This window comes from Bradyrhizobium sp. Ken64 (assembly GCF_055807555.1).
This window is the reverse complement of sequence record NZ_JBVVPA010000001.1, coordinates 334,459-390,720: the sequence shown is the minus strand read 5'-3', so window position 1 is coordinate 390,720 and position 56,262 is coordinate 334,459. Positions and strand designations below refer to the sequence as shown.

51 protein-coding genes and 1 tRNA gene (2 of these 52 cut by a window edge) are annotated in these 56,262 nt (G+C 64.1%); 27 read left to right on the top strand and 25 right to left on the bottom strand.

The window, feature by feature from the left end; genetic code table 11:
• Positions 1–243, top strand: the 3' end of a protein-coding gene (locus AC0L2F_RS01895) for a nickel/cobalt transporter (protein ID WP_473247301.1). The gene continues 852 nt to the left of window position 1, outside the view; the window shows 243 of its 1,095 coding nt (coding positions 853–1,095); its start codon lies off the left edge, out of view; the stop codon is at positions 241–243.
• Positions 244–348: 105 nt separating this feature from the next.
• Here the strand turns inward: AC0L2F_RS01895 and AC0L2F_RS01890 are convergent, their stop codons facing one another.
• Positions 349–747 (bottom strand): MAPEG family protein, encoded by a 399-nt coding sequence (locus tag AC0L2F_RS01890; protein WP_007615161.1) that lies wholly within the window; start codon positions 745–747, stop codon positions 349–351.
• A gap of 80 nt (positions 748–827) precedes the next feature.
• Between AC0L2F_RS01890 and hemH the strand changes: the two genes are divergently transcribed.
• The 4 genes from hemH (at position 828) to AC0L2F_RS01870 (ending at position 4,656) form a co-directional block, all read left to right on the top strand.
• A complete protein-coding gene (gene hemH / locus AC0L2F_RS01885; protein WP_473247300.1) occupies positions 828–1,865 on the top strand; it encodes a ferrochelatase in 1,038 nt (345 codons plus the stop codon).
• A 25-nt stretch (positions 1,866–1,890) separates the two neighbouring features.
• A complete protein-coding gene (locus tag AC0L2F_RS01880; protein ID WP_473247299.1) occupies positions 1,891–2,865 on the top strand; it encodes an ABC transporter substrate-binding protein in 975 nt (324 codons plus the stop codon).
• A gap of 272 nt (positions 2,866–3,137) precedes the next feature.
• Positions 3,138–4,139 (top strand): SPFH domain-containing protein, encoded by a 1,002-nt coding sequence (locus AC0L2F_RS01875; protein WP_007615156.1) that lies wholly within the window; start codon positions 3,138–3,140, stop codon positions 4,137–4,139.
• A gap of 70 nt (positions 4,140–4,209) precedes the next feature.
• Entirely contained in the window at positions 4,210–4,656 is a 447-nt protein-coding gene (locus tag AC0L2F_RS01870; RefSeq protein ID WP_007615154.1) for an NfeD family protein, read from the top strand.
• A 166-nt stretch (positions 4,657–4,822) separates the two neighbouring features.
• Here the strand turns inward: AC0L2F_RS01870 and AC0L2F_RS01865 are convergent, their stop codons facing one another.
• Positions 4,823–5,152 (bottom strand): winged helix-turn-helix transcriptional regulator, encoded by a 330-nt coding sequence (locus tag AC0L2F_RS01865; protein WP_473247298.1) that lies wholly within the window; start codon positions 5,150–5,152, stop codon positions 4,823–4,825.
• A gap of 72 nt (positions 5,153–5,224) precedes the next feature.
• On the opposite strand from AC0L2F_RS01865, the gene AC0L2F_RS01860 reads away from it, so the two are divergent.
• Entirely contained in the window at positions 5,225–5,779 is a 555-nt protein-coding gene (locus AC0L2F_RS01860) for a carboxymuconolactone decarboxylase family protein (RefSeq protein WP_473247297.1), read from the top strand.
• 109 nt (positions 5,780–5,888) lie between these two features.
• Here AC0L2F_RS01860 and AC0L2F_RS01855 read toward each other — a convergent pair whose 3' ends face one another.
• Positions 5,889–6,896, bottom strand: a complete 1,008-nt coding sequence (locus AC0L2F_RS01855; protein ID WP_007615148.1) for a KpsF/GutQ family sugar-phosphate isomerase — start codon at positions 6,894–6,896, stop codon at positions 5,889–5,891.
• A gap of 191 nt (positions 6,897–7,087) precedes the next feature.
• Here AC0L2F_RS01855 and AC0L2F_RS01850 point away from each other — a divergent pair, with 191 nt between their 5' ends.
• Together AC0L2F_RS01850 and AC0L2F_RS01845 are read left to right on the top strand one after the other, a co-directional pair.
• Entirely contained in the window at positions 7,088–8,854 is a 1,767-nt protein-coding gene (locus AC0L2F_RS01850) for an outer membrane beta-barrel protein (RefSeq protein WP_473247296.1), read from the top strand.
• Positions 8,855–9,138: 284 nt separating this feature from the next.
• Positions 9,139–10,170, top strand: a complete 1,032-nt coding sequence (locus AC0L2F_RS01845) for a tetratricopeptide repeat protein (RefSeq protein WP_473247295.1) — start codon at positions 9,139–9,141, stop codon at positions 10,168–10,170.
• Between the two features lie 109 nt (positions 10,171–10,279).
• Here the strand turns inward: AC0L2F_RS01845 and AC0L2F_RS01840 are convergent, their stop codons facing one another.
• Together AC0L2F_RS01840 and gltB are read right to left on the bottom strand one after the other, a co-directional pair.
• Positions 10,280–11,731, bottom strand: coding sequence for a glutamate synthase subunit beta (locus AC0L2F_RS01840; protein ID WP_473247294.1), 1,452 nt, complete (start codon positions 11,729–11,731; stop codon positions 10,280–10,282).
• 143 nt (positions 11,732–11,874) lie between these two features.
• Positions 11,875–16,608, bottom strand: a complete 4,734-nt coding sequence (gltB, locus tag AC0L2F_RS01835; RefSeq protein ID WP_473247293.1) for a glutamate synthase large subunit — start codon at positions 16,606–16,608, stop codon at positions 11,875–11,877.
• Between the two features lie 492 nt (positions 16,609–17,100).
• On the opposite strand from gltB, the gene AC0L2F_RS01830 reads away from it, so the two are divergent.
• The gene (locus AC0L2F_RS01830; protein ID WP_473247292.1) at positions 17,101–17,847 is read left to right on the top strand and encodes a hypothetical protein; all 747 of its coding nucleotides are present in this window, start codon (positions 17,101–17,103) and stop codon (positions 17,845–17,847) included.
• Positions 17,848–18,067: 220 nt separating this feature from the next.
• On the opposite strand, the gene AC0L2F_RS01825 is transcribed toward AC0L2F_RS01830, so the two are convergent.
• Positions 18,068–18,829 carry an alpha/beta fold hydrolase gene (locus tag AC0L2F_RS01825; protein ID WP_473247291.1) on the bottom strand — a complete coding sequence of 254 codons (762 nt, stop codon included), beginning with the start codon at positions 18,827–18,829 and terminating at the stop codon, positions 18,068–18,070.
• Positions 18,830–19,145: 316 nt separating this feature from the next.
• Complete coding sequence (locus AC0L2F_RS01820; RefSeq protein WP_063996705.1) at positions 19,146–19,607, bottom strand: Hsp20 family protein; 462 nt, start codon at positions 19,605–19,607, stop codon at positions 19,146–19,148.
• Between the two features lie 221 nt (positions 19,608–19,828).
• Here AC0L2F_RS01820 and AC0L2F_RS01815 point away from each other — a divergent pair, with 221 nt between their 5' ends.
• A complete protein-coding gene (locus AC0L2F_RS01815; protein ID WP_473247290.1) occupies positions 19,829–20,776 on the top strand; it encodes an alpha/beta fold hydrolase in 948 nt (315 codons plus the stop codon).
• Positions 20,777–20,953: 177 nt separating this feature from the next.
• Here AC0L2F_RS01815 and AC0L2F_RS01810 read toward each other — a convergent pair whose 3' ends face one another.
• Positions 20,954–23,719: a di-heme-cytochrome C peroxidase gene (locus AC0L2F_RS01810; RefSeq protein ID WP_473247289.1), complete on the bottom strand. Its 2,766-nt coding sequence runs from the start codon at positions 23,717–23,719 to the stop codon at positions 20,954–20,956.
• Positions 23,720–23,895: 176 nt separating this feature from the next.
• Positions 23,896–25,692 (bottom strand): adenylate/guanylate cyclase domain-containing protein, encoded by a 1,797-nt coding sequence (locus AC0L2F_RS01805; RefSeq protein WP_063994035.1) that lies wholly within the window; start codon positions 25,690–25,692, stop codon positions 23,896–23,898.
• A 246-nt stretch (positions 25,693–25,938) separates the two neighbouring features.
• Between AC0L2F_RS01805 and AC0L2F_RS01800 the strand changes: the two genes are divergently transcribed.
• Positions 25,939–26,571 carry a LysE family translocator gene (locus tag AC0L2F_RS01800; protein WP_063994034.1) on the top strand — a complete coding sequence of 211 codons (633 nt, stop codon included), beginning with the start codon at positions 25,939–25,941 and terminating at the stop codon, positions 26,569–26,571.
• A 6-nt stretch (positions 26,572–26,577) separates the two neighbouring features.
• Here the strand turns inward: AC0L2F_RS01800 and AC0L2F_RS01795 are convergent, their stop codons facing one another.
• Positions 26,578–27,330: a sulfite exporter TauE/SafE family protein gene (locus tag AC0L2F_RS01795; protein WP_473247288.1), complete on the bottom strand. Its 753-nt coding sequence runs from the start codon at positions 27,328–27,330 to the stop codon at positions 26,578–26,580.
• A gap of 89 nt (positions 27,331–27,419) precedes the next feature.
• Between AC0L2F_RS01795 and AC0L2F_RS01790 the strand changes: the two genes are divergently transcribed.
• Positions 27,420–28,310 carry a LysR substrate-binding domain-containing protein gene (locus AC0L2F_RS01790; RefSeq protein WP_473247287.1) on the top strand — a complete coding sequence of 297 codons (891 nt, stop codon included), beginning with the start codon at positions 27,420–27,422 and terminating at the stop codon, positions 28,308–28,310.
• 42 nt (positions 28,311–28,352) lie between these two features.
• Here the strand turns inward: AC0L2F_RS01790 and AC0L2F_RS01785 are convergent, their stop codons facing one another.
• The 3 genes from AC0L2F_RS01785 to AC0L2F_RS01775 all read right to left on the bottom strand — a co-directional run bounded on the left by AC0L2F_RS01785 (position 28,353) and on the right by AC0L2F_RS01775 (position 31,547).
• Complete coding sequence (locus AC0L2F_RS01785) at positions 28,353–29,318, bottom strand: tripartite tricarboxylate transporter substrate binding protein (protein ID WP_473247286.1); 966 nt, start codon at positions 29,316–29,318, stop codon at positions 28,353–28,355.
• A gap of 17 nt (positions 29,319–29,335) precedes the next feature.
• Positions 29,336–30,118, bottom strand: a complete 783-nt coding sequence (gene hisN, locus AC0L2F_RS01780) for a histidinol-phosphatase (protein ID WP_007615123.1) — start codon at positions 30,116–30,118, stop codon at positions 29,336–29,338.
• Between the two features lie 538 nt (positions 30,119–30,656).
• Entirely contained in the window at positions 30,657–31,547 is an 891-nt protein-coding gene (locus AC0L2F_RS01775) for an N-formylglutamate amidohydrolase (RefSeq protein WP_007615122.1), read from the bottom strand.
• A gap of 379 nt (positions 31,548–31,926) precedes the next feature.
• Between AC0L2F_RS01775 and cpdR the strand changes: the two genes are divergently transcribed.
• The 5 genes from cpdR (at position 31,927) to AC0L2F_RS01750 (ending at position 34,040) form a co-directional block, all read left to right on the top strand.
• A complete protein-coding gene (gene cpdR, locus AC0L2F_RS01770; RefSeq protein ID WP_007597092.1) occupies positions 31,927–32,286 on the top strand; it encodes a cell cycle two-component system response regulator CpdR in 360 nt (119 codons plus the stop codon).
• Between the two features lie 74 nt (positions 32,287–32,360).
• Positions 32,361–32,435: transfer RNA gene (locus AC0L2F_RS01765), tRNA-Val, on the top strand.
• Positions 32,436–32,665: 230 nt separating this feature from the next.
• A complete protein-coding gene (locus AC0L2F_RS01760; protein WP_473247285.1) occupies positions 32,666–33,139 on the top strand; it encodes an L-2-amino-thiazoline-4-carboxylic acid hydrolase in 474 nt (157 codons plus the stop codon).
• 11 nt (positions 33,140–33,150) lie between these two features.
• Complete coding sequence (locus AC0L2F_RS01755; RefSeq protein WP_007615118.1) at positions 33,151–33,396, top strand: hypothetical protein; 246 nt, start codon at positions 33,151–33,153, stop codon at positions 33,394–33,396.
• A 221-nt stretch (positions 33,397–33,617) separates the two neighbouring features.
• Positions 33,618–34,040: a RidA family protein gene (locus AC0L2F_RS01750; RefSeq protein WP_473247284.1), complete on the top strand. Its 423-nt coding sequence runs from the start codon at positions 33,618–33,620 to the stop codon at positions 34,038–34,040.
• Positions 34,041–34,069: 29 nt separating this feature from the next.
• Here AC0L2F_RS01750 and AC0L2F_RS01745 read toward each other — a convergent pair whose 3' ends face one another.
• Positions 34,070–35,161, bottom strand: a complete 1,092-nt coding sequence (locus AC0L2F_RS01745; protein WP_063994027.1) for an enolase C-terminal domain-like protein — start codon at positions 35,159–35,161, stop codon at positions 34,070–34,072.
• 178 nt (positions 35,162–35,339) lie between these two features.
• Between AC0L2F_RS01745 and AC0L2F_RS01740 the strand changes: the two genes are divergently transcribed.
• Positions 35,340–36,902: an adenylate/guanylate cyclase domain-containing protein gene (locus AC0L2F_RS01740; protein ID WP_473247283.1), complete on the top strand. Its 1,563-nt coding sequence runs from the start codon at positions 35,340–35,342 to the stop codon at positions 36,900–36,902.
• A 226-nt stretch (positions 36,903–37,128) separates the two neighbouring features.
• Here the strand turns inward: AC0L2F_RS01740 and AC0L2F_RS01735 are convergent, their stop codons facing one another.
• The 4 genes from AC0L2F_RS01735 to AC0L2F_RS01720 all read right to left on the bottom strand — a co-directional run bounded on the left by AC0L2F_RS01735 (position 37,129) and on the right by AC0L2F_RS01720 (position 41,090).
• Positions 37,129–38,352, bottom strand: coding sequence for an ABC transporter substrate-binding protein (locus tag AC0L2F_RS01735; protein WP_473247457.1), 1,224 nt, complete (start codon positions 38,350–38,352; stop codon positions 37,129–37,131).
• A 380-nt stretch (positions 38,353–38,732) separates the two neighbouring features.
• Positions 38,733–39,662, bottom strand: a complete 930-nt coding sequence (locus AC0L2F_RS01730; RefSeq protein ID WP_007615109.1) for an alpha/beta hydrolase — start codon at positions 39,660–39,662, stop codon at positions 38,733–38,735.
• Between the two features lie 133 nt (positions 39,663–39,795).
• A complete protein-coding gene (locus AC0L2F_RS01725) occupies positions 39,796–40,290 on the bottom strand; it encodes a hypothetical protein (protein ID WP_007615108.1) in 495 nt (164 codons plus the stop codon).
• A gap of 230 nt (positions 40,291–40,520) precedes the next feature.
• Positions 40,521–41,090 (bottom strand): alpha-ketoglutarate-dependent dioxygenase AlkB, encoded by a 570-nt coding sequence (locus AC0L2F_RS01720; protein ID WP_473247282.1) that lies wholly within the window; start codon positions 41,088–41,090, stop codon positions 40,521–40,523.
• A 79-nt stretch (positions 41,091–41,169) separates the two neighbouring features.
• Here AC0L2F_RS01720 and AC0L2F_RS01715 point away from each other — a divergent pair, with 79 nt between their 5' ends.
• Positions 41,170–41,310: a hypothetical protein gene (locus tag AC0L2F_RS01715; protein WP_007597071.1), complete on the top strand. Its 141-nt coding sequence runs from the start codon at positions 41,170–41,172 to the stop codon at positions 41,308–41,310.
• Here AC0L2F_RS01715 and AC0L2F_RS01710 read toward each other — a convergent pair.
• The 3 genes from AC0L2F_RS01710 to AC0L2F_RS01700 are packed head-to-tail and all read right to left on the bottom strand — an operon-like array spanning position 41,307 to position 45,104.
• Positions 41,307–42,893 (bottom strand): ATP-binding protein, encoded by a 1,587-nt coding sequence (locus AC0L2F_RS01710; RefSeq protein ID WP_473247281.1) that lies wholly within the window; start codon positions 42,891–42,893, stop codon positions 41,307–41,309. The genes AC0L2F_RS01715 and AC0L2F_RS01710 overlap by 4 nt on opposite strands.
• Positions 42,890–43,594 carry a response regulator gene (locus tag AC0L2F_RS01705; RefSeq protein WP_473247280.1) on the bottom strand — a complete coding sequence of 235 codons (705 nt, stop codon included), beginning with the start codon at positions 43,592–43,594 and terminating at the stop codon, positions 42,890–42,892. Before AC0L2F_RS01705 ends, AC0L2F_RS01710 begins: the two co-directional genes overlap by 4 nt.
• A 19-nt stretch (positions 43,595–43,613) precedes the next feature.
• Entirely contained in the window at positions 43,614–45,104 is a 1,491-nt protein-coding gene (locus AC0L2F_RS01700; RefSeq protein WP_473247279.1) for a DUF4153 domain-containing protein, read from the bottom strand.
• Between the two features lie 187 nt (positions 45,105–45,291).
• Between AC0L2F_RS01700 and AC0L2F_RS01695 the strand changes: the two genes are divergently transcribed.
• Positions 45,292–46,635: a glycoside hydrolase family 3 N-terminal domain-containing protein gene (locus tag AC0L2F_RS01695; protein ID WP_007615103.1), complete on the top strand. Its 1,344-nt coding sequence runs from the start codon at positions 45,292–45,294 to the stop codon at positions 46,633–46,635.
• Here the strand turns inward: AC0L2F_RS01695 and AC0L2F_RS01690 are convergent.
• From AC0L2F_RS01690 to AC0L2F_RS01680, 3 genes are all read right to left on the bottom strand, one after another.
• Positions 46,632–48,251, bottom strand: a complete 1,620-nt coding sequence (locus AC0L2F_RS01690) for an ABC transporter substrate-binding protein (RefSeq protein ID WP_473247278.1) — start codon at positions 48,249–48,251, stop codon at positions 46,632–46,634. The genes AC0L2F_RS01695 and AC0L2F_RS01690 overlap by 4 nt on opposite strands.
• A 96-nt stretch (positions 48,252–48,347) precedes the next feature.
• Complete coding sequence (gene hydA, locus AC0L2F_RS01685; protein ID WP_473247277.1) at positions 48,348–49,802, bottom strand: dihydropyrimidinase; 1,455 nt, start codon at positions 49,800–49,802, stop codon at positions 48,348–48,350.
• Between the two features lie 113 nt (positions 49,803–49,915).
• The gene (locus tag AC0L2F_RS01680; RefSeq protein WP_473247276.1) at positions 49,916–50,524 is read right to left on the bottom strand and encodes a TetR/AcrR family transcriptional regulator; all 609 of its coding nucleotides are present in this window, start codon (positions 50,522–50,524) and stop codon (positions 49,916–49,918) included.
• Between the two features lie 101 nt (positions 50,525–50,625).
• Between AC0L2F_RS01680 and AC0L2F_RS01675 the strand changes: the two genes are divergently transcribed.
• From AC0L2F_RS01675 to AC0L2F_RS01650, 6 genes are all read left to right on the top strand, one after another.
• The gene (locus AC0L2F_RS01675; RefSeq protein ID WP_063994016.1) at positions 50,626–51,321 is read left to right on the top strand and encodes a PspA/IM30 family protein; all 696 of its coding nucleotides are present in this window, start codon (positions 50,626–50,628) and stop codon (positions 51,319–51,321) included.
• A gap of 40 nt (positions 51,322–51,361) precedes the next feature.
• On the top strand, positions 51,362–51,637 hold the full coding sequence (locus AC0L2F_RS01670; RefSeq protein ID WP_063994015.1) for a YiaA/YiaB family inner membrane protein: 276 nt from the start codon (positions 51,362–51,364) through the stop codon (positions 51,635–51,637).
• A 213-nt stretch (positions 51,638–51,850) separates the two neighbouring features.
• A complete protein-coding gene (locus tag AC0L2F_RS01665) occupies positions 51,851–52,915 on the top strand; it encodes an amidohydrolase family protein (RefSeq protein ID WP_473247275.1) in 1,065 nt (354 codons plus the stop codon).
• A gap of 14 nt (positions 52,916–52,929) precedes the next feature.
• Positions 52,930–54,042: an amidohydrolase family protein gene (locus tag AC0L2F_RS01660; protein WP_473247274.1), complete on the top strand. Its 1,113-nt coding sequence runs from the start codon at positions 52,930–52,932 to the stop codon at positions 54,040–54,042.
• A gap of 15 nt (positions 54,043–54,057) precedes the next feature.
• Positions 54,058–54,471, top strand: a complete 414-nt coding sequence (locus tag AC0L2F_RS01655) for a Rieske (2Fe-2S) protein (protein WP_027565497.1) — start codon at positions 54,058–54,060, stop codon at positions 54,469–54,471.
• Between the two features lie 71 nt (positions 54,472–54,542).
• A complete protein-coding gene (locus AC0L2F_RS01650; RefSeq protein WP_473247273.1) occupies positions 54,543–54,749 on the top strand; it encodes a hypothetical protein in 207 nt (68 codons plus the stop codon).
• A 132-nt stretch (positions 54,750–54,881) separates the two neighbouring features.
• On the opposite strand, the gene AC0L2F_RS01645 is transcribed toward AC0L2F_RS01650, so the two are convergent.
• Positions 54,882–55,727 (bottom strand): SDR family NAD(P)-dependent oxidoreductase, encoded by an 846-nt coding sequence (locus AC0L2F_RS01645; RefSeq protein WP_473247272.1) that lies wholly within the window; start codon positions 55,725–55,727, stop codon positions 54,882–54,884.
• Positions 55,728–55,925: 198 nt separating this feature from the next.
• Between AC0L2F_RS01645 and AC0L2F_RS01640 the strand changes: the two genes are divergently transcribed.
• A protein-coding gene (locus tag AC0L2F_RS01640) for an aldehyde dehydrogenase family protein (RefSeq protein ID WP_473247271.1) crosses the window boundary here: on the top strand, positions 55,926–56,262 show its 5' end (the start). Its footprint extends 1,160 nt past the window's final position; 337 of the gene's 1,497 nt are visible here — the first part of the coding sequence; its start codon is at positions 55,926–55,928; its stop codon lies beyond the right edge, outside the window.

Genomic DNA, 56,262 nt, shown 5'->3' with positions numbered 1-56,262 from the left:
CTGTTCTGGGCCGGCATCGCCTCGACCTTGCTGATGGGGCTCGGCACCGCGATCACGGTCGCAGCCATTGCCGTGGTCGCCGTCTCCGCCAAGGACATCGCCGCCCGCCTGAGCGCCGGACGCGACGGCAACGGCGCACTGTTCATGCGCGGCATCGAATTCGCCGCCGCCGGCCTCGTGCTGCTGTTCGGTGCAGGCCTGTTGTTGGGTTACATCGCGGCCGAACGGACGACGTGTTTTTGAGCGGCAGGTGTTGTAGCCCGGATGGAGCGAAGCGCAATCCGGGATAGTGCCGCCGTGGAGGAATCCCGGATTACGCTTCGCTCCATCCGGGCTACGATCTCAAGCTCACACCGGCAAGAACTGCTTCAAGGCCGGCATGAAGAAGATCCCGAGATTGATTGCAAAGCCGATACTCCAGAGAATGGAGCGCAGCGTCGGGCGGTTGCCGAGATAGGTCAGCACATAGGCGATCCGTACGATCAGGAACAGCGCCGCGAGCTCGTCGATCAGGCGCTGCGGCGACTCCCTGTATTCGGCCAGCAACACCGCGAAGGCGAAGAACGGAAAGGTCTCGATGCCGTTCTGGTGCGCGCCGAGCGCGCGCTGCGCGATGGCGTCCTCGAAGAACGCTGGATCGCGCGGCCGCGAATTGTCGAAGCCACGAAATCTGATCCATTTGATCGAGACGATCGTTAAGAGATAGAGCAACAGCGCCCCGAAAACGCACCATTCCGCCAGCGTCATGGTTCTCTCCCCTGCGCACCGACCCTAGCGAAACCGGCCCAATCTTGACAAGTTCGGAACAACGCGCGACGCAACGGATCATGATGACAATCGCCCCCAGCCAGACCGCGATGCCGGCGACGCAGCCCGCCCCCTCGGGGGTCGGCGTACTCCTGGTCAATCTCGGCACGCCCGATACCGCCGACGCGCGCGGCGTGCGGGTCTATCTGAAGGAGTTCCTCTCGGACGCCCGCGTCATCGAGGATCAGGGCTTGATCTGGAAGGTGGTGCTGAACGGCATCATCCTGCGCACCCGCCCCCGCGCCAAGGCGCGCGACTATCTCAAGATCTGGAACACCGAGAAGAACGAGTCGCCGCTCAAGACCATCACGCGCTCGCAGAGCGACAAGCTCGGAGCCATGCTGTCGGACCGCGACCAGATCATGGTAGAGTGGGCGATGCGCTACGGTAATCCTTCGATCAAGTCGGGCATCGATGCACTGATTGCGAAGGGCTGCGATCGCATCCTTGCCGTGCCTCTCTATCCGCAATATTCCGCTGCGACATCGGCCACCGTCTGCGACGAGGTGTTTCGCGTGCTTGCCCAGCTGCGCGCGCAGCCGACGCTGCGGGTGACGCCGCCTTATTACGAGGACGAAGCCTATATCGAGGCGCTCGCCACCTCGACCGAGACGCATCTGGCGAGCCTGCCGTTCAAGCCGGAGCTGATCGTCGCCTCCTTCCACGGCATGCCGAAGGCCTATGTCGACAAGGGCGATCCGTATCAGGGCCAGTGCGTCGCGACCACCGAGGCGCTGCGCCGCCGGCTCGGAATGGACGAGACAAAGCTGCTGCTGACCTTTCAGTCACGCTTCGGATTCGACGAGTGGCTGCAGCCCTACACCGACAAGACCATGGAGCGTCTGGCGAAAGAGGGCGTGCGCCGTATCGCGGTGATCACGCCGGGTTTTTCCGCCGACTGCCTCGAGACGCTGGAGGAGATCGCGCAGGAGAATGCCGAGATCTTCGAGCACAATGGCGGCGAGCAGTTTTCCGCGATCCCCTGCCTCAACGACAGCGACCCAGGCATGAACGTGATCCGAACGCTGGTGCTACGCGAGCTCCAGGGCTGGATCTAGTGAGCCTGGATCCGAGGAGCGCCCCATGAACCGCCGCGAGGTTCTGGCGCTTCTTGGGGTGACCGCTGCGCTGCCGGCCTCGGTGCTGGCGCAAGCGAATGCGACGCGCCGGCTCGGCGTGCTCTCGGTCACTGCGGCCGACGATGCGATCGGGCAGACGCGTAGCGCGGTCCTGCTCCAGGCGCTTGCCGGCCATGGCTGGAAGGAGCGCGACAACCTCAAGATTGACTGGCGCAACGGCGGCGGCGACCGCGCACGGATCGCGCAATTCGCCGACGAACTTGTGGCACTCAAGCCCGACATCCTGCTTGCGGTCGGCACGCCCTCGGTCGAGGAGCTGCGCCGGCGCACGGCGACGATCCCGATCGTTTTCGCCGTCGTCACCGATCCCGTCAGCCAGGGCTTTGTCCAGAATCTCGCCCATCCCGGCGGCAATGTTACCGGCTTCACCGATTACGACGGCCCGCTGGCTGGCAAATGGCTGGAGATGCTGACGCAGGTCACGCCAAAACCGTCCCGTGTGTTCGTGGTCTACAATCCCGCCACCGCGCCGTTCGCGCCCCTGATGCTGGGTACGATCGAGGACGCTGGGCGCGCGCTCGATGTGACGGTGGAGTCCACGCCGGTCCATGACACGGCCTCGATCGTCGCCCTGGCTTCGCGGAAGGATGGCGGCCTGCTGGTGCTGCCGGACTTCTTCACCATGTCCAACCGTGCGCTTCTGCTGGCGGCCATCAATGAAGCGCGCGTGCCGGCGGTGTTCTGGAGCCGCACCTTCGTCGACGAGGGTGGCTTGATGTCCTACAGCACCGACAGCGCCGAGCAGCTCCGCCGCGCCGCCTCCTATATCGATCGCATCCTGAAGGGGGCACGGGCGGCCGACCTGCCGGTCCAAAATCCAACCACGTTCGAGCTGGCGATCAACTTGAAGACGGCCAGGGCGCTCGGCGTCACGCTTTCGCCAAGCCTGCTCTCAACCGCGAACGAAGTCATCGAGTAGGATTTGGCTGCGACCGCCGGCATGGCCGGATTCGTTAATTTCGTCGCTAGGTCTGCGCCAGCACGCTTTCAAGAGCGCCTCGCAAATACATAATCGCGACCATTCCCTCTCCCGGCGTCTTGTGTAGAATCGTGCCGATGCCGAAATCATCCACGACCGCTGAACACTAATCCTTTACTGAACCCTTTACTGAACCCCTGGGGTCGTGATCCCGACCAATGACAGCGCGGAAAAGGCTTTTTCCCGCCAATCTTTTCCGCCTTGGAGGAAATATGAGCGGTTTCGACATTTTCGCGATTGTGCTGGTTTTGCTCGTCATCGTCACGTTGGTTGCCGGCGTAAAAACGGTGCCGCAGGGCTATGACTGGACCATCGAGCGGTTCGGCAAATACACCCAGACGCTGAGCCCGGGGCTCAATCTGATCGTGCCCTATTTCGATCGTGTCGGGCGCAAGATCAACATGATGGAGCAGGTGATCGACATCCCCGAGCAGGAGGTGATCACCAAGGACAACGCCACCGTGACGGTCGACGGCGTCGCCTTCTTTCAGGTGTTCGATGCCGCCAAGGCGAGCTACGAGGTCTCCAACCTGACCCAGGCCGTCACCGTGCTGACCATGACCAACATCCGTTCAGTGATGGGGTCGATGGATCTCGACCAGGTGTTGTCGCACCGCGACGAAATCAACGAGCGCCTGCTGCGTGTAGTCGATGCCGCCGTCTCGCCCTGGGGCCTCAAGGTCAATCGTATCGAGATCAAGGACATCGTGCCGCCGGCAGATCTCGTCGAAGCCATGGGCCGACAGATGAAGGCCGAGCGCGTCAAACGCGCCGACATCCTTCAGGCCGAAGGTGCACGCCAGTCCGAGATCCTGCGCGCCGAAGGTGCCAAGCAGGGCCAGATCCTCCAGGCGGAAGGTCGCCGCGAGGCCGCCTTCCGCGACGCCGAAGCACGCGAGCGGTCGGCGGAAGCTGAGGCCAAGGCGACGCAGATGGTCAGTGAAGCCATTGCCAAGGGAGACGTCGCGGCGCTGAACTATTTCATCGCCGACAAATATATCAAGGCGTTCGGGCAGTTCGCGGACTCGCCGAACCAGAAGATCATCATGCTGCCGATCGAGGCCACCAGCATGCTCGGCTCGCTTGCCGGCATCGGCGAGATCGCGAAAGCCACGTTCGGCGAGAGTGCTGCATCCGCGGCTGCCGCCGCTCGTCGCGGTTCGGTGCCGACGACTGGGAGCACGCCGCCGGCGGTGCCTCCGCGGCAGGGGTAAAGCGCATGCCCCGGGAAAGTGGACACCGGTTTTCCGACAAGGGCATGCGTCATTTCAAAGAGGTCGTGTCATGACCGACATGTTCGTATCGCTCGGCACCTGGAACTGGCTGATCTTCGGCTTCATCCTGATGGCGCTGGAGGTGCTGGCGCCGGGCGTGTTCCTGTTCTGGCTCGGACTCGCCGCGTTGCTGGTCGGGCTGATCTCGTTCGGAGTCGCGACATCCTGGCAGATCCAGCTCGTGATGTTCGCGATCTTCGCCGCCGCCGCCGTGCCGGTATGGCGCCGCCTCGCCCGGCCGAAGCCGGATGCAATTGCCGCCAGCCCCTTCCTCAACAAGCGTGCGGATGCGCTGCTCGGCCGCGAGTTCACGCTGGAGAAGCCAATCGTCGACGGCAACGGCACCATGCGTATCGGCGACACCGTCTGGCGCGTCGCAGGTCCCGATACGCCGGCGGGCACGCGTGTGAAGGTGGTGCAAGTGGACGGTGCGAATCTGACGGTGGCGGCGACGTAGTCTTATCTTACCTCGCCCCGCTTGCGGGGAGAGGTCGGATTGCATCGAAGATGCAATCCGGGTGAGGGGGAGTCTCGGCGAAGGCAGCTGTCACTGAATTTGCGGAGGCAGCCCCTCACCTCAACCCTCTCCCCGTAAGAACGGGGAGAGGGAGATGACCGGCGTCTCAGCTCTTCTTCCACCTCTCCGCAAACCGGTGCAGCGGCATGAACGTCTCGCACAATTCCCGCCCGAGCGCCGTCAGTCCGTAACCGCCGGCTTCGCCCAGCTCCACGAACCCGGCCTCGCGCAAATCGTCCAGCCGCGCCTGCAGCACCGTCGGCGAGGCCTCGTCGCAGGCGGTGCGCAATGCGCGCGAGGTGAGGGGGGCATCGCGCAGCTCCCACAGGATCCGCAGGCTCCAGCGGCGCCCCAGGACGTCGAGCAGCGCCATGATCGGTCGCCCGGTGCGCGAGCCTCGGACGCCGCGCGATCTCGAACTGGTCTGTTTCGCCATCGTCCCCCTCTTGCGCGCCGCTACACATAGTGTAGCGTGATGCTACAAGAAATGTAGCAAGAGAGGCGGCCAATGTCCCAAGCCACATCGCGCATTGCCCCGCTCACCCCGCCTTATCCCCCGGAAATCCAGGCGCAGTTCGACCGCATCATGCGCGGTGCGCCGCCGCTGCTGCTGTTCCGGGTGATGGCGGGCCATACCCGCGCCTGGGACAAGTTTCGCGCCGGCGGCCTGCTCGATCCCGGACCGCTGTCGCTGCGCCAGCGCGAGATCGTCATCGACCGCACCTGCGCGCTGAACCAATGTGAATATGAATGGGGTGTGCACGTCGCGGTCTTCGCCGCGCCGGCGAAATTCACCGAGGAGGAGGTGCGCGCGACCGTGCTGGGCGATGCGGCGTCGTCGCGCTGGTCCCCGGCCGAGCAGGCGCTGATCGCCGCCGTCGAGGCGCTGCATCACCGCGCGACCTTTGACGACGCCGAGTTCGCCGCGCTGTCAGCGCATTATGACGAGGCGCAGATCCTGGAGATCATGCTGCTGTGCGGCTTCTACCGCACGGTCTCGTATCTGGCGAATGGGCTGCGGCTGCCGCTGGAGGACACGGCGGCAAGATTTCCGCAGCTCTAGCCACACGTCATTGCGAGGAGCTCTTGCGACGACGCAATCCAGGCTGTCTCCGCGGTGACAGTCTGGATTGCTTCGCTGCGCTCGCAATGACGAGCGGAGAGAGCGTGTCTTAAGCCACGCCCGCCCGCAGCAGATCGTGCAGGTGCACGATGCCCACCACCTTGTCCGCCTCTGTCACGACCAGCGTCGTGATCTTGCGGGTGTTCAGCACCTCGATCATCTCGGTGGCGAGCATCGAGGGCGGCACGGTCTTCGGCTGCCTGGTCATGATGTCGTCGACCGACGCCGTCAGCAGGTCCGGCCGCATGTGGCGGCGCAAATCGCCGTCGGTGATGATGCCGACAGCCTCGGCCGCATCGTTGACGATGCAGACGCAGCCGAGGCCCTTGGCCGACATCTCCATCACCGCGTCCGACATCTTGGTGCCGAGCGGCTTGAGGGGGATCTCCGCGCCGGTGCGCATGTAGTCGCGGACGAATTTCAGCATTGCGCCGAGCTTGCCGCCGGGGTGGAAGTGCGCGAACTCCAGCGCGGTGAAGCCGCGGCCTTCGAGCAGCGCGATCGCGAGCGCATCGCCGATCGCGGCCTGCATCAGGGTCGAGGTGGTCGGCGCCAGATTGTGCGGGCAGGCCTCGCGCGCCTTCGGCAGCTCAAGGACGATGTCGGCCGCTTGTCCCAGCGAGGACGCCGCGTTCGACGTCACCGCGATCATCGGGATCGCGAACCGCGCGGAATAGTTCACGAGAGTCTTCATCTCCGGCTGCTCGCCGGACCAGGACAGCGCCATGATAACGTCGTCGGTGGTGATCATGCCGAGGTCGCCATGGGCGGCTTCGGCGGTGTGGACGAAGAAGGCGGGCGTGCCGGTGGAGGCCAGCGTTGCCGCGATCTTGCGACCCATATGGCCCGACTTGCCGAGCCCTGTGACGATGACGCGGCCCTTCGCGTTGCGGATCAGATCGACCGCCTGGGCGAAGCTGGCGCCAAGCGAGCCGCGCAGGGCGGCGGCGAGCGCGTTGATACCGCCACTCTCGGTTTCCAGCGTGCGGAGTGCGGATTCGACGCTGTCGGGAATGGGGCCGGATGATTGGGTCATCAGCGGTTTCGAACTCGGCATGTTCTGGTCCAGGGAGGAGGGGCGTTCGCCCGTTGGCGCCTGCTTAGCACGCTACGGCCTTTGAGGCGACGAGGGCGCCCCGGCCTTCAACCGGTCGTTAACCATAACTGTTTTAACTCCATTAACGATGGTTCCAGCCAGTCGGCAGGGACAATCGCGAAAGTGTCTGATTTCGTTGGAGTTCTTCCATCGTGGGGTCGTCTCCAGGCACGAGCCGGAGCAAACGCGCGCATTTCCTGCGCGCGGCTTTGCCGTGCCTTGCGCTGACGGTCCTCGGAAGCGCCCCCGTGGCCGCCCAGAGCCTCACCCCCGACCTGTTCAGTCCCAACCGCGGCGGCTTCGCCTCGCCCGATACGCTCCCGATGCGCCGGACCGCGGGCGTGCCGCAGGCGCCGTCGGATGCGCTGCCGGCACTGCCCGATCCCAACGCCGATTTGCGCAAACGCCAGCAGACCCCGGCGCGCGCGGGCCAAAACCCGACCAACCAGAACCTGACCGGCCAGGTCCCGACCTATGGCCTGCCTGCCGCCAACGGCGCGAGCGCCTCCGGCTACGATTCGCTCAACCGCAAGCGGCAGCAGCCGAAGCTCTATCCGGGTCAGCCGAAGCCGAAGCGCCCTGCCGGTCCCGGCTCGCCGGTACCGCCTGCGACGCCTGAGCGAACGCTCGGCCCGCCGCGCATCGCGGCGCCGCCGTCCGAGACTGCGCACAAGACACCGGTGCCGCCGGCGATGGCCGGCAACGTGCCCGGCCAGCCGCTGCGCCGCCGCCTCAAGCTCGACGACGATGCGTTCGGCGCGGTCGGCGATTATGCTGGCAGCTTCCTGATCAAGGGCGGGCTCGAGCTCTCCACCGGCTACGACACCAACCCGGCGCGCCTAAACAAGCCGGTCGGCTCGCCGGCCTATGTCATTGCGCCCGACCTGCTCGTGGCGTCCGATTGGGAGCGCCACGCGCTGGTCGCGGATCTGCGCGGCTCGTTCTCGGGCTACACCAACAACATGCCCGCGACGATCGACGGCTTTGCCTCGCCCTCGCCGGTCGAGGTCGACCGCCCCGACTTCAACGGCCACATCGACGGCCGCATCGACGTCAATCGCGATCTCAAGCTGACCACGCAGCTGCGCCTGCGGCTCGCCACCGACAATCCCGGCAGCCCGAACGTGCAGGCCGGCCTGCAAAAATATCCTGTTTACGCCGCCTATGGCACGACAGTCGGCTTCGACCAGACCTTCAACCGCTTCCAGGTCGCGGCCGGGGCCACCGTGGACCGCACCGCCTACACCAACTCGAAACTCACCGACGGATCGACCTTCAGCAACGACGATCGCGACTTCAACCAGTATGGCGGCGTCGGACGGTTCTCCTACGAGTTGAAGCCGGGCCTGAAGCCGTTCGTCGAGATCCAGGGCGACACCCGCGTCCACGACCAGGCCGCCGACCGCAACGGCTTCTTCCGCGATTCGAACGGCGGCTATGCCAAGGTCGGCACGTCCTTCGAGTTCTCGCGCATTCTCATCGGCGAGGTCTCGGTCGGCTATTCCGCGCGCAACTATGTCGACCCGCGCCTGAGCCAGCTCGCGGGCTTCCTCACCTCGGGCTCGCTGATCTGGAGTGCGAGCGGCCTCACCACTGTGAAATTCGCCACCGACACGCAGATCGCCGAGACCACCGTCCCCGGCTCCTCCGGCGTGCTGGTGCACACCTACGGGATCGAAGTCGATCACGACTTCCGCCGCTGGCTCACGGCCGTCGGCAAATTCACCTACGGCACCTACGACTATCAGGGCCAGAACCGCAACGACAAGACCTACTCGCTTGAAGGCAATCTGATCTACAAGCTCAACCGCAACATCTGGATCAAGGGCACGCTCCGCCACGACATCCTGGATTCGAACCAGCCGGGCTCAAGCTCGCAGGGGACGGTGGTGATGGTTGGGGTGAGGCTGCAGAATTAAGGTAGGCCCTTGTCGGACTGAAAGGATAGTAGGTCCAGGGTCATCTAGGGTTCTCCGTAGGAGTTCGCCTCACGGCCTCCTTTTCTGACTAAGCTGCTGCCTGGGTAGAGAGCGTCTGATCGCGGTAGCTACAATTCCGAAGGCCGCGACGGCCATACCGGCTCTCGTCGCTTAGACAATCTAGTTGACAATATACGCAACTTTAAGTTCGACTACACCAGTTGTGCTCGCTTCCTTCAATCTTTTTAAATCGTCGTGCGGGATGCCGCGAGGGCGGATCGCAAATGAAATGGAAAGAAGTACTCATTGGAGCTGTGATAACGCTTGTCGTTAGCGTGATTGCAGGGGTCGTCGTTTGGTTCGTAACCACGTATCAAGTCTCGCCCTCCCAATCGGAGGACTTGAAGTACCAAGTGCAGAACATCGCGACGTTTGATGTTGGTGCTAATAAGCTTGGCTTTGTTCTGGTGAAGCTCACCAATCAGGGAGGTCGAGCAGCGAGGGATGTGAAGTTTGTCGTAACGTTCGCAGATCCCGTAGATATCCGCGAGAAAGAACTTACGATTTCGACAGGCAATGCGGGCAAGTTTGAAGAGGTCAAGACAGGACATTCGAACTCGCTTAATATCATCGTTCCGAATTTGGCTCCGAAGGAGAAGCTTTCTGCCTCTCTGCTCGTTGGTGGTACGAAGGCGAATTTTACCCCTGACGTAATTGTTAGAAGCTCCGAGACTGTCGGCGTCGCGGCCAATCTCGACGGCTCTGGTGAAAAGCCAGCGCCAGCCCTTATCACGCTAATCGTAGTGGTCGCGGTGATGCTGCAAGGGATCGCGCTTCTTTGGTTAGGGCGCAGGTTCATGCCATGGAAGTCAGCGCGTTTAGCGCCCTCTCTGGAATATGAGCGCAATCGCAACAATACAGCTTTTATGTACACCCATAGAAAGCTGCTCCCGGAGGCAACTAAGCTACTCGATAAGGAAATTGAAGCTGAGGGAGCGAGCGCCTTTGAGCTGAGCAACCTGGGTTTGCTTAGGGGATTGGCGGGAAATCGACTCGATGCAGAGAACTACTTTGGCATTGCTCAATGGTTTACTACGGACAAGCGCTCGAATGCGGTTCTAGCCTTCAATCGAGGCGCTCTTGCGATAGCCTCAAAGGATTATAGTCAAGCGAAAGATGAATTGATCAAAGCGTTCAGCTTAGACCCAGTTTCCGTGTTGGAATACTGCAAGCTAAGCAAGTTCGTCGAGGATGGGATCGTTGAGAGCGACTCGTTGCGAGAGCTCCTAACCGAGAAGGGAGTAGCGCCGGTGTAGTCGATTTGGCGAAAGTGAAGTAACTAATTGGACGCGCGTATCCAGATGCTTCATCCTTTGCCAAAAAGAAAGCAGCTCAAATCGAGGTGGCTAGCTATTCTCGTCTTGGCTATCGCGGCAGATCCGTCTTCCCCATCAAAAACGTATCGATCGACCGTGCACACAGCCGGCCCTCGCGGATCGCCCAAACCACCAGCGACTGGCCGCGGCGCATGTCGCCGGCGGTGAACACGTTCGGGCGCGAGGTCTGATAGTCGAGCGTGTTGGCCTTGACGTTGCCGCGCGGGTCGAGCTCGACCGAGAGCATCTTGAGCAGGCCCTCGTGAACGGGGTGCACAAAACCCATCGCGAGCAGGACGAGGTCGGCGTCGAGCTCGAACTCGGTGCCGGCGATCGGCTTGAACTTGTCGTCGACGCGCACGCAGTGCAGCTTCTTGACTTGGCCGTCCTCGCCCGAAAACTTCTGCGTCAGCACGGCGAATTCGCGGACCGCGCCTTCGGCCTGACTCGACGACGTCCGCATCTTCAGCGGCCAGTTCGGCCAGGTCAGGCCCTTGTTCTCGTGCTCCGGCGGAGCGGGCATGATCTCAAGCTGGGTCACGGAGAGCGCGCCCTGGCGCAGCGAGGTGCCGATGCAGTCGGATCCGGTGTCGCCGCCGCCGATGACGACGACGTGCTTGCCGGCGGCCAGAATCTCCTGGACGCCGTTCAACGGTTCATTGGACACGCGGCGGTTCTGCTGCGGCAGGAAGTCCATGGCGTAGTGGATGCCGGTGAGGTCGCGGCCGGGGATCGGCAGGTCGCGCGGGGCTTCGGCACCGCCGGTCAGCGCCACGGCGTCGTACTCGTTGAGCATCTCGCGCGGGTCGATATTGCCGTCGACGCCGACATGGCTGTTGTAGTGGAAGGTGACGCCTTCGCCTTCCATCTGCTTGACGCGGCGGTCGATGACGTTCTTTTCCATCTTGAAGTCGGGGATGCCGTAGCGCAGCAGGCCACCGGCCTTGGCGAACTTCTCGAACAGATGCACGTCGTGGCCGGCGCGCGCGAGCTGCTGCGCGCAGGCCATGCCGGCCGGACCCGAGCCGATCACCGCGACCTTCTTGCCGGTCTTGTGGGCGGCGATTTCTGGCTTCAGCCAGCCATTGTCCCAGGCGCGGTCGACGATCGCGCATTCGATGGTCTTGATGGTGACGGGATTGTCGTCGATGTTGAGCGTGCAGGAGGCTTCACACGGCGCCGGGCAGATGCGCCCCGTGAACTCCGGGAAATTGTTGGTCGAGTGCAGATTGCGCGAGGCTTCTTCCCAGTTGCCCTGATAGACGAGGTCGTTCCAGTCCGGGATCTGGTTGTTGACCGGGCAGCCCGGCGTGCCGGGCGAGACCGAGCCGGTGCCGTGGCAATAGGGAATGCCGCAGTTCATGCAGCGCGCCGCCTGGTCGCGCGTTTCCTTCTCGGAGAGGGGGACGACGAACTCGTGGAAATGCTTCACGCGCTCGGCGACCGGGGTGTACTTGCGGTCATGCCGTTCGATTTCGAGAAAACCCGTGATCTTGCCCATTAAACCCGAAGTCCCTGCCGTCTAATCATTTGTTGTTTCCTCACCGTCATTGCGAGGAGCTCTTGCGACGAAGCAATCCAGTCTGCTTCCGAGTAGAAAGTCTGGATTGCTTCGCTGCGCTCGCAATGACGGGCGCTGATGTCCTACGCCCCGATCGCGATTTTCGGCTCGGCGTCCGCGTTGGCGGCCATTTCGCGCAGCGCGCGCCGGTATTCGACCGGCATCACCTTGCGGAATTTGGGCAGCCAGTCCTTCCAGTTGGCCAGGATGTCGGCGGCGCGCCTGGAGCCGGTCGCTTTCGCATGGCGCGTGATCAGGACGTGGAGCCGCTCGACGTCGGAGGCGAGCAGGTCCTTGAACACGTCGACCCGGCCGTGCGCTTCGAGGTCACCGGAGTGGTGATAGGTGCCGGCGTTGATCAGCTCTTCCGACAGCACCGGCTCGAGCTCGACCATCGCCATGTTGCACAGCCTGTCGAAGTCGCCGGTCTCGTCCAGCACATAGGCGATGCCGCCGGACATGCCGGCCGCGAAGTTGCGTCCGGTCTTGCCGAGCACGACCACGATGCCGCCGGTCATGTATTCGCAGCAATGGTCGCCCGCGCCCTCGACCACCGCCACGGCGCCGGAATTGCGCACGGCAAAACGCTCGCCGGCGATGCCGCGGAAGTAGCACTCGCCTTGAATGGCCCCGTACATGACGGTGTTGCCGACGATGATGCTCTCTTCCGGCACGATGCCGCTGTTGGCCGGCGGCTTGACGATGATCTTGCCGCCCGAGAGGCCCTTGCCGACATAGTCGTTGGCTTCGCCTTCGAGCTCGAAGGTGACGCCTTGCGCCAGCCAGGCGCCGAAGGCCTGGCCGGCGGTGCCCTTGAGGCTGACGTGGATGGTCTCATGCGGCAGGCCGGCATGGCCGTAGATCTTGGCGACCGCACCCGACAGCATCGCGCCCGCGGAGCGGTTGGTGCTGTTGATCTTGGCCTCGATCTTCACCGGCGCACCGCGGTCGAGCGCAGGCGTCGCCTGCTCGATCAGCGTGCGGTCGAGCACCGCTTCCAGATGATGGTTCTGGCGCTCGGAGTGATAGATCTTCTGGCCCTTCTCTTCCTTCTGCTTGACGAACAGCTTGGAGAAGTCGAGGCCCTTGGCCTTCCAGTGCGCGACCAGCTTGGTCTGGTCGAGCAGCTGCACCTGGCCGATCATCTCGTTGAAGCTGCGGAAGCCGAGCGAGGCCATGATCTCGCGAACCTCCTCGGCGACGAAGAAGAAATAGTTGATCACATGCTCGGGCTGGCCGGTGAAGCGCTTGCGCAGGACGGGGTCCTGGGTCGCGACGCCGACCGGGCAGGTGTTGAGATGGCACTTGCGCATCATGATGCAGCCGGCCGCGATCAAGGGCGCGGTGGCGAAGCCGAACTCGTCGGCGCCGAGCAGCGCGCCGATCACGACGTCACGGCCGGTGCGGAAGCCGCCGTCGACCTGGACCACGATGCGGCTGCGCAGCCGCTCGCGCACCAGCGTCTGGTGGGTTTCGGCGAGGCCGATCTCCCACGGCGAGCCGGCGTGCTTGATCGAGGTCAGCGGCGAAGCGCCGGTGCCGCCCTCGAAGCCCGCGATGGTGACATGGTCGGCGCGCGCCTTGGCGACGCCCGCGGCCACCGTGCCGACGCCGATCTCCGAGACGAGCTTGACCGAGACCGCGCCGTCCGGGTTGACGTTCTTGAGGTCGTAGATCAGCTGCGCCAGATCCTCGATCGAGTAGATGTCGTGATGCGGTGGCGGCGAGATCAACCCGACACCCGGCGTCGAATGCCGGACCTTCGCGATGGTGGCGTCGACCTTGTGGCCGGGTAGCTGGCCGCCTTCGCCGGGCTTGGCACCCTGCGCCATCTTGATCTGCATCATGTCGGAGTTGACGAGATACTCCGTGGTGACGCCGAAGCGGCCGGAGGCGACCTGCTTGATCGCCGAGCGCATGCTGTCGCCGTTCGGCATCGGCTTGAAGCGATCGGCTTCCTCGCCGCCTTCGCCGGTGTTCGACTTGCCGCCGATCCGGTTCATGGCGATCGCGAGCGTGGTGTGCGCCTCGCGCGAGATCGAGCCGAAGCTCATCGCGCCGGTGGCGAAACGCTTGACGATGTCCTTGGCCGGCTCGACCTGGTCGAGCGGCACCGGCTTGCGCTTCTCTTCGTCCGCGTTCTTGATCCGGAACAGGCCGCGCAGCGTCAGGAGACGCTCCGACTGCTCGTTGAGGATCTTCGCGAAGGCGCGGTAGCGTTCCAGCGAATTGCCGCGGGCGGCGTGCTGGAGCAGCCCCACCGACTCGGCGGTCCATGCATGGTCCTCGCCGCGGCTGCGATAGGCATATTCGCCGCCGACATCGAGCGAGGTCTTGTAGACGAGCGCGTCGCCGAACGCGTCGGCATGGCGGCGCACCGCCTCTTCGGCGATCTCGCCAAGACCGACGCCCTCGACGCGGGTGTGCGTGCCGGCGAAGAATTTTCCGACGAATTCCGCCTTCAGGCCGATGGCGTCAAAGATCTGTGCGCCGCAATAGGACTGGTAGGTCGAGATGCCCATCTTGGACATCACCTTGAGCAGGCCCTTGCCGATCGACTTGATGTAGCGCTTGACGATCTCGTAGTCGTCGAGCGAGCCGGGCAGGCGGTCCTTCATCGCGATGATGGTTTCGAACGCCAGATAAGGATTGATCGCTTCCGCGCCGTAGCCGGCCAGGCAGGCGAAGTGATGCACTTCGCGCGGCTCGCCGGATTCGACGACGAGGCCGACCGAGGTGCGCAATCCGGTACGGATCAGATGATGATGCACGGCGGCGCAGGCCAGCAGCGACGGGATCGGAACCCGGTCGGTGCCGACCATGCGGTCGGACAGGATGATGATGTTGACGCCCTCGCGCACCGCGCTCTCGGCGCGCGCGCAGAGCTCGTCCAGCACCTGGTCCATGCCGGCCGCGCCGAGGCCGGCGTGGAAGGTGGTGTCCAGCGTGCGCGACTTGAAGTGCGACTCGGCGACCTCGGAGATCGAGCGGATCTTTTCGAGGTCCGCGTCGGTCAGGATCGGCTGGCGCGCTTCGAGCCGCTTGGTGGTGGCAAGGCCTTGCAGGTCGAACAGGTTCGGCCGCGGTCCGATGATGGAGACGAGGCTCATCACCAGCTCCTCGCGGATCGGGTCGATCGGCGGGTTGGTGACCTGCGCAAAGTTCTGCTTGAAGTAGGTGAACAGCGGCTTGGCCTTGGCCGACAGCGCGGAGATCGGCGTGTCGTTGCCCATCGAGCCTGCGGCTTCCTCGCCGGTGGAGGCCATCGGCGTCATCAGGATGGTGATGTCTTCCTGGCTGTAGCCGAACGCCTGCTGGCGATCGAGCAGCGATAGGTTGGAGCGCACGCCGGTGGTCGGCACCTTCGGCAGATCTTCCAGCACGATCTGGGTCCGCTCCAGCCACTCGGTGTAGGGATGGCTCCTGGCGAGCTCGGCCTTGATCTCGTCGTCGGGGATGAGGCGGCCCTGCTCGAGGTCGACCAGCAGCATCTTGCCGGGCTGCAAGCGCCACTTGGTGATGATCTGGTCCTCGGGAATCGTCAGCACGCCCATCTCGGACGCCATCACGATGCGGTCGTCCTTGGTGACGAGATAGCGCGCGGGACGAAGGCCGTTGCGGTCGAGCGTGGCACCGATCCGGCGGCCGTCGGTGAAGGCGATCGCGGCGGGGCCGTCCCACGGCTCCATCAGGGCGGCATGATATTCGTAGAAGGCGCGGCGCTTCTCATCCATCAAGGGATTGCCGGCCCACGCCTCCGGAATCATCATCATGACGGCGTGCGGCAGCGAGTAGCCGCCCTGCACCAGGAATTCGAGCGCGTTGTCGAAGCAGGCGGTGTCCGACTGGCCTTCGTAGGAGATCGGCCAGAGCCGGTTGATGTCCTTGCCGTACAGCTCGGAGCTCACCGAGGCCTGGCGCGCCGCCATCCAGTTGACGTTGCCGCGCAGCGTGTTGATCTCGCCGTTATGCGCGATCATCCGGTAGGGATGCGCCAACGACCACGCCGGGAAGGTGTTGGTCGAGAAACGCTGGTGGACGAGCGCCAGCGCGCTCTCGAAATCCTTCTCGTGCAAATCGGGATAGTACTTGCCGAGCTGGTCGGCGAGGAACATGCCCTTGTAGATCACGGTGCGGCAGGACATCGAGCACGGATAATAGCCGGCGAGGCCGCGGTCGCGGCGCTGATAGATCGCTTGCGAGATCGACTTGCGCAGGATGTAGAGCCGGCGCTCGAAATCGTCCTCGGTCTTGGCGGTGCCGTTGCGGCCGATGAACACCTGCATGCAGGCGGGCTCGGTCGGCTTCACGGTGACGCCGAGCGAGGAATTGTCGGTCGGCACGTCGCGCCAGCCGAGCAGCGTCAGGCCCTCTTCCTTGATCTGGTCGGCGATGATGCTCTTGATGACGTTGCGCCAGGCGGTGTCGCGCGGCATGAACAGCGCGCCGATGGCGTATTCGCCCGGATTGGGCAGTGCGAAGCCGAGCTCCTTCGCCTTGCGGCTGAAGAAAGCATGTGGGATCTGCACCAGAATGCCGGCGCCGTCACCGGCGCGCGGGTCGGCGCCGACGGCGCCGCGGTGCTCGAGATTGCAGAGGATGCTGAGCGCGTCCGCGACGATCTCGTGCGACTTCTGGCCCTTGATGTTGGCGATGAAGCCGACGCCGCAGGAATCCTTTTCCAGGCTCGGATCGTAGAGGCCTACGGCCGGCGGGCGTGAATTGTGTTCCTGAATCGGATCGGTCGTTTTCGAGGCGACCGTCGCCGACAGTTGCTCTGCCACGATGTTTCCGCGCTCGACTTGCGACCCGTTCATGTCCTCGTCCTCTCCATGCGGCAAGCTGCCTCACCGCCATCTTCGGCGCACCTTGGGCGTCCCGCGGCACCCGCTTCTGGGTCACCGCTCGTCCGCTCGCGAGCCGCATTTTCTTAAATTCAGGCCAAGGCGTTCTTCGTCCCCGAGAACGGCTTTGCCTGTTGCCTTCTTGGCGCTCGAAAGCACCGTCTTTCGTTGCAATCCCTATGCCGGAACCGCAAGCAAAATTGAGACAGTCTTCCTGTCCTAACCATCACCTTGCCAAATTTTTGTCTATCACACAAGCGCGCGCAAGTCCCGATTCCCCATGGATCAATCAATCGCTTTCCAAAAGTTGCGCAGCCCCGGTTTTGAAGCAAACGCGCCCTGATCCGGCCCCGCCGACGCCGGAATCCCCAATGAAGCTTCGGATCAACCCTTCGGAAGCCGTGCCTCGCCGCAAGAAGCAAAAGAGCGCGATCCATCCGGGGGCCTGACAGGAGCGTCTCGACCATGAAGTTTTTCACAGGATGTGTAGCCGCCGCCACGCTGGCGCTGGCCGCGACCACGGCTCAAGCGCAGGTTCCAGCGCGAGGGGCGATGATCGCGGTCTCGGATTTCGACGGCCCCTATGCGCCGCCGGAGGCTGCGCCGCCGCCGCCGCGCTACGGCTATGGCTATGGCTACGAGGAACGCGGGCCGGCTCCGGTGCTGCTGCCGCCGACCGAGGTCTACGCCGTGCTGCGCGAAAATGGCTTCTCGCCGCTCGGCATCCCGCGCCTGCGCGGCGGCGTCTACACCATCGCGGTGATCGACCGCCGCGGCGAGGACGGCCGGCTGGTGATCGATGCCCGGGACGGAAGGATCTTGCGCTTCCTGCCGGCTGCCGACGCCTACGGCATGGCGCCGGGCTACGAGCAGCCAGCGGTTGCGCCTTACCGCTCGCAGAGCGCGCTGCCGCCGCCGACGATGGTCCGCAGTGGTCCGCCCCGCCCGCCGGCCCCGATCCCGCATGTCGCCAGCCGCTCCGTGCCGCTGCCGAAGGCCGCTCCGGCGCGCGGCGAGGCGCCAGTCGCCGCCGCCAAGCCAGCCGAACCTGCGAGGCCGCAGGCTCAACCTGCAACGCAGACCGTGGCGGTGGTGCCGGCGAAGCCCGCCGAGGCCGCGCCGCAAGTCATTGCTCCAACCGTCGGTCTGGCCAAACCTGCTCCAACGATCCTGCCGACACAGGACATGCCGGCAGCGCAGGGGCTGGATTAGGACGCTGCGTGTCACACCAACGGTGTCGTCCTGGCGAAGGCCAGGACCCATACCGCGAGGTCTGTCGAGCGATTGAGGTGCGAGTACCGGACGAGTCTTCGCCAAACTCCTTCCTGGGGTAATGGGTCCTGGCCTTCGCCAGGACGACGTTGAGGAGAGAGTTAGCGCAAATAGAAGGCGCCTGAGCATTCAGGCGCCTTTGCATCATGACAAGCGCCGCTCAGCTCCGTCCATACCCCGCCGCTTCCAGGATCAAATTCGCCACCTCTTTCGGGTGTGACACCAGCGAGAGGTGTCCGGCGTCGATCTCGATCGTGGTTGCGTTCATGCGCTTGGCGAGGAAGCGTTCGAGATCGGGATTGATGGTGTAGTCGTTCTTCGACACCGCGTACCAGCTCGGCTTGGAATGCCATGCCGCCTCGGTGGTGCGACCGGCGAAGATCGAGGCGGCGGTCGGCCATTGCACGGCGTAGAGCTCCTTGGCCTGCTCCGGCTTCACGCCATTGGCGAAGTACTTCAGGAAGGCGTCTTCCGAGAGTCTTGTGTAACCGTCGCGCTCGACGACGCCGGCGCGTGCCGGTCCCGCCGGGAATTGCTTCGACAGCGCGACAAAATCCTCGTTGGCATCGGGCGCACGTGCGGCGACATAGACAAGGCCGCTGACCTTCGGGTCGGTGCCGACCTGGCTGATCACGGTGCCGCCCCAGGAATGCGCGACCAGCACGGTCGGACCATCCTGTTCGGCCAGCACGCGCTTGGTGGCTTCGACGGAGTCCGCAAGCGACGACAGCGGATTCTGCACGGCGGTTACGTTGAGCCCTGCGGCCTGGAGGATCGGGATCACCTCCGACCAGCTTGAGCCGTCGGCCCAGGCGCCGTGCACCAGCACAACGTTCTTGGCCTTTACGGTTTGCGCGTGAGCGAGGCTGAGAGGGGCCGCCAACAGGCTCGCGGCGACGAAAAAGCTGCGCCAGAAAGTCATGATCGTTCTCCGTCTTGTTTTTGGGTTCGATAGCCAAAGGACGACGCACGGGCCGACGGCGTTACGCCAATTCACCGCTGTGTGATGCGGCGCAACAGTCCAGCAGGGCCGTTCAGAAATCGGTGACGTCCCGGCGATGGCCGAGACCATCCTCTCTGGTAAGGTATGGCAGATCCGTCGTTCGGTATTTCTTCCGCGCACGATTGATCGATCTCGCGGCAGGATTCCCCGGCTCTCGCCGGGACGAGGAGAGCCCAACAAAAAAACGCCCCGGGGCACCGGGGCGTTTTCGCAACCTGGAAGTGGCCGACGTGATTTACGCCGCTACCGAGTTCTCGATCACCTGTGCGCCTTGCGCACCGGCGTTGATCGCGATCTGGCGGGGCTTCTTCGCTTCGGGAATCTCACGGACGAGGTCAACGTGAAGCAGCCCGTTCTCGAGCGAGGCGTTCTTCACTTGCACGAAGTCGGCAAGCTGGAAGGCGCGCTCGAAGGCACGCGCGGCGATGCCGCGGTACAGCACTTCGGCCTTCGAGTTCTCGTTGGCGACTTTCTCGCCCTTGATCGTCAGCGTGTTTTCCTTCGCGACGATGGAGAGCTCATCCTTGGCAAAGCCCGAGACCGCAACGGTGATGCGGTAGTCGTTCTCGCCAGTGCGCTCGATATTGTAGGGGGGATAACCGGGGCTGCCGTCCGAACCGGCCTGGTCGAGCAGGTTGAAGAGGCGGTCGAAGCCGACGGTGGAACGGTAGAAGGGAGTCAGGTCGTAGGTACGCATGGTCAAGTCCTCCATTGAGCGACTGTTTGAGTAACCCGCCCGCCAATCGGGCCGGGCTTTCGTCTGTGTGCAGCCTGATGTTCCGGTTCCGAAACACTGGTAGCGGCCTGCACCAAGGTGATATGGGTTGAGGAGAACGGCGTTCAAGAGGGCGGATACTCAGCCTTTTCGGCGCTCCCGCCCCCTGATTTGCAGCACTTCGTGCCCAAGCCCTCCCCATCATGACGCTGGTCTCGATACCATCCAATCCCGTTCCCGAAGATGTCGTCAGCGGCACCATCAAGACCCCGGATGGCGTCGAGCTGCGCTTTGCGCGCTGGGCGCCGCCGGCGAACCGCAAGGGTACCGTCTGCGTCTTCACCGGACGCAGCGAGCAGATCGAAAAGTATTTCGAGACCGTGCGCGACCTGCGCGACCGCGGCTTCGCGGTGGCGATGATCGACTGGCGCGGGCAGGGCCACTCCTCGCGTCGCCTGCGCGATCCGCGCAAGGGCTATGTCCGCGACTTCGCCGATTTCGAGATCGACGTCGAGACCTTCGTGCAGCAGGTGGTGCTGCCGGATTGCCCGCCACCCTTCTTTGCGCTCGCCCACTCCATGGGCGGCACGGTGATGCTGCGGGTGGCGCATGCGGGCAAGCGCTGGTTCGACCGCATGGTGCTGTCTGCGCCGATGATCGACCTGCCCGGCCGCGCCACCTCGTTTCCGGCGCGGGCTCTGCTGAAGACGATGCGCGTGTTGGGGATGGGCGGCCGCTATGTCCCCGGCGGCAGCGACCAGATCACCGGGCTCAATCCCTTCATTAACAATCCGCTGACCAGCGATCCCGTGCGCTATGCGCGCAATGCCGCGATCCTGGAGGAGGATCCGACCCTCGGGCTCGCGTCACCAACGATCGCCTGGGCCGATACCGCCTTCCGCGCGATGAACACCTTCAAGGGTAAGAACTACCCGTCCGAGATCCGTCAGCCGATCCTGATGCTGGCGGCCTCCAGCGACACCGTGGTCTCGATCGCGGCGATCGAGGAGTTCGCCTATCATTTGCGCGCCGGCTCCCATCTCGTGATCGCTGGCGCCAAGCACGAGATTCTCCAGGAGCAGGACCGCTACCGTTCCCAATTCTGGGCAGCCTTCGACGCCTTCGTGCCGGGCACGCCGCTGTTCAAGTGAGGGGAAGCGAGGGTGCGCTCCCTCGCCTCGCTTGGTTCGCTAGACCCTCATGGTGAGGAGCGCGGAACGCGCGTCTCGAACCATGAAGGCCCGGCTCTCGCCCACGGTCATCCTTCGAGACGCCCGCTTTGTGCGGGCTCCTCGGGATGACGGCGGCGTGCTTGGGACAGAGCTCGACTACAGCGTCTTCAGATACTCGATCAGATCGTAGCGCTCGTTGTCGTCCTTGAACACGCGGCCGATGACGCCCGGACGTTTTTCCTCGCCCGGCTTGCGCTCGAAGGAATGGCCGAGCACGCTGTTGCCCTGGATCGGATCCTTGTCCGACCCCGCCGAGAACACGGTTTCACCCGTCTTGCACTTCTCGTCGGCGGTGACCGCAAAGCCGACGGTCACAGGATCATAGTCACGGCGGCCCATGCAGAATTTTTGCGGGCGCTCGCTTGCAGGCCTCAGCAACCAGTAGAGAGAGGGCACCGAACCGTTGTGCAGATAGGGCGCCGTGGCCCAGATGCCGTTGAGCGGCCGTGCCCGATAGCGTGCTCCCCCCACTGGATTGAGGCAGTTCTTGCGCGCGAGATTCCACAGTTTCGCCCGCTCGGCGTCCGGAGTCTTCTCGTCGTCCATCCATTTGCGGGCGACGAGGTCCACCACCGTCATGAGCCCGAGCGCATACACCATCTCGGTCGGCGAGCTTGCGGTCGAGACGTCGCATTGCCACCATTTCTGGAGGTCGGCCGTATTCACCTTCAGGAAGCCGGGCACATCGACGATCCTGTTGCTGAGCACGAGCGACTGTTCGGGATCCGTCTTGATCTCGTCGAGGGGGATCGTCACCGCGTTCAGCACCTTGCTGTCGCCGCTCGGCTCCCAATGTCTCGACGACCAGAAAGCCGGGGTGTCGATCGCCGGCAGATGGCAGCCTGAACACATTTCGGCGTAGATCTTGCGGCCATTGTCGACCTTCTTCTGATCGAGCCTCCAATTGTCGCCGAGGATCTGCGAGGGCCATCTCGGCGCCAGCAGGCCGCCGAACTTCGGACCGGTGGAGGGATCCGCCGTCTTGAACGGATCGGGCCCCCTCAGCATGTCCTCGATCCAGCCGAGCGTGTTGATATGGACCGAGGAGCGCCACAGCCTGTCCTCAGGGTAGGCATCGGACAGATTGAGCAGCGCCGTCACGCCGAGGGCTTCGCCGGCGTTGCGGATCAGCGGCTGCTCGATCGAGGCGTCGTACTGGGCGAACTTGAACCAGGGCACGGTCCAGATCGGAGGATAGCTGACCGGGGCGTCCTGGGCGTGCAGGTTCTTCTCGAAACCCTTAAGCCCGCTCAGCGCGAGATCCTGCGAAAACACCTGATTGCCGATGCGGTTGAGAGCGTCGAGGCGACCGAACCCTTCCTCGGTGTCACTCTGCTGCCGGCCGTTCCAGGTCTTCTTGGCTTGTATCGTCTTTTGCTGGGTTTGCGCCCAGTCGATCAGGAAGTTGCCGATCGCGCTGAGCTTCTGCTTGAGCGCGGCGCGGTCAGCCCTGCTGGCATCGGGGCCGAGCACGCGATCAGCGAAGCGCTGGAAGCGGAACGGCACGTAAAGCGTGTAGGCGATCGACAGGCCGGTGGAGAGCTCGAGCTTCTTCAGATCGGTCATGGCCGGACCGCCGTCGAAACGCACGTCCACGCCCTGGTAGTGGATCTGGCCGGTATGGCAGGCCGCGCAGGTCAGCCCGATCTTGTCCTCTTCGCGACGGCCCGTCGCGGGATCGACGACACCGGTCATCCGTGCGAAGCCGACCGGCAGGCCGTCGACGTTCTCCGCCGGCGTCCACCTGGTCGACCAGTCCGGCACCTGCGTCGTCTCGTAGACATTGGCGTAGCCGAAGCGGCGCAGTGACGTCGCGTCGGTCTGGATCGACTGCGGGCTCGGGATGAATCCGAAGCGCTCGAGATAGGCGCTGTCTGTCATCATGCCCGGCCGCGAGAACAGATGCAGGCGCGGCTGCTCCAGCGCCATGAACCATTCATAAGGCACCGGGAAGGTCGCGGTGCCTTGGCTGGCATGGTGAAACCAGTGCCTGTCCTTCAGCGACCAGTTCTGTTCGAGCCAAAAGGCCGCCTTTGTCTCGGGGACCGTGGGCAACGACGGCGGCAGGAGATTCACGAGAATTCCCTTTTGCGGCAGCATGGCACGCACCTGGTCGGGGAATTCAGCGACCGCAACGAGCAAGGCGAGACCGAGGGCGACGAGCACGGCCGCAACCTTGAGGGCGCCCCGCACCACGCGCTGGCAGGTCGACAGCACCGGCTGCGATACGAGCCGCTGGTTGATGCGAGCAGGGAATTGCCGCTCGTTGAACAGAGTGCGCACGTCGGCCACGCTGAGATAGCGGTTCTCACCCGCGCCCTTGCCCACGATCTTCAGGAGGATCGGCCATTCGAACTTCATCAGCAGGGGGTAGTACCAGCGCGCGGCGCTGCCGGCGCGCTTGAGGTTGTCGCGCATGAAGACGCCGATTTCCGAGGCGTTGAGACCCGGCTCGGAGCCGCCGCCGTTCGGATCCTGGTAGTTCCGGCCGAAGCTCGCAAACCGCGCAAGCTCGTCCTCATCGACCGTGCCGTCGACGCCGAGGACGCGCGAGCCGGCACCGCGCTTGTCGAGAGGGCCGCCACGCAACGCGTCGAGCTGCGCGCCCGAAAATATGCTCTTCAGGACGTGACCGAGACCGTTGGCGATGAGCGCGACGCCGCGGACCTGGATGCGGGCCGAGACCTTCTTCAGCCCGGTCTCGCCGCTCGCATTCGCGATCGTTTGCGACAGCGTTCCGAGCGGGACGGTTCCGCCGTCAACAAATCCCTCGCCGACGAGGCCGCGCAGGAATGGACAGGGATTGTTCGGCGAGACCTGGATCGAGGGGTCGAAGGGGGGCTTCGGAGCGGAGTCATGCATGGCCCAAAATCCTGAAAACGGCGAATCGTGAAATACAGACGCGCCGATAGAGCGCGGAAAGTCCTGACAAACCGACAACACGTTATACTACTTCAGCGTGTAGCGGAGTGTGGCTGAATTCACCGTCGTGTCAATAAAGGCGGAGGGGACATTGCGGCGTGGCCGCGGCTGGCCCTTCAGGATTCGGCGACGCGTTTGACGTCGCTCGAGACCAGGGTCAGTTTGCCGAGCGGCACGCCCGCATTCAAGAGTCCGGCGCGGTAATGGGCGAGGTCCTCGGGCCGCTTCCAGTGGAAATTGCGCAAATGGCGGTCGACATTGAGAGTCGGGTAGTTAGCCATGAGCACGCGGGTCGCCTCGACCGCCTCGTCGCCCCGTCCCAATTGCGCCAGCGCCGCGGCACGGATCGCCAGCGCCTGCAAATGGTTCGGGTTGATGTAGAGCTGTTCTCGAGCCCATGACAGGGTCGCGTCATATTGGCCCAGCAGATAATGGCTGAAGGCGTTCAGTGCGGCCCATTGGTAGCGCGGATCGCTGTTGTCGCGCTGTGCGGCCATCGAGAACAGCTCGATTGCCTCGCGGTGCTCGCCGATGGCGAAATGGCAGATGCCGAGCACGCCGCGCGCGCCGTTGTCGTAGGGGTTGAGCGCGACGGCGCGTTTGGCGGCGTCCATCGCGGCCTCGTAATGCCCCTCCAGCGCGTGGGTCCAGGACAGGATCGAGAACGCAAATGACGAGCGCGGGTCGAGCCGGACGCTGGTTTCGGCAAGCTTCATCGCTTCGGCCCACATCTCGCGCGTGCCCTTGACCCAGCCGAAATGGATGCTCTGGATCTGGATCGTGGCGAGATAGGCGTGCGCAATCGACAGCTTGGGCTCGAGCCTGATGGCCTCCCGGAACAGGTCGACGGCGATGGCCAGGTCTTCCTTGGTTTGTCGATAATAGTGCGACAGCCCTTTGAGGAAGCGGTCCCAGGCGGTGACGTCGGTCGAGAGCCGCGCCGGCGCCGAGGCCTCGGCCCGGACGATCTCGGTGGCGATGGCGGCGGACAGGTTGGTGGTGATCTCGTCCTGCATCGCGAAGAGATCGCCGATGTCGCGGTCGTAGCGGCCGGTCCAGAGCTGCTCGCCGGTCTCCGGCGCGATCAACTCTGCGGTGACGCGGATCTTGGCTCCGGCGCGCCGCACCGACCCCTGGATCAGATAGGTGGCGTCGATCTCCCGCGCGATCAGGCGGTTGCTGACGTTGTTGCCCTTGAACACGAAGGTCGAGTTGCGGCTCAGCACGCGATAGAAGGATTGCAGTGACAGCGCGTGGATCAGATCCTCGGTCAGGCCGTCGGAGAAATATTCGTCCTGGGCGTCGCTGAGATTGGCAAAGGGCAGCACGCCGACGATCGCGGTGCGGTACTGCTGCGAGAGGGCGGATGCCTCTCTCAGCGCGGGCGCAAGGGCCGGTGCGCCCTCAGGCGTCCAGGTCCAGACCCCGATCGGATCCTTGATGTTCTTGAAGCGGTGGTTGCCGGCATCGGCCAGCGGCACGGCGAGATGCTTGCTGGCCTCCTTGTAGGCCTTGGCCGAGATCGCGAAGCCGCCGGGGCTCGCCACGGATTCGAGGCGGACGGCAATGTTGACATCGTCACCGAAAACCTCGCCCTCGTCGGCGATGACGTCGCCCATGTGGATGCCGAGGCGAAACTGCATGGCGCGATCGGCGGGCAGATGGTGATTGCGCTCCGCCATCAGCGTCTGCATCGCGATCGCGGCCTCGGTGGCGCCGACGATCGAGGGGAACTCCAGCAGGAAGCCGTCGCCGGTGTTTTTGACGACCCGGCCGCCGTGATTGAGGATGATGGGGTGGATCGCGCTGCGATGGGCCTTGAAGGCGGCATGGGTGCCGGCCTCGTCGGTACCCATCATGCGCGAATAGCCGGCGACATCGGCGCAGACGATGGCAGCCAGACGTCTTTCCATATTCCGGAGCTCCAAGAGACTTGCAAGAGACTTGGAAGAGATCGAGGACCGGCCACCGCGTAGCCGTCGCCTCGAATCCCCGCATTAAAGAACCCGTTCCTTATAGAGCAGATGAGGCCGAGCGAAAGTATGATCCGCATTGCAAATTCGAGGTAAATCCTCGGCAATCCCGGCGGTGGACGTGGATGAGCGAACCCACTAAGCCGGGTCTGAGGGCGACGGTTGGGCGGCGGAGGCACGTCACACATGCTGGGCATTCACGAAATCTGGCTCTTCGTCCTGTCGGGCGTGCTGCTCAACATCACGCCGGGGCCTGATACGGTCTATGTGATCGGCCGCAGCATGCAGTTGGGCTGGCGAGGTGGTGCCGCGGCCGCGCTGGGCATCAGTTGCGGCTGCTTTTTCCATGTCGCGGGCGCGGCAATCGGCCTTTCGGCCCTGCTGATGGCCTCGTCGACCGCGTTCTCGATCCTGAAACTGGTCGGAGCAGCTTATCTCGTCGTGACCGGCCTCCAGATGCTGTGGTCGCGCCCGGTGCTGGCCTCGGCCGTCGACGAGCCGTTGCAGAGCTCGCTGCGGCGGGTTTTCCTCCAGGGCGTCTTCACCAACGCGCTCAATCCCAAGGTCGCGCTGTTCTTCCTGGCCTTCCTGCCGCAATTCGTCGCAGCCGATTCGGCGCACAAGCCGCTCGCCTTCCTGACGCTCGGCCTGATCTTCATCTGCACGGGAACGCTGTGGTGCCTGGTGCTGGCGGCGTTCGCGGCAAAGGCCGCCCACCGCTTGCGGAGCTCCGAAGGCGCGGTCGCCTGGGTCAACCGTGCCCTCGGCGGCCTCTTCATCTATCTCGGCATCCGCGTCGCCATGCTGGAGACGCGGTAACTTCGTTTACGCGAATTCCTTCAGCAGCGCGCTGCCGGCGAGATAGAGGCCGAGCAGGATCATCGCGATCAGGAACCAGCGGCGAAACGCTTCCGCCGGCATCCGCGCCCGCACCGTCTGGCCGATATACATGCCGGCAAACGCGCATGCCATGCCGACCGCACCCGGCACTGCGTTGGCCGGCGTCAGCAATCCGCCCGCGGTGAGGTTGAAGGCGAGCGCCAGTGTCGCTGTCGTAAAGAACACGCCGAGCGCCTGCACCAGCTCGTCCTTCTCCATGCCGATCGCCTGCATGAACGGCATCGAGGGGATCACCTGCACGCCGGTCGAGGCCGAGATCACGCCGGTGACCACGCCGACCACGCCGCCGACCCATTTCTCGTTCTTTGGCGCAACGTGGAACTGGAATTTGTTCAGCCCGATGATCGCGTAGACGACCAGGAGGAGGCCGAGCACGATCGTGCCGTAGCGCGCATGCGGGCCGGTGAGCGCGCCGGCATTGAGCCAGCACCCGATTACGGTGCCGATCATCAGCGGCCACAGCCGCCTCAGGATGTCGCGCAAATGGGGGCCGACGAAAGTCTGCCAGATGTTGGTGAGGATGGCGGGCACGATCACGATGGCGATCGCGCGGCTCGGCGCCATGCTCACCGCGAGCAGGCCCATGGACACCGTTGGCAGGCCGAGCCCGACCACGCCCTTGACGAATCCGGCAATCAGGAAGACGGCGGCGATGAGAATGAGGAGCGGGTCGATCATTTCTGCACATTGACCGAAGCCGCGCGTCGGCACAATCTGTAGCTTACGGAGAAAGCCTTCGTCTGGAACGAAGGCTGAAGGGACCCCGGATGCGCTTCGACCTTGTCGACCTCCAACTGTTCATCGCGGTCGCCGACCAGCGCAGCATCACCCGCGGCGCGGAGCGCTCTCATCTGGCCCTGGCCTCGGCCAGCGCGCGCATCAAGGGGCTGGAGGATGCGCTCGGCGTCGCGCTGCTCAAGCGCGGGCGCCGCGGCGTTGAGTTGACCTCGGCCGGCGAGAGCCTGCTCGATCACGCCCGTCTCGTCATCCACCAGATCGACGCCATGCGCGGCGATCTCGCCGGCTTTGCCAGCGGCGTGCGCGCGAGCGTGCATTTCCTCGCCAATACCTCCGGCCTCTCGGAGCATCTGCCGAAGGCGCTCGCCGGCTTCCTGCGCGAGCACCGCGACGTCGCCATCGACATCGAGGAGCGCGAAAGCACCGACATCGCGGCTGCGATCACCGCCGGTGCCGCAGATCTCGGCTTCGCCGCCGAGCACGCGCTGCCCGATCATATCGAGCGATTCGCCTTCAGCGAGGATCGCCTGACGCTGGTAACGTCCAGGCGCGGTCCGTTCGCCGGTCGCCGCGCGATCGATTTCCAGGAGGCGGGCGCTTGCGACTTCGTCGGGCTCACCAGCGCCACCGCGCTTCAGGTGCATATTTCGAAGCACGCCGCCCGGCTCGGCATGCGGCCGCATTATCGCGCCCGCCTGCGCGACTTCGATGCGATCTGCCAGATGGTCGCCGCCGATGTCGGCGTTGCCCTGGTGCCCGAAGCCGCCGCCCGCCGCTGCGCAAAACTGATGCCGCTCGCCATGGTCCGCCTGCGCGATACCTGGGCCAACCGCAAACTCGTGATCTGCGGGCGAAGCTTCAAGACGCTGCCGCGCCCGGCCAAGATGCTGGTGGAGCATTTGCGGGCTGCGGCAGTGTGAGCTCTGAGATTTCCCCGCCCTTCAGGAGGGGAGAAGACACAGCTACTTCGCCGTCTCCACCCCGGCGCCCTTGATCACCTTCGCCCATTTCTTGGTCTCGTCCGCGATGAAGTTGCGAAAGTGCTCCGGCTCATCGCCAACAAGCGTTGCCCCTTGGGCGGCGAGCTTTTCCTTCACCGCGGGATCCGCCATCGCCTTCGTGGCCAGATCATGCAGCGCGGTGACGATCTCCTTCGGCGTGCCCTTCGGCGCGACCATGCCGTACCAGTTCTCGATGCGCAGATCAGGAAAGCCGGCTTCCGCCGTGGTCGGCACGTCGGGCGCCGTCGGCGAACGCTCGGCGGAGCCGACCGCGATCGGCCCCAGGGCGCCCGCCTTGACCTGCGGCAGCAGCACGGGGAGATCCAGGAAGGTCATCTGCACCTGCTGGCCCAGCAGATCGTTCACGGCGGGAGCGGCGCCGCGATAGGGCACATGCACGATGTCGATCTTTGCGGTGAGCTTGAACAATTCACCGGCGAGATGCGGCAGGCTGCCGGGGCCGGAGGAGGCGAAGTTGAGCTTTCCAGGCTGCGCCTTGGCGAGCGCGATCAATTCCCCGATGTCCTTTGCGGGGACGTTGGTGGCGACAACGAGCATTTCCGGCACGGTCGCAACCAGGGTCACCGGCGTGAGGTCGTTCAGCGTATCGTAGGCAACTCTTTCCATGCTCGGGCTGATCGCCAGTGCGCCGGCGCTGGAGATCGCGATGGTGTAGCCGTCGGGTGCCGCCTTGGAGACGGCATCGGTGCCGAGCACGCCGCCCTGGCCGCCGCGATTGTCGATCAGCACCGGCTGTCCTGACAGTTCCGACATGCGCTGGCCTATCACCCGCGCGATGATGTCGTTGGGGCCGCCGGCCGGGAACGGCACGATCAGCTTGATCGGCTTGGCCGGGAAATTCTGGGCGCAGGCCAGCGTCGGAAACAGAAGCAAGGCTGCGAGAAGGAGCTTGCGCCAGTTCGTCATGCAGGCTCCTGTATCGCCTATCCGTTGAGCAGCTTCAGTGCTTCGTCGTGAACCCTGGCGTCGCCGGCCGCGATGATGCGGCCGCCGCCCTGCGCCGGCTTGCCTTCCCAGGTGGTGACGACGCCGCCGGCGCCGGTCACGATCGGGATCAGGGCTGCGATGTCGTAAGGCTTCAGCTCGGTCTCGACCACGAGATCGACGTGACCTGCCGCCAGCATGCAATAGGAGTAGCAGTCGCCGCCATAGCGCGACAGCCGCGCGCCCTTCTCGATGCGGCCGAAGATGGCGCGGTCGCGCTCGTTCATCAGCAGCGGGCTGGTGGTGTAGGTCGTCGCCTCCGACAGAGAAGCACAGCGCCGGACCTGGAGCCGGCGCTCGCCGGATGGGCCTTTATAATGAGCCGAGCCGCTGTCGCCGGAAAAGCGTTCGCCGATGAACGGCTGGTGCATCATGCCGTAGACCGGCGTGCCCTTGTGCAGCAGCGCGATCAGCGTGCCCCAGATCGGAAAGCCGCCGATGAAGGATTTGGTGCCGTCGATGGGGTCGAGCACCCAGACATAGTCCGAATCCTCGCGCTCGTTGCCGAATTCTTCCCCGACGATGCCGTGCTGGGGAAAGTTGGCCTTGATCAGGCGCCGCATCACCGCCTCCGCGGCGCGGTCGGCCTCGGTCACGGGGTCGAAATCCTTGGTCTTGCTCTTGTCCTCGATCGACAGCGAGGTGCGGAAGAATGGCAGGATGGTTTCGCCGGAGGCGGTGGCGAGCCGTCCGATGAAGGCGGAGAAATCGATCACCGTCACGGCGTATCCTCAAAAAGCGAAAGTCGGGTGAAGCTCACTCCTGCCTAGCTCAAATCGGAAGGATCGTGCAGCGCTGTCTTGCTTTTGCACCCTGGTATTTTGGATGCGGGAAGCGTTCGCCTGGTCAAAGCCCCTCGCTGGGCAAATATCGATCATTGAGTTGAAACCTTAGTTCCGACTTTGCCTCGTTCGTATGCAAATGACTATCAACCCATTGAATTTCCTTATCAAAGGGACTGAATCTGGGTTTCTCTGGAAGCAACCGAGCTATGTCCTCATTGCATGGGAAATCGCTCGAAAGCCCTTGCACTTTGTGCGTCGCGGCCGCATATTGTTGCGGTGCGGTAGCGCTTCTCGCGTTACTGCTGCCCTCCTTGGGCGTTTCCTCCCTAGACTTGGGCCGCTTCTTCATTAGAAGCGGCCCTTTTTTCTTTCAGCCTCTAATTTCTTTCAGCGTCGGCTTTCATTTCAATGCGCGCCGCGAAACGCGCTCGCACTGATCGCGCCCAACCCGATCGTTCGAAGAAAAACGTCGCGCCTATTCCGCCGCGGCCTGGAACGGGCCGAGATCGCCGAACGGGACCGTGGTCGCCAGCACGTCGGCGAGCACGCCGAAGTCCGACGCCACTTGCGCAAAGCGCGGAGTGCGCTCGCGCCGCCGCTCGTCCATGTAGATCGCGCGGTTGAGCTCGAGCTGCACGGCGTGCAGGCCACTGGCCGGGTTGCCGTAATGCTCGGTGATGAAGCCGCCGGCATAAGGCTTGTTACGGCCGATCGAATAGCCGAGCCCGGCCATGGTCTCTTCGACCCGGTCGGGCAACAGCGGCGTGCAGCTCGTGCCGTAGCGGTCGCCGATGACGATGTCGGGCCGCCGTGGCTCGTCGCGGGAGACGCCGACCGAGGGCATCGAATGGCAGTCGACCAGCACGACGGTGCCGAACATCTGGTGCACCTTGTTGATCAGCCGGCGCAGCGCGCGATGATAGGGTTTGTAAAGCGTCTCGATCCGCCCCAGCGCGTCGTCGACCAGGATGCGCTCGCGATAGATCTCCTGGCCGTCGCCGACCACGCGCGGAATAGTGCCAAGGCCGCCGGCGACCCGCATCGAGCGGGTGTTGGCAAAGCTCGGCAGGCGCCCGGTGAACATCCGGGGATCGAGCTCGTAGGGCTCGCGATTGACGTCGACATAGGAGCGCGGAAAGTTGACCCGCACGGTCGGAAAGCCGCGCTCGCTGAGATGGCCGATCAACTCGTCCATGAAGGAATCTTCGGAACGCCGCAGCGTCGGCAGGTCGATCCTGGAGGCGCTGAGGAATTCGTCCGGATAGGTCGAGCCGGAATGGGGCGAGTTGAAGATAACCGGCGCGCGCCATTGCGCGGGCTCAACGATCTCGAAGGCTGGCGACTTGTCGCCGTCAAACCGGGTCATCTTCTCAGGCTTCGTCCCTTGGTGTCAGGCTTCGTCCCTTGTAATCAGGCTTCGCCCTTGGCGCCGCACGATCCAACAAGCCCGGCCCAGGCCTCAACACATTGATTCGGCCGATCGGGCGGCTCTTATGTGTCGTCATTGTCCGGAATCGCAACCATCCTGCCAAGCGAAAAGATGAGATCCGCTCTGGAACATGTCTTAACCCTGCGGGCAGCGAGGTGGGGACCGGCAGGTCCGGCTCGATTGCTTCGTACTGTATTCCGGTTCACAAGAGTCCGGCAGCGCGAGCTGCGGAGGGTAAAGATTTTCACCCCAAATTTACCCTCCGTCGGGCTTAGTGACCTCTGCTGATATCCTCTGGGGATTCGACGTTTCCGCCATGCCAAAGATCCTGCTCGCCGAAGACGACAACGACATGCGCCGTTTCCTGGTCAAGGCGCTGGAAAACGCCGGTTTTCAGGTCTCGTCCCACGATAACGGCATGGCCGCCTACCAGCGGCTGCGGGAAGAGCCGTTCGAGATGCTGCTCACCGACATCGTGATGCCGGAGATGGACGGCATCGAGCTCGCCCGCCGGGCCTCGGAACTCGACCCCGACATCAAGATCATGTTCATCACCGGCTTCGCCGCGGTCGCCCTGAACTCGGATTCGGACGCCCCCAAGAACGCCAAGGTGCTGTCCAAGCCCGTGCATTTGCGCGAATTGGTCAGCGAAGTGAACAAGATGCTGGCGGCCTAAATCGGCCCCCTTCCGTCCTTGCACCGGCTCCCCTGAGCCGTTATAGGGACCCGACCCGATCTAGACGACATCTAGGGCGCGTAGCTCAGCGGGAGAGCACTACCTTGACATGGTAGGGGTCACAGGTTCGATCCCTGTCGCGCCCACCATCCTTCGCTCGCGATAGCCGAGTGAAGGATGCCACGCCGAAGCCCAAAGGGCGCAGGCGGGCTGCCGCCGCGAGCTTCGGCTCGGCAAGCCACCAATCTCGTTGCGAGAAGCGTGTCTGGCGTAGCTCGAAGAGCGTAGACTGACTTTTCGTCCGGACCTCGACCAGGCAAGCCACAATCTTCTATAGCAACACTGGTGTGCTACCGTCGTCTCAGACGCGAGGCCGCCCATGAACGTTTCCGTCATCGAGCAAGCAAAGATCCAGGCGCAGGTGCTGGTGCCGCTGGTCAAGGCGCTCCAGGCCGAGCTCGGCGAGGCGCGTGCCAACGCGCTGGTGCGCAAGACGCTCGGCGATCTCTATCGCGGTTTCGGCGAGGAATTCTGGAAAGCCAAGAACGAGAGCGATCTAGGCGAGGCCGTCTCTTCTGCTTTCAAGACCTATGCCCGCGACGACGCACTCGCCTATGACGTCATCGAACAGTCGGAGGATTCATTCGCCCTCGATGTGACGCGATGCGCCTATGCCGAGTTCTACAAGGCGCTGGGCGAACCCGAGCTCGGTTTTCTCCTGGTCTGCACCGCTGACTTTGCGACCGCCGAGGGTTTTGGCTCCGACATCAAGCTCACGCGGACGCAGACAATCATGCAAGGAGCCGCTCATTGCGACTTCCGCTACCGGCGCGATGGAGACGGGTCACAGTGAAGGGACTCCAGATGATTCGGGTGAGCTGTCTTGCGGTGGCCGCGCTTGCGCTGATTACGTCGCGCGCTGATGCCGCGGCTATTGACTGGCAGGCCGAGCTCCAGCGCTGTCGCGCGCTGCGCGAAACCGTGGCGCCACTGCTGCAGGCCGGCCAAGGAATATCCGCGGTCGGCCGCTCCAACAGATCCGTGCGTCGCTGCATATGGATCCAGCGCATGGCGGTACGCAGAAAAATCCCCGGCGCAGAGACGTGGTAGCGCGGGCGCCTCTCAGGTGGACGCCTTCTTCGGCCCGCGCCGCAGGTCCTTCAATCCGGTCGGATAGAGGCTCGGTCCTGGCCGCCGAACGCGCGGCCCGGCGCAGCCTTGATCCGTGACTCTCCGCCTGCCATTGTCCGATCCTTCGCCGCAGCGACGAACCTGGCATTCGGCGAAACTGTGTCGCTTGGCGGGACGTGGAAAGAAGGCAGGTTACCGAAATGAAGAGCGTGAACAAGCCCGGCGGCAACTACTTGCCCGTGATCATCCATAGTGGAATTGCGTATGTCAGTGGTCAGCTGCCGCGTCGCGGAGAAGACCTGCTGTACTCAGGCAAGGTCGGCGCAGGTGTCGATGTCGCCGCCGCACAGGAGGCTGCTGCACTCTGCGCTGATCTCTGCATTTCGGCCATCAATCACGCAACAGGCGGAGAGGACAAGATCGTCCAGGTCTTGCAGCTCGTTGGATACATCGCCTCGGCGCCTGGATTTACTCAGCAGTCGCAAGTCATGAACGGCGCTTCCGACCGGCTGATCGAGCGCCTGGGTGATCGCGGTCGTCACACGCGTACATCTGTTGGCGTCGCCGAGTTGCCGCGGGGCGCCCCGGTCGAGCTGAGTATGATCGCCGCTGTTCGGTCGTAGGACGGCAGGTCGTCGCGACGAAACGCGGCCTATCCGACCAAATATTTCGCAACCGCCGCCTCGTCCCAAGCGATCCCGTTGCCGGGCTCCTCGCCCGGCACCGCAAAGCCGTCCTTGACCGTCAGCCGCGTCGCCAGCACCGCGTCGGCCCAATCGACATATTCGAGCCAGTGCGCGGTCGGCGTCACGCACAAAAGATGCGCGCTGACTTCCGAGAACAGATGCGTCGACATCTCGATGCCGGCGGCGTGCGCCAGCGCGGCGGCGCGCAGCCAGCCGGTGACGCCACCGATGCGCTGCACGTCGGGCATCACGTAGTCGCAGGCCTCGGCGGAGAGCGCGGATTGCATCGCGAAGGCGCTGTCGAAATTCTCGCCGATCTGGACCGGGGTGCGCAGCGCATCCGCGATACGCGCGTTGCCCTCATAATCGTCGTGACGAATCGGCTCTTCGATCCAGGTGAGCCCCTCGTCGTCGAGCATCTCGCCGCGGCGGATGGCCTCGGTGACCGTCAGCGCCTGGTTGTAGTCGCACATCAAGGTCACGTCGTCGCCGACAGCCTTGCGCACCGCGCGCACCACCTTCAGGTCTTCCCGCGCATCGGGACGGCCGACGCGGATCTTCGCGGCCTGAAAGCCCTCGGCCAGCAGCTTGTGGGCTTCCTCCACCGCGGCACCCGCCGGCATGATGCCGAGCCCCTTCGAATTGTAGGCCCTGACCGGTTTCGGCGCGCCGCCGAGCAGCCGCGCCAGCGGCAGGCCGCGTGCGCGCGCCAGCGCGTCCCATGCCGCCATGTCGATGCCGGACTGTGCCAGCCGCTGCAGGCCGGCGAGCCCCAGCAGCGTGAAGCGCTGGGTCAGCTTGCGCTCGATCTCGAACGGTAGCAGCTCATCGCCCGCCAGTATCTCCGACATTTCCGCGACCGTCGCCGTCAACGGCTTCAAGGCCGAGGGGGTGATCGAGAACAGATAGGCGTGCCCGGTTGCGCCGAGGTCGGTCTCGCAGTCGATCAGCACCAAAGGTGCCCTTGCGACCGCCCCGGTCGAGGTCTGGAGCGGCAGTTTCATAGGCACGATCACAGGGCGCGCGTGGAAGCGCTTGATTCGGATGGTCTCGGTCATTCGGAGGGGCTCCCGGCGGAGTGAATGCAGGTTAGTGCCGATCTTAAACATTCGCCATGAAACGAAAAGCGGCTTGGCGCGACCACCATAAAATGGGGTTGCGCGGGAGCGCGTTTATTGGCTCTGTGCCGCAAATCCCCCGGGCTCAAGACAAGAACGCTCATCACGGAGCCAAAGAGTGAAGCAAGAGATCTCCGAAGAGCAGCGCAAGAGCGGCATCCTGACCGGTGCCGCGATCGCCTTCCTGCTGCTCGCGCTGCCGGTGGCCGTGTGGCTGGACCTGACGGAGCTGAGCAAGACGGCGCTGCGCCGGCAGGCCGCCGATCTCAATTCGGTCATTACCAGCGTCCGCAGCTATTACGCGTCCAACGTGGTTGGCCGCATCCTCGCCAATCCAAATGGCTCGACGAAAGTCGTTCACAACTACGAATCCGTCCCCGGCGCGATCCCGATCCCGGCCACGCTGTCGCTGGAGCTTGGCCGAGTAATCGGGGCGCAGCAGGAGAACATCACCTACCGTTTCGTCTCGGACTTCCCGTTCCAGAACCGCGCCTCGCACCAGCTCGACAAATTCGAGAAGGACGCGCTGGAAGCCCTGCGCGCCGACCCCGAGCAGAAGATCGTCGAGACCGAGACCTCGCTGTTCAACGACAAGGTCCGGCTGATCGCGCCCGTCACGATGGGCCCGGCCTGTGTCAGCTGCCACAACAGCCATCCCGAGAGCCCGAAGAAAGACTGGAAAGTCGGTGACGTCAGAGGCATCCAGGAGGTGATCATCGCCCAGCCGATCGCCGCCAACATCTTCTCGTTCAAGTTCCTGTTGGCCTATTTCCTGATCGCCGCCGGCAGCGGCCTGTCGTTCCTCTCGCTGCAGCGCCGCCAGGCCAGCCGCATCAAGGGCATGAACAAGGAGCTCGAATCCGCCAACGACTTCCTGGCTTCGCTGTCGATGAAGATCTCGCGCTACATCCCGCCGCAGGTCTACAAGAGCATCTTCTCCGGCCAGAAGGACGTGACGATCCACACCGAGCGCAAGAAGCTCACCATCTTCTTCTCGGACATCCAGAACTTCACCGCGACGGCGGAGCGGCTCCAGCCGGAGTTGCTGACCCAGCTCCTCAACGAATATTTCACCGAGATGTCGGCGGTCGCCCACGAATTTGGCGGCACCATCGACAAGTTCATCGGCGATGCCATGCTTATCTTCTTCGGCGATCCCGAGACCAAGGGCGACCGCACCGACGCGCAGGCCTGCCTCCAGATGGCCTGGCGCATGCAGCACCGTCTAACCGAGCTCAATGCGAAATGGCGCGCCTCCGGCATCGAGCTGCCGTTCAAGGCCCGCATGGGCATCAATTCGGGCTATTGCAATGTCGGCAATTTCGGCAGCAGCGACCGCATGGACTACACCATCATCGGTGCCGAGGCGAACCTCGCCGCGCGCCTGCAATCGATCGCCGAGCCCGGCGGCATCGTGCTGAGCTACGAGACGTTTGCCCTGGTCAGCGACGTCGTCCGCGCCCACGCGCTGCCCGCGATCACGATGAAGGGCATCAGCCGCGAGGTCATTCCCTATTCGGTCGACGCGCTGAACGATGCGGCGGCCGAAAGGAGCGGGATCATCACCGAGCGAGCGCCGGGGCTGGAGCTCTATCTCGATCCCGCCGTGGTCAAATCCGGCGACGCGGCGCGGGTGCGCTCGCTGCTGGAGAACGCGCTGGCTTCGCTGAAGCCGGCGTGAGCCGGGCTATCGCATATCGCAGTTGAGAGGTTGTCGAACGTGCACGGCCTGCATGGTTCGAGACGCCCGCTCTGGCGGGCTCCTCACCATGAGGGTCGGATATCTCGCCGCGAAAACGCGACCCTCATCCTGAGGGCCCGCCGTAGGCGGGCGTCTCGAAGGATGGCCGCGGGCGAGCTCCCAGTCACGTTTTCTCCGTGCGCTACCGCTGCCAGCGTGAGTCACCTCACCGCGCGGCGCCTTCCGTAAACGCCGTCTCGATCACGTCGCCGAAGGGTTGCCAGGAGCGGCCGTCGAACTGGACCAGCCGCATCTGCCTGATCGGCAGGTAGCTGTTGGCCGAGGTGTTCATCCTGATGTTGGGCAGGGCGACCGAGGGCTGATAATTCCTCAGCGAAGCCGCCTGACGCATGATGTTCTCGCGCGATACGTCGTCGCCGCACTGCTTCAGCACCTGCGTCAGCGCCTCTGCCGCGGCGTAGCCAAAGAGTGCAGCGCTGCTGTTGGTGCTTTCGTCGTGATGGTACTTGTCCATGAAAATGAACCAGTCCTTCATGGCAGGATCGTCCTTCCATGCGGGATCGCTCGGGTCTTTCAGGAAGGCCGCCGAAATCACGCCGGAGGAATTCTCCAGGCCTGCGGGCGCCATCGCGTTGGCGATCGAGGCGGAGGCGTCATTGACGATGAAGACCGGGCGCCATTTCATTGCCGCCGCCAGCTTGATCACCTTGGACGCCGTCGATGGCACGCCGAGAAAGACGAAAATATCGGCGCCGGCGCGCTTGAGGATCGAGACGTGTCCGTCGAGATGCTCATCGGCAATGTCGAAGGCGATGTCGACGAGGACGAGACGGTTCAGATCGCCAAGACCTTCCTCCATGCCCTTGAGAAGCGCACGCCCGAACTGGTCGTTCTGCCAGAGCACCACGATCTTCTTCCTGGGATAATAGGCCTGGAGATAGTTGGCGTAGATGCGCCCCTCCGACCGGTACGACGGCTGCCAGCCCATGGTCCAGGGAAACGCCTTGGCCTGGCTCAGCTCCTCGTCTCCGGAGGCGACGAACAGTTGCGGAATTTTCTTCGCGTTCAGATACCAGCGCGCGGCGAGATTGCCCGGCGTGCCGAACGAGCCGAACATTAGATGCACGTCGTCCTTCTCGACAAGATTGCGGGTCAGCTCCAGCGCGGTGGTCGGGTCGGAATTGTCGTCGCGGGTGATGAAGCGGATCTTGCGGCCGTTGATGCCGCCGCGCGCGTTGACCATGTCGAAATAGGCCGCTTCCGCCTGGCCGATGGCGCCGAACTCCGAGAGCGGTCCCGAATACGGCATGACATTGCCGATGCGGATTTCGTTGCCCGCGGTGGGTTGATCGGCGCGTTGCTCGGACATCGCGCCGAGCGACGCGAACGCGATCATCGAAACGAACAGCATTCTGCCGGTGACGCCCATGCTCAACACCTTGTCGTTGGCCCCCAACGAGGTCGGCTCGATCTGCAGCAAGGCGAGTTGATCTAGGTCAAGCGTTTGTCGAAGCTGTGGCTTGAACGGCCTCTTCTGCAACGCAGCTGTCTGCCCGAAGAAAGGGGCAAGCGTGCTGACGCGCCGACAATCGAGAGAGTGTGCCGTGTGGCACCCCTCTCCCTAGCCCTCCCCCACAAGGGGGGAGGGAACACACCTTGCTTGTGGCGAGTGCATTTTGACTCATTGGCTTCATAACGATGAGCGTACAGAGAAGCCACGCGCTCCCTCCCCCCTTGTGGGGGAGGGCGGGGGAGAGGGGTAGCCCAGCAAAAGGTCTGTGTCGTTAGCGTACCGCCACCAACCGGCCGCTACGGCAAGCCCCGCGCCTCGAGCTGATGCACCAGCAGCAGCGTCGGCTCGGCGAGGCTGTCGCCGGAGCCGTCGAGGCCGAAGGCGCTTGCGATGCCGTCGCGGCTGCGCAGCAGTGCGCTACGCGGACAATGGCCGGCGCCGCAGAGCGTCTTCTTCAGGGTTTCGCCCTGCGTTGTGATGCCGGCGGAATCATCCGCCGCCCAGGCCAGCACGATCGGGATGTCGACATTGAGGATGCCGGGGAAGACCGAACGCTTGTTGTACTGGCTGGCGTCGCTGCCGAGATAGGCCTTCTCGCTATCGCTCGCGTCCTTGCCGGCGCGGTAGACCCCGGACACGAGCACGAGCGCCGCGACGTCGGCGCGGTCGGTCTGGAGTTCGGGATGGGCCAGCAGGGTGGCGACATGGAAGGCGCCGGCGCCGTAGCCGACCGCAACGATTTCGCGGGCGTCGCCGTTGAACAGGTCGATATTGCCGTGGACCCAGGACAGCGCCGCCGCCACGTCGGTCGCACCCGCCGGCCACGTCGCCGAGGGCGCCAGCCGGTAGTTGACGCGCACGCCGATCATGTCGTTGCGTGCGGCAAAGCACATGGCCTGGTCCTGGATCTGGCGCGACAGCTCCGGCGCGGAGCGGTCGCCGGTGAAGGTGTCGCCGGTCACGAACAGCAGCACCGGCCGCGGCGTATCCGCCTTGGTCGTGGCGGTGGCGACATCGAGCACATTGGCTTCGCTCTCGCCGTAGCGCAGGCCGCGCGAGAAGGTGACCTGCTCGCACAGCCGCGCGGTGCCGCCCGCGGTGGTGTCGTTGTCGGTGAGGCCGACCCGGACAACGTCGGATGGCGCGGCCGGCCACATCGGTAGGGGGCCGTGCGCGGAGGCTGCCGTCACGCCCAGGATCAGAAACAATGCGAGGAAATTCTTCATGTCGGTGTTGGCCCTGCGTGCCCGATATGGGCTCGCGCGTTTGGCCCGTCTTTTCAATTCGCCTTATTAGTTAGCTGGTCATGAGGCGATTTCACGGCACCATGGTTCTCTCGGCGCGTCCTCCACGCGTGGATCAATTTCCCGGCTGGAAGGTGCAATCCGCCCCGCTGCCGTCCTTTCGGCGGATGGCATTGGGGTCGATCGTGCAGCTCAGCTTGGTCAGGCTCTCGAAATTCGATCCTGCGGCGCCGTCGGGCGGAATGCCGGCCAGGGCTTCGGTGGCGAAGATCTCGCTGGCCGTGGAGCCATTCACTGTCCTGGTCTTCTTGCCGAAGGTGACCTCGCAGTTCCGCACGGTGATGTCGACATTGCCGGCGCGGCAGACGATTCGATCGGCCGTCACCACGATCGGCTTCTTGTAGGGAATGTCGCTGTTGGCGGCGAACAGCATCGCCATCGCCTTCTTCTCGGCGCCGGACAGGACCGACGACAGCGGCGCGATCACCCCCGCGAGCGCCAGCGCCGTCGAGCCCGAGACTTTTGCGGGCGTCGCGTCGGAGGCATCGGCTACGCCGGAGGCGGTAGCGACAACGAGGCCGCAGGCGAGGATCAATCGACCGGCTTTCATCTTGCCTCCCTGGACCTGCATTCGCGGCTTCCCTCCCGCGCGGCGCGTGGAACCAAGTTTAGCATGTAAACGCGAATTTAAGGCAAGTTCGCCGGGCCTTGCACCTTTGCGCGGTGCGGCTGCTTTGTCCCGAGGTGTCAAACGGTTATGTCGCGCGGCCGAGCCTCGCACCGACACGGCCGTTCTACTGTGCATGGGGTTGTTTCGCGTTTTTTGTTTTGGCCCGCCTGTCAGGCCTGCTTCATCGTCCGGAAGGTGATGGAATAGCGGCGCGCCTCGACCGGTGGGATGCTGTGCTCCCATTGCGACCGCGCCTCGCCGTCCATCGCGTAAAGCGAGCGCGGCCGGGCTTCGAGCGTGTGGCGCTCCCATTTGTCGTCGCTACGGCGGCGGAAGCGGAATTTGCAGGACGAGCCGAGCGACAGGCCGAGGATCTTGTCGAAATGCGGCTTGTCGCGGTGCCAGCCGATGCCGACGCCGGCCTCGTATTCGGTACAGAGCACCTGCCGCACGCTGCCGCTGGCGAGGCCCGCCCATGCCTCGACCTGCCGCGCGATGGGGAGCACCCAGCCCGGGATCGGCTCGGCCTCGGCCAGCCGCTGCAGCGAATAGTCATAGCGATAGCCGAAGGACGCCACCCGGCGGTTGCCCTCGAAGGCGCCGAACTGGAAGCGCTGGAGCGGCAATGCTGCGATGCGGCCGATGAGCGCCTGCTCGGCGGCGGCCTCGACGAAGTCATCGGCATAGCGAAGACCGGCAGGCCCTGCGTGCGGATCGGCGAACAAACCAAGCTGCGTCATTCCTCGCATTTCCGTGATGGAACCTAATGGTGGCTGATGCGACTTACATATGACGCGGAAAGTAACGTGCGAGGCTGTCATGGCAGAGAAGCATACCGCCGATCCGGCAGAGATCATGCGGGCGACCGGTCATCCTGAGCTGGAATACGCCGCCGGCTGGACCATCGCCGGTCTGGTCACCATCGGCACCATCGTCGCCGCCTGGGTGTTCGCGATCTAGCCCATTGGAAACTGCAGCTCGAACGCCGCGCCCTGCTCGGTCGGCTTGAGCCTGATCGAGCCGCCATGGCTCGCCATCACCGCGTGTGCGATCGCCAGCCCCATCCCGGTGCCGCCCTGGTCGCGGCGGGTGGTGAAGAACGCGTCGAAGATCCTGTCGCGGTTCGGCGCCGAGATCGGCTCGCCGTCATTACTCACAGTCAGAAGCAGGGTCGTGCGCTCATCGATCGCCTCCAGCCTGATTCTCCCAGCCTTGTGCCGCATCGCATTGTCCGCGAGGTGCGACAGCACGATCAGCGCCTTCTCGGCCGACATGCCGATCATCAGGTCGAGGCTGCCGCTGGCCTCGATCGAGCTCGCCGGAAACCGGCTCCTGAGATCGGCAACTACGGGCGCCAATTCCGTGCGCTCGTTTTGCGGCAGGCTTTCGGCACGCGCGAGTTCGCGCAGCCGCTGCGCCATCGCTTCCAGCCGCTTTGTGTCGGACAGGATGTTGGCGATGAACATCTCCTGCTCGACCAGCGTCAGGCTGCCCGCTTTGCCCTGAACCGAATCCTGCAACAGCTCGGCGGCGCCCTTGATCGAGGTCAGCGGTGATTTCAGTTCGTGGGTGAGGTGGGCCGAGAAGGTCGCGATATAGTCCGAGCGCCGCGCGAGCTGTTCGGCCATGCCGAGGAAGCTGTGCGAGAGCTGGGCGAACTCGCGCGTGCCGTAGTGCCGCAACGGTCTGAACGCCTCGCGGTCGCCGCGCCCTATTCTGGTGGCGCGGTCGATCAGCTCGCGCATCGGCAGCGTGATAGTGCGCGAGAATACGAGGCCAATCGCGATCGTGCCGAGAACCACGGCAAGACCCGCCAGCACGAACTTGGCCCGCTCCTGGTACAGATGGTCGAAGATGTTGCTCGGTGTCCGCGTCGTGTAGATCACCCCTGCGACGCGGTTGTTGACGATAACAGGCATTGCCGAAAACACGTGGACGCCGAGGCCGCGGCTGAAGGAATAGATCGACGGCGGCGGCTTGTCGGGCACTCGGTTGCGCAGGGTGGCGCGGTATTGCCCATGCAGCGCGTCGGCGACCTCCTCGATATGGGCGAGCGATTGCCCGACCTCCTGCCGCCCGGCGATCACCACGCCTTGGGGATCTAGGATGCGAAAGCCTGCCAGCGTCACCTTCTGGGTCTCGCGGATGATCGGCGTCAGTCTTGCGCCGATCTCGACATAGACGGGCTGCGCCGGCTGCGGAGCGGCTTGCGCCTCGGGCCGCCGCCGCAACAAATCGTTGGCGGTGAGGTCGAGCGCGGGACGGATCGGGGTGACCTGGTCGCCCGGATCAGGCAGCACGTTCGGCGGCACCTCGGCGCCGAGCGTCAAGCCGCTGTCGAGCCGCGCCGTGACTTCCTGCGCATAGATCGTCGCGAGCACGCGGCTCTGCGCAATCAGCTCGGCCTGGGTCTGGCGGATCAGCTGGTTGTCGTAGAGACGGAAGAAGAACAGGCCGACCAGCGGCAACACGCCGACGGTCGCCAGCACCGTGAAGATCACCAGGGTGAGCGACGGCCGCCATTTGTCGGGCGCCGCGCTCATGCCTCCTTCTCGCAGCGGCCGAGCTTGAAACCGACGCCGTGGATGGTCTCGATGACGTTGTCGCAGGCCAGCGCCGCGAGCTTGGCGCGGATGTTGCGGACGTGGCTGTCGATGGTGCGGTCGGAGACCTGGATGTTGAGCTGGTAGGCCGCTTGCATCAGCTGCTCGCGATTGAACACCGAGGTCGGCCGGGTCAGGAACGCGCGCAAGATGCCGAACTCGATCGCGGTCAGCTTCAGCGGCGTGCCGGCGAACGACGCGACATGCTGCTCGGGATCGATCAACAGGCCGCCTTGCGCGAGTGCCGACGGCCCCGCCTTGGCCTCGCCATTGCGCGGGCCGAGACGGCGCAGGATGACGTTGACCCGCGCCACCAGCTCGCGCGGGCTGAACGGCTTCGTCACGTAGTCGTCGCCGCCGATCTCGAGGCCGAGGATGCGGTCGATCTCCTCGTAGCGGGCCGACAGGAACAGGATCGGCACGTCGGAGGCTTTGCGCACCTCGCGGCAGACGTCGAGGCCGTCGAATTCGGGCATGCCGATGTCGAGCACGATCAGGTCAGGCCTGTCGGCGGCAAAGCGGGTCAGCGCCTCCTTGCCGTCGCGCGCCTCGATCACGTCCATGCCGGCTCTCTTCAAAGCGACGCGGATGACCTCGCGGATATGGCCTTCGTCGTCGACGATGAGAATGCGATGCGCCAAGAATCTCTCCGCTGCCTGGTCAGCCCGCCGACCGAGCTTTCGCCAGCGCGTCCAGCCTGCGCTGGAGCCGCCAGTTCCTGAAGCTCCAGCTCCGCCAGGCCAGATCCTGACGGTGGACTTCTACAAGCCGATCGCGCCGCGACACAAGGCAGTTGTCGCCCGGGCGATGAGCGATGACCTTGTCGAGGGCAGGCAGCGCCTGCGGCCCGAGTGTGAGGAGATAGTTGGCGTCGATGCTCAAGCCCTTCCCCGACATTTCGTTGCTGTGGCTCAGATTATAGTCGGCGATGAACGCGTCGAAGTTCACCAGCGAGCGGCCATACAGCGCGATCGTTAACGCGATCAGATTGGCGCCGACGAGCCATTGGTTGGACCTGTCGAGGACGATGCGGGCGACGATCAGGATCAGCCCGAGCGCCACCAGCCCCATCCAGATGAAGGCCGCGATGCGCCAATAGGTCAGCATGTAGATGTCGACGTAGAGGTCGAGGCGGAGGATGGAGGACGCGACCAGAAGCACATTCTGCCCGACCCAGAGATAGACCAGCGGCCGGATCACCTTCGATTTCTCGACCGGTCCACCCGGACGCATCGCCACCAGCACGAAGGCGGCGGCGAGCAGGGCAGTGGCGATCAGCGGGTAGGCGCCGCGATGGGCATAGGCCGCATATGTCAAATTGACCGGCAGCGCCACATGGCCCCAGAGGTAGATGCCATCGAGAATGGACTGCGCCGCGAACAGCAGGTTGAACAGGATCAGCGAGCGCAGGATGGTGGAGGGGCCCAGGAACTGAGCCGAGACTTGGGACGGCAGCGGCGGCGGCACGGAGCCATCGACGACCGTCGTGGTGGGAATCGTCCTGCGCCGCCAGCGCACATGGATGAACGGCCAGACCAGCGCCAGCATCATGGTCCAGAACAGCACGCGCGGGATGCTGACATAGTCGAGGATGAGCTTTGGATCGAGCAGGAACACCCACTGCTCGATCAGCGGATTGGCTGCGGCGAACAGTGCGATGAAGACAGTGCTCAGCACTGCAGGCAGAAGCCAGAGTGCGATGCTCCGAGTGAGTGCCGACATGTTGAAGATTTGAAGTGCTTCGGGGAAGACCCTGAAGGGACCAAACAGGACAAAGTTTCGTAGCGCCCGGGCGCGGTCCGCGAGGTCCGTCGTCTTCGAATTAGTTGCGAGCAGCAGCGCCATCAGCAGCGCCGCGACGAGGATCAGGAAGGACAGCGTGTTGAGCTCCTCTGTCGCCGGCACGAGACCGGCGACGAGAATGGCCGTGCTGGTGATGCCGCGTCGCAGGTCCAGTGCCGCATGATTGAACAGCACCGACACGCAAGCCGTCGCGATCGCAAAGAGGGTCAGCGATAGCCCGATACGCGGGCCATAGAACAGCCAGTCGGCGAGCGCAACCAGTGCCAGTGCGAGGCCAAGCTTGGCAAGAATGGAGGAAGGCCTGATCGGCTGGAGGTCCGCTGCTATCGTCGAAGCCAGGCTCGTCATGTTCAAATGGCCTTTCGTGAATGGTGGCATCACGAAGTCTGAACGTCGTTTGTGCAGAAGGCGGGATCGTCGTCTGCACGGCTTCAGGAGTCTTTTGCAGATTATGTGCAGACGCGCTTTTGGTCCTTACGCGGCGCAGATCGCTTTGATAGGTGCGATGCACACATCACCTTGGGCGTGACGCATCATGCAGCTCCTCAACCGCACCGGTCTCATCCTGCTCTGGCTTGCCGCGCCTCTCGTCGCATTTGCGGCCGCGAACAAGAACGACCCCTATCTTCTCGTGCTGCGCGGCGTCGGAAACATCGCGATTGTCGTCACAAGCATCGTAATCGTCATCGTGCTGCTGCACCGCGGCCGTTGGCGCAGCATCCCGGGCAAGCTGCTCGTCATGCTCTGGTGCGTTCCGCCACTCCTGATGTCGGCGGCGCACCTGAAATTTGAACTGCGCAAGCACGATGTTCTTGCCGCCAGTGCGGCCGAGGCGCGTCAGCTCGGACCTCACTTCATGGTCGGCTATTCCTCTTTTGCCGAGGTCGCGCGTCTTGCCGAGCAGGGCTTGATCGGCGGCGTCTACGTCACCCGGCACAACATCCGGAGCCGGTCCGTCGAGGCGCTGCGTGCCGAGATCGCGGCGCTCCAGGGCAAGCGGCGAGCCGCTGGCCTGCCGCCGCTGGTCGTGGCCGCGGACCAGGAGGGCGGCATCGTCGGGCACCTTGCGCCGCCGCTGACGAAGCTGCCGGCGCTGGCGACGCTTGCCGGGCTTGCCCCCGATGACCAACAGGCCAAAGCGGCAGAGTTCGGCCGCATCCACGGACGTGAACTCGCCGGGCTCGGTGTCAACCTCAATCTCGCGCCGGTGCTCGATCTCAAGCCGCCGGGCCGGCGCAATCGTCTCGACTTCCACACACTCATCGGTCAGCGCGCGATTGCGACCGATCCGGCCGTCGTCGGCGCGATCGCGCGCGCTTATGTGCGCGGGCTGGAGCAATCCGGCGTCGGCGCCACGCTCAAGCATTTTCCCGGCATCGGGCGCGTGCGCACCGACACGCATCATTTCAGCGCCAATCTCGACACGCCGGTGAAGGAGTTGGAAGCAACCGACTGGCTTCCGTTCCGCGAGGTGCTGTCGCATTCGCGCAGCGCGCTCATGGTCGGCCACGTCACGCTCACGGCCGTCGATCCCGATCGCGCCGCCTCGCATTCGAAGCGTGTCGTCGAGGGGATCATTCGCGACAAATGGGGCTATCAGGGCGTCGTCATGACCGACGATCTCGTGATGGGGGCGATCTACCAGCACGACGTCTGCCAGGCCGTCGTGGAAGCCATCAACGCGGGGGTCGACCTGCTGCTGGTTGCCTATGATGGCGCGCAATTCTATCGGATTTTCGCTTGCGCCCTGGATGGATCGCAGCAAGGCAAGCTCGAAACGGCGATGCTGCGCGCGAGCGAGGCGCGGCTCGCGCGGGGGTTCCCGTCCGAGCAGGCGCGCGCCGCCTCACGCACCGTCAGCGTCGCCCGCCAAAACTAGCCCTTCGCGAACTGCCGGTAGTCAGGCTCACGATGAAACCAGAACTCGTAGCCGGTGATGGCCTTCTGCATGGCGACGTCGTGGATCGGCTGGTTGAGCGGAATGACGGGAACATCGCGCATCCAGAGCGCGATGAAATCCTTCACGGCCTTGTCGTACTCGGCAGCATCCGTGGTGAACCGCGCCTTGTCGATCAGCGCGTCCATCTCCTTGTTCTGGTACGAGGAGATGTTGAAGATCGAGTTGTTGCCGTGGAAGTTCCAGTAGAAGTAATACTCGGGATAATCGAGCCAGCCGCTGAAACGATTCAGCGCGAGCGGGAGCTCCTTCTTGTTCAGCGTCGTGCGCCAGTTCGCGCCGGGGATCTTCTCGATCGCCGCCTTGATGCCGATCTTGGCGAGACTTTCCTGGATCAGGATCGCGGTCGGCTCGCCGACCGTGGCGGTGCCGGTGTCGAGCGACAGCGTCGTCTCCAGTCCCGACTCGAAGCCTGCCTCCTTCATCAGGGCTTTGGCCTTGTCGAGATCGGTGACGTACGGAAACGCCTGCGGCCAGACCGGGTTCGAGACGTCTGCTGCTCCGCCATACATGGGAACGGCACGCCCGAAGAATGCGCTGTTCTGGATTTGCTCATACGGCATCGCCCAGGCGACGGCTTGGCGCAGTTTCACATTGTCGAACGGCGGCTTTGCCGTGTTCAGCGCAAGGGACCAGAGCGCGTTCGGGATCGGCACGCCCGAGACCTTGACCTTGCCCTCCTTGATGATCTGCTCGAAGTCACGCGGCGCGAAGCCGCTGGAGATATCCGCATCACCCCGCTCCAGCATGGCGCGGCGGGTGCCGGCGGAGGGGACGTCGCGCGCGATCACGCGCCGGAGCTTCGGGAGAGGTCCACACTTCCAATCGTCGAAGCGCGCCAGCACGGTCTCGCTGCCCGGCTTCCAGCTCTCGATCCTGTAAGCGCCGCCGCCGGCCTCGTTGTTCCTGAGCCACGCTAGGGCCCACGGGTCTTCCGCCGTCGCGTTCTTTTTCGCGAGCTCCGAGTTGATGATGAAGGGCACGACCACCGCGACGTTGAACAGCAGCATCTTGTCCTTGCGCACGTAGTCGATGCGGAAGGTGTGGTCGTCGACCACGACGAACTGCTCGGGCTTTTCCAGCGATCCCGCCGACATCTGGAAGGTCGGAAAGCCGCCGACCTTCACCGCGCGGTCGAACGACCATTTGACGTCTTTCGCCGTGACTGGCGTACCGTCGTGGAATTTGGCGTCCTTCCGCAATTTGAAAGTGCAGGACATGCCGTCGGCGGCAACCTCCCAGCTCTCGGCGAGTTCAGGTGCGAGCTTCTCGCGGTCATAGGACAGGGTGCCGTCCGGGAGGTTCTTGGAGGCGTAGCTCAGTAGGCGATCGTAGCAATTCCAGGACAGCCCGTTCACGGTCTGGTTGGAGCCGACGCCCTGCATGTCGAGCGAGTTTGGCCCGAGCTCCTGCACCACCAGCAGCGTCTCGGCACGACCCTGCGCCCGGGCGAGACGGGGCGCAACGGCCGCTATTCCGGCGAGGCCGAAGCCACCGAGCACGCTGCGGCGGTTTAGGTCGAAAGATGATGCGCTCATGGGTGCCTCACTCTTGAGAGATTTGCACCATAAAGAGGCAAGGCGCATGCCATCGGCCGCGCTTCACGGCGTCGGATGCTGCGCGGACCTTCAATTCTACGGCGTCACCGCTCCGCGGCCGACGGCGCGCGGGGCAGTCAGCTCTTTCCAGGTGGAATTGGCGACATGCACCGGCGAGAACGCCGGGCGCTCGATATAATGGCCGTCCCCGGCCTCGGCGCGCAGATCGCCATCCTTCCAGACGATTCGGCCGCGCGACAGCGTCGCCGCCGCTCCGCCGGTACAGGAAAAGCCCTCGAACACGTTGTAGTCAATCCGGCTCATCTGCCGCTTCGCGCTGATGGTCCTGCTCGCCTTGGGATCCCAAACCACGACATCCGCGTCCGAGCCGACGGCGACCGCGCCTTTGCGCGGATAGATGTTGAGGATGCGGGCGATATTCGCCGAGGTCACTGCGACGAATTCTTCCTTCGTCAGCCGTCCAGTGGCGACACCCGCGGTCCATAGCAGCGCGAGGCGATCTTCGAGGCCGCCGGTGCCGTTCGGGATCTTTCTGAAATCGCCGAGCCCGAACCGCTTTTGCTCGGTGGTGAAGGCGCAGTGGTCGGTCGCGACCACCTGCAGCGAGCCGGCTTGCAGGCCGGCCCAAAGACTATCCTGATGCGACCTGTCGCGGAACGGCGGCGACATCACGCGCTGCGCGGAATGATCCCAATCCTTGTTCTGATATTCATCGGCGTCGAGCAGCAAGTGCTGGATCAGCGGCTCGCCATAGACGCGTTTGCCGGTTGCGCGTGCCCGCGCGATCGCCTCATGCGCCTCGCGGCAGCTCGTGTGCACGATGTAGACCGGAGTCCCCGTCATGTCGGCGATCATGATGGCGCGGTTGGTGGCTTCGCCCTCGACCTCCGGTGGCCGCGAGTAGGCGTGTCCTTCGGGCCCGGTGACGCCGCGCGCGATCAGCGCCTCCTGCATCAGGGCGACGACGTCGCCGTTCTCCGCATGCACGACCGGCATGGCGCCGAGATGGGCGCATCGGGCGAACGAGTTGTAGAGCTCGTCGTCGTTCACCATCAGCGCACCCTTGTAGGCCATGAAGTGCTTGAAGGTGTTGATGCCGTAGGTTTTGACCACGGTCTCCATCTCGTCATGGATCTGCTTCGACCAGGATGTTACGGCCATGTGGAAGCCGTAGTCGGAGGCCGCCTTCTCGGATTTGTGTCGCCACTCCTGATAGGCCGCGAGCATCGATTGGCCGGGATCGGGCAGGCAGAAATCCACCACCATGGTGGTGCCACCGGCCAGCGCCGCCTTGGTTCCCGATTCGAAATCGTCCGCGGTGACCGTGCCCATGAACGGCATTTCGAGATGGGTGTGCGGATCGATGCCGCCTGGGATGACGTAGGCGCCGCCGGCATCGATGATCTCGCTGCCGGTGGGCGCATCGAGCGACTGCCCGACCGCGACGACGGTCGCGCCGTCGATCAGCACGTCCGCCCGGCGCGAATGATCATGATTGACGACGGTGCCGCCGCGGATGAGGAGGGGCATTGGAGCTCCGGAGAGAGGCGTAAACCTCGCGAAGCTAAGCGCGCCGCATGCGATGCGACAGGTGAAATTTTAGTCAGGCACCGCCGACAGTTGAGCCGTGTTCTCTCCGGCCTCTACGCCGCCCGCGCGATCAGTCCGTCGACCATCGCGCGCACCAGGCCCGCGATTTCCTTCCGGAGCGCCGGCAGCGGTACCGCGACGAGCTTCTGCTCCAGTCCCAGCGCCACCATGCCATGCACCGCCGAGAACAGGCTGCGCGCGGTGATGCCGAGCTCCTCCCGACTGCGTTTTGGAAACAGCGCTGCCAGCGGCTGGTAGACGTGGCGGAACAGCTGCAGCTGGTCGTCGATGGACCAGTCGGGGAGGGGCTTGTCGGCTGCCATGCGATGCTCGAACAGCGCACGCCATAGTTCGAGATTTTCCGCGGCGAAGTCGCAATAGGTGATGGCGATGCAGACCAGGGTCTCCTGCGGCGATGGCTCGCCCGCGCTTTCCGCTGTGCTCAGGGCCTGGTCGAGACGATGCAAGGTGCGCGAGCCCACGCGCAGGATCAGCTCGTCCACATCGGCGACGAGATTGTAGACCGCGCCGTTGGCGCAGCCGATCTCGCGGGCGAGATCGCGGGTTTTCAGGCCCGCCAATCCCCTGTCGGCGATCATTCGTTCCGCCGCCAGGATCAGGTCTGATCGAAGTTTATCTCGGCGTTCCAATGCCTTAGTCATCTGCGACAAATTTCTGAGCGTTGCTCAAATATTTCTTGAACGATGTTCAAGTTTCTTGCTACAAACCATCTGTGAGCAACGCTCATAACAGGGAGCTTCAGATGTTCAAGACCGTAGTGACACTTTTCCGCGGCAGCGTGGCCGCCGCGGGCGAGGAGCTGGAAGACCGGACGGCCCTTCTGATCCTCGATCAACAGATGCGCGACGCGGCTGCCGCCCTCGAGCGGGGCAAACGGACCCTGGCGCTGGCGATCGCGCAGGACCAGCAGGAAGGTCGCAAGCTCGAGGCGACCGTCGCCCGCATCGCCGATCTCGAGACGCGCGCGGTTGCGGCGCTCGCCGGCGGCCGCGAGGATCTCGCCAACGATGCCGCTAAAGCCATCGCCGGCCTGGAGGCTGATCGCGATGCAGCGCTGACGGCGCGCGCCTTGTTCGCAACCGAGATCGCCCGGTTGAAGCGGCACGTCGCAAGCGCGCAAGCCCGCATCACCGAGCTCGACCGCGGCCGCCGTGTCGCCCGTGCCTCGGAGGCGGTGCGCTCGCTTCGCCGCAGCGGCATCGATGCGGCACGCCCCTACGAATCTACGCTGCCGGAGGCGGAGAGCACTTTGAGGCGTCTTCGTGAGCGGCAGATGGAAGCCCAGGCCGCCGACGACGCGCTGGTCGAGCTCGATGCGGCCACCGGTCCGCTCGCCACCGCCGAAAAACTCGCCGAGCAGGGTTTTGGCCCCCGGCTTAAGACGACCGCGGACGACGTGCTGGCGCGGTTGAAGTCCAAGCGCACGCCGACTGTCTGATCCCAAACCTCATCATCGTTCGAACCAACAGGAGACCATCATGAACCAGAATGGCCAGCCCCACAGCGGCGCCTGGGTGACTTTCACTTACGTGTCCTTCGCAGCCTCGGCCTTCCTCATCGCCATCGGCATCTTCTTCATGCCGATCGACCTCTGGATGAAGGGTTATCTCACCATGGGCATCGTCATGCTGATCCAGACCTGCATCACCCTGACCAAGACGGTCCGCGACAACCATGAAAGCAGCCGGATGGTGAACCGCATCGAGGATGCCAAGGCGGAACGTCTGCTGATGGAAGTCTCCAAGGCGGCTTGAGAGGTATAGGCAACACGTAAGTAAGCAGCGGAGCAATTCGCTCCGCTGTTTCGGCGCCGGCACGTATTGCGCCCGCGAAATGCAACCGAGCCATGACGGATCGCGCGGGCGCGCGCCCTTGCGCACCGGCGGCGGCCGGAGCACTCTGCGCGAGCGGCACACAAAGAATGCCGCCAAAAAGATGTGCTTATAATTACCTTGGCGAGGAACCTTATGGCAGCGATGCGGATCGACTGTGACATCCACCCGGCGGTTGGTGGCACGCGCACGACGCTGCTGCCTTATCTCAGCGATCACTGGAAAGAGCAGGTCGTGAGCCGCGCCATCGACGGGCTCGACCTGACCTCCTATCCGCCGGGCATGCCGCTGGCGGGCCGCGCCGACTGGCGGCCGAAGAATGGGGCCAAGCCCGGATCCGATCTCGCGATGGTGCAGAAGGGCGCGTTCGACCAGCTTGGCGCGAGCCACGCGATCCTCAACGTGCTTTATGGTGCGCAGGCCGTGTTCGACCCCTACATGGCGGCCGACTTCTGCAAGGCGATCAACGACTGGATCGCCACTGAGTGGCTGTTGCGCGATCCGCGCCTGCGTGCCTCGATCGTGGTGCCGATGCAGGACCCGGAACTGGCGATCGAGGAGATCGAGCGCCGCGCCGGTGATCACCGCTTCGTCTCGATCCTCGTGCTGGCGCAAGGCGAGACGCTGCTGGGTCGGCGGCATTTCTGGCCGGTCTATCGGCTCGCGGAAAAGTACAAGCTGCCGCTCGCGATCCACGCCGGCACGCAATATCGGCAGGCGCCGAGCTCGGCCGGCTGGCCGTCGCACCGCTACGAATATTACTTCGTCGAGGCGCAGGCGTTTCAGGCGCAGATCCTGAGCCTGATCTATGAGGGCGTATTCGGCAAGTTTCCGGACCTCAAGGTCGTGCTGATGGAATCCGGCGTGAGCTGGCTGCCGGCCTTCATGTGGCGCGCCAACAAGACGTGGCGCGGGGTGCGCGTCGAGGTGCCCTGGGTCGAGCGCGAGCCGGCTGCGATCATTCGCGACAATTTTCGCGTCACCATGCAGCCGTTCGACGCACCTGGCGACGCGAAAAGCGTCGAGGAGATCATCGAGCAGATCGGTTCTGAGAAGATGTTCCTGTTCGCGTCCGACTATCCGCACTGGCAGTTCGACGGCGACGATCCGATCCCGCCGAACCTGCCGAACAGCATCATCTCGAAGATGTGCGTCGACAATCCGCTGGAGACCTTTCCGCGGCTGTCGCTCGCCAACTGACTTTGGAGGTTCGCATGAGTGAGGTCATCGACCGCCCGTTGGGGGAAGACGAGAAGCCCGCCGCCTCGCGGCTGCGCATCGTCGATTGCGACGTCCATCCGAGCCTGCATTCGCCCGACGACCTCAACGAGTTCCTGCCAAAGCGCTGGCAGCAGCATCTGAAGGAATATGGCAGCCATTTGCGCACGCCGTATCTGTTCACCACGCCTTATCCTCGCTCCTCGCCGTTGATCGCGCGCCGCGATGCCTGGCCGCCGACGGGCGGGCCGCCCGGCTCGGATCTCGCCTTCATGCAGAAGCAGCACCTCGATCCGCTCGACGTCGAGTTCGGGATTTTGCAGGTGCTCGACCTCTTCATCTTCTCGCAGCAGAATCTCGAATTCGGCGCCGCGATCCAGCGTGCGATCAATGACTGGCAGTTGGCGTTCTGGTCACATCGCGACCCGCGCTTGAAGGCTTCGATCCTGATCGGCCAGGACGGCGTCGATCTCGCCCTTGCCGAGATTGAACGTTGCGCAAAGATCGGCGAATACATCCAGATCAACGTCTCGCCGCGCGCCAACGAGCCGCTCGGCCGCCGACGCTATTGGCCGATCTACGAACGTGCCGAGGCGCTGGACCTGCCGCTCGGCATCCATGTCGGCGGCTATGGCGGGCATGCGCCGACCGGTGGCGGCTGGCCGTCCTATTATGTCGAGGAGCACCAGTCCAACGCGCACACGATTGCGGCGCAGCTTGCCAGTCTCGTGATCGAGGGCGTGCCGGAGCGCTTTCCAAAATTGAAGTTCGTCTTCATCGAGGGCGGCTTCGGCTGGATCCCGTCCGCGGTCTGGCGGATGGACCAGCATTTCGAGCGGTTCCGCAGTGAGGTGCCGCATCTCAAGCGCAAGCCGTCGGAATACGTCCGCGAGCATTTCTGGTTCACGACGCAACCGATCGACGAACCTGACGAAGCCCGGCACCTGCGCTCGCTGATCGAATGGGTCGGCATCGATCGTCTCTTGTTCTCGTCGGACTATCCGCACTGGGATTTCGACGATCCGCGCTCCGCTTTCAAGACGCCGCTGACAGAAGCCGAGCGAAAGAAGATTTTCAGCAGCAATGCCCGCGCGGTCTACAAGTTCTGAGAAGGTCTGCACGGTATGGCCCGTCACATCGTCGCTTCCACCTCTGAGATCCCACCCGGTGGCAACAAGGTCGTCGATGTCGCCGGCCGCGACATTGTCGTGTTCCACGTCAATGGCGAGTTCTTCGCGCTGCTGAACCGCTGCCCGCACGAAGGCGCGCCGCTGGAGAAAGCGGCCTGCGTGGCGCGGCTGACCTCGCCCGAGCCGGGTATCTATCAGCGCTCGCGCGTCGGCGAGATGCTGCGCTGTCCCTGGCACGGCTGGGAATTCGACATGCGCAACGGCCAGTCCTGGTTCGACCCGAAGCGCGTCAAGATAAGGTCATATCCGGTCGCGGTGGAGCGCGGCGAGGAACTCCAGAAAGGTCCGTATGTTGCCGAGACGTTTCCGGTGCATGTCGAGGACAGCTACGTGATTGTCGAGGTCTGACCAGCCGTTTCGGATTGTGATTTCGCCGCAGGTGGGATAAGCCACGCCCGCATTTATCGCGGAGACGAGCCTTGTCGAAACAATCCCTGCGTGAGGAGGCCGAGCGCCTGATCCGCGAATCGATGGAAAAGAAAACCGTCGTCGTCAAGCAGGGCGATACCCGCATCGAGGCCGTCTGCGGTAAATGCGGCGCCCCGAACCGGGTGCAGGCGCCAAAGGGACAGACCCGCATGAAGTTCGCCTGCAAGAATTGCGGGCACCAGCAAGAGACGCTGTAGAGCGCCCCCTGTGTAAACCCTCATCCTGAAGGAGCCCGCTGCAAGCGGGCGTCTCGAAGGATGGAGGCCCCAGCCGGGCCTGTATGGTTCGAGACGCGCGTTCCGCGCTCCTCACCATCAGGATCAAACAGCCTAATTCCCCTTCACGAACCTCGCGAATGCATCCGCATAATCCGGGTGCCAGCGTGACAGCGGCGGGCGGTTCTCCACGATGTCGCCTGCGGCCCACAGCATGCGCTTTTCGTCGAGCGCGCGCGGGACGTCGTTGTCCGGGCACAGAATGTAGAAATCGCCGGCCTCCAGCCGCACCAGCATGAAATTCACGGTCTGCTCGGCCGTCCAGGCGCCGGCCGGCTTCTCTGTCCGGCCCTTCGCGGTGAGGCCCGTAAAGACGAAGCCGGGGATCAGCAGATGCGCGGTGATGTGGCAATCTGCGGTGTTGCGCAGCTCGTGCTGGAGCGCTTCGGTAAAAGCCTTCACTCCGGCCTTGGAGACGTTGTAGGCGGGATCGCCGGGCGGGGTGGTGATGCCCTGCTTCGAGCCGGTGTTGATGATGAGGCCGGCCCTGCCGCGCGCGATCATGTTGGGCGCGAAGATGCGCGAGCCGTTGATGATGCCCCACATATTGACGCCGATGATGCGCTGCCAGTTGTCGGGTTCGCCGAACAGCGTGCTGCCGGGCTGGATGCCCGCGTTGTTCATGAGGATGTCGGTGCCGCCGAAGCGCTCGCGCACGGCGCGCTCCAGTTCCGTCACGCTCTCGGCCTTGCTGACGTCAATCGCGAAGGTCATCACATGTGTGGCGGACGTGAAGGATGAGAGTCTTGTCGCGGCGTCCGCCAGCCGCGCCTGATCCACATCGGCGATACACACCTTCATGCCATCGCGCGCGAACGCCAAAGCCGCGGCGAATCCGATCCCGGACGCGCCGCCGGTGATTACGGCAACATTGTCTTTGACGATGGCGGGATGCGGCATGGATCCTTCTCCGGGGGAGGGGGCTCGGTCGTGCTATAACATGGCACTCGCGCGACCCTGCACAAGTCGGCATGGGAGGTCTTCGTTCCGCGCCGACTTTATGCCTTTCCTTTACGCCTGTCCGGCATCGCAGTATTCTATCGACCCAACGATCCCGCCCAGATCGAACCAATCAATCATTTGACAGGGAGTTCAGCCATGGCTGTGTCGCAGGCTATTCCGATCACGCGCCATCCGTTCGCCAATGGGTCCTACAAGCAGATGCTGATCGACGGGAGGTGGGTCGACGCTGCCTCAGGCAAGCGCTTCGAGACCCATAACCCCGCGACCGGTGAACTGCTCGCAACCGTGGCCGAGGGCGACAAGGAAGATATCGACCGTGCAGTTGCTGCCGCCCGCCGCGCCTTCGAAGGGCCGTGGAGCAAGGTCAAGCCGTTCGAGCGGCAGAACCTGCTCCTGAAGCTTGCCGACCTCGTCGAGAAGAATTTCGACGAATTGTCGCAGCTCGACACGCTCGACATGGGCGCGCCGCTCA

Bases quoted from the DNA above. Each gene is read 5' to 3' on its own strand.
- AC0L2F_RS01890 (WP_007615161.1), bottom strand. From the start codon at position 747: ATGACGCTGGCGGAATGGTGCGTTTTCGGGGCGCTGTTGCTCTATCTC.
- hemH (WP_473247300.1), top strand. From the start codon at position 828: ATGATGACAATCGCCCCCAGCCAGACCGCGATGCCGGCGACGCAGCCC.
- AC0L2F_RS01880 (WP_473247299.1), top strand. From the start codon at position 1,891: ATGAACCGCCGCGAGGTTCTGGCGCTTCTTGGGGTGACCGCTGCGCTG.
- AC0L2F_RS01875 (WP_007615156.1), top strand. From the start codon at position 3,138: ATGAGCGGTTTCGACATTTTCGCGATTGTGCTGGTTTTGCTCGTCATC.
- AC0L2F_RS01870 (WP_007615154.1), top strand. From the start codon at position 4,210: ATGACCGACATGTTCGTATCGCTCGGCACCTGGAACTGGCTGATCTTC.
- AC0L2F_RS01865 (WP_473247298.1), bottom strand. From the start codon at position 5,152: ATGGCGAAACAGACCAGTTCGAGATCGCGCGGCGTCCGAGGCTCGCGC.
- AC0L2F_RS01860 (WP_473247297.1), top strand. From the start codon at position 5,225: ATGTCCCAAGCCACATCGCGCATTGCCCCGCTCACCCCGCCTTATCCC.
- AC0L2F_RS01855 (WP_007615148.1), bottom strand. From the start codon at position 6,896: ATGCCGAGTTCGAAACCGCTGATGACCCAATCATCCGGCCCCATTCCC.
- AC0L2F_RS01845 (WP_473247295.1), top strand. From the start codon at position 9,139: ATGAAATGGAAAGAAGTACTCATTGGAGCTGTGATAACGCTTGTCGTT.
- AC0L2F_RS01840 (WP_473247294.1), bottom strand. From the start codon at position 11,731: ATGGGCAAGATCACGGGTTTTCTCGAAATCGAACGGCATGACCGCAAG.
- gltB (WP_473247293.1), bottom strand. From the start codon at position 16,608: ATGAACGGGTCGCAAGTCGAGCGCGGAAACATCGTGGCAGAGCAACTG.
- AC0L2F_RS01830 (WP_473247292.1), top strand. From the start codon at position 17,101: ATGAAGTTTTTCACAGGATGTGTAGCCGCCGCCACGCTGGCGCTGGCC.
- AC0L2F_RS01825 (WP_473247291.1), bottom strand. From the start codon at position 18,829: ATGACTTTCTGGCGCAGCTTTTTCGTCGCCGCGAGCCTGTTGGCGGCC.
- AC0L2F_RS01820 (WP_063996705.1), bottom strand. From the start codon at position 19,607: ATGCGTACCTACGACCTGACTCCCTTCTACCGTTCCACCGTCGGCTTC.
- AC0L2F_RS01815 (WP_473247290.1), top strand. From the start codon at position 19,829: ATGACGCTGGTCTCGATACCATCCAATCCCGTTCCCGAAGATGTCGTC.
- AC0L2F_RS01810 (WP_473247289.1), bottom strand. From the start codon at position 23,719: ATGCATGACTCCGCTCCGAAGCCCCCCTTCGACCCCTCGATCCAGGTC.
- AC0L2F_RS01805 (WP_063994035.1), bottom strand. From the start codon at position 25,692: ATGGAAAGACGTCTGGCTGCCATCGTCTGCGCCGATGTCGCCGGCTAT.
- AC0L2F_RS01800 (WP_063994034.1), top strand. From the start codon at position 25,939: ATGCTGGGCATTCACGAAATCTGGCTCTTCGTCCTGTCGGGCGTGCTG.
- AC0L2F_RS01795 (WP_473247288.1), bottom strand. From the start codon at position 27,330: ATGATCGACCCGCTCCTCATTCTCATCGCCGCCGTCTTCCTGATTGCC.
- AC0L2F_RS01790 (WP_473247287.1), top strand. From the start codon at position 27,420: ATGCGCTTCGACCTTGTCGACCTCCAACTGTTCATCGCGGTCGCCGAC.
- AC0L2F_RS01785 (WP_473247286.1), bottom strand. From the start codon at position 29,318: ATGACGAACTGGCGCAAGCTCCTTCTCGCAGCCTTGCTTCTGTTTCCG.
- AC0L2F_RS01775 (WP_007615122.1), bottom strand. From the start codon at position 31,547: ATGACCCGGTTTGACGGCGACAAGTCGCCAGCCTTCGAGATCGTTGAG.
- cpdR (WP_007597092.1), top strand. From the start codon at position 31,927: ATGCCAAAGATCCTGCTCGCCGAAGACGACAACGACATGCGCCGTTTC.
- AC0L2F_RS01760 (WP_473247285.1), top strand. From the start codon at position 32,666: ATGAACGTTTCCGTCATCGAGCAAGCAAAGATCCAGGCGCAGGTGCTG.
- AC0L2F_RS01755 (WP_007615118.1), top strand. From the start codon at position 33,151: ATGATTCGGGTGAGCTGTCTTGCGGTGGCCGCGCTTGCGCTGATTACG.
- AC0L2F_RS01750 (WP_473247284.1), top strand. From the start codon at position 33,618: ATGAAGAGCGTGAACAAGCCCGGCGGCAACTACTTGCCCGTGATCATC.
- AC0L2F_RS01745 (WP_063994027.1), bottom strand. From the start codon at position 35,161: ATGACCGAGACCATCCGAATCAAGCGCTTCCACGCGCGCCCTGTGATC.
- AC0L2F_RS01735 (WP_473247457.1), bottom strand. From the start codon at position 38,352: ATGGGCGTCACCGGCAGAATGCTGTTCGTTTCGATGATCGCGTTCGCG.
- AC0L2F_RS01730 (WP_007615109.1), bottom strand. From the start codon at position 39,662: ATGAAGAATTTCCTCGCATTGTTTCTGATCCTGGGCGTGACGGCAGCC.
- AC0L2F_RS01725 (WP_007615108.1), bottom strand. From the start codon at position 40,290: ATGAAAGCCGGTCGATTGATCCTCGCCTGCGGCCTCGTTGTCGCTACC.
- AC0L2F_RS01720 (WP_473247282.1), bottom strand. From the start codon at position 41,090: ATGACGCAGCTTGGTTTGTTCGCCGATCCGCACGCAGGGCCTGCCGGT.
- AC0L2F_RS01715 (WP_007597071.1), top strand. From the start codon at position 41,170: ATGGCAGAGAAGCATACCGCCGATCCGGCAGAGATCATGCGGGCGACC.
- AC0L2F_RS01710 (WP_473247281.1), bottom strand. From the start codon at position 42,893: ATGAGCGCGGCGCCCGACAAATGGCGGCCGTCGCTCACCCTGGTGATC.
- AC0L2F_RS01700 (WP_473247279.1), bottom strand. From the start codon at position 45,104: ATGACGAGCCTGGCTTCGACGATAGCAGCGGACCTCCAGCCGATCAGG.
- AC0L2F_RS01695 (WP_007615103.1), top strand. From the start codon at position 45,292: ATGCAGCTCCTCAACCGCACCGGTCTCATCCTGCTCTGGCTTGCCGCG.
- AC0L2F_RS01690 (WP_473247278.1), bottom strand. From the start codon at position 48,251: ATGAGCGCATCATCTTTCGACCTAAACCGCCGCAGCGTGCTCGGTGGC.
- hydA (WP_473247277.1), bottom strand. From the start codon at position 49,802: ATGCCCCTCCTCATCCGCGGCGGCACCGTCGTCAATCATGATCATTCG.
- AC0L2F_RS01680 (WP_473247276.1), bottom strand. From the start codon at position 50,524: ATGACTAAGGCATTGGAACGCCGAGATAAACTTCGATCAGACCTGATC.
- AC0L2F_RS01675 (WP_063994016.1), top strand. From the start codon at position 50,626: ATGTTCAAGACCGTAGTGACACTTTTCCGCGGCAGCGTGGCCGCCGCG.
- AC0L2F_RS01670 (WP_063994015.1), top strand. From the start codon at position 51,362: ATGAACCAGAATGGCCAGCCCCACAGCGGCGCCTGGGTGACTTTCACT.
- AC0L2F_RS01665 (WP_473247275.1), top strand. From the start codon at position 51,851: ATGGCAGCGATGCGGATCGACTGTGACATCCACCCGGCGGTTGGTGGC.
- AC0L2F_RS01660 (WP_473247274.1), top strand. From the start codon at position 52,930: ATGAGTGAGGTCATCGACCGCCCGTTGGGGGAAGACGAGAAGCCCGCC.
- AC0L2F_RS01655 (WP_027565497.1), top strand. From the start codon at position 54,058: ATGGCCCGTCACATCGTCGCTTCCACCTCTGAGATCCCACCCGGTGGC.
- AC0L2F_RS01645 (WP_473247272.1), bottom strand. From the start codon at position 55,727: ATGCCGCATCCCGCCATCGTCAAAGACAATGTTGCCGTAATCACCGGC.